Below are 55072 nucleotides of genomic sequence, written 5' to 3'. Positions count from 1 at the left end.
GGAGCGCTGCTGCTCCGGGATCCGCGGACGACCCCCCGCTGGTTCGACCTCTCGTCGGTGCCCGGTTATCCGGGCGGCGTGGTCGGCCTCAGCATGTCGAGCCTGGGGAACGACCTCCACCTGACGGTGCGGAACGCGAACGGCAAACTGGCCTACACCTCGTGCGTCGTACAGCCCACCCCGGGGACGCCGGGGAACCCCAGGTGGCCGGAGAACTGCATCCCGTTCATCGACCTGACCCCGCCGAACTGAGCGACACCGCCGCCCGGTGGAGCCGTCCGCCGGGCGGGCCCGGCACCGTCGGACAGCGGCGAACGCCGGAATATACGATTCTTCTCCTACAATCAGGATAATGCACTAAAACAGTGATCAGCGAGCCATAGTTAGAAATCCCAGCCATGTCACTGGATCAGCATGGTTGCCGGGCATCGGCCGACAGAAAACACCACCGTTTTCCAGGAAATATCAGGAAAACGGCGGTCAGGCGGCAGACCGGTGCAGATTACCGACAGAACGCCTGAAGCTTTGTTTACCCTCGCCGAACCGTTCCAATATGACCTACACCCATTTTCTGGGTATCTGCCGAACAGTGCCGCCTGTCATGGCACTGAGAGATACACCCCTCCAGAATTGGAACGGCATGGAAAACAGAGGATTTTCTCAGAATAAAAGGCGTATGCCGGTTTCCTCCCATCGCGGGCGTCTCACGGGCCTGGCTCTCGCCGCGACGGCGGGCGTCCTCACGATGGCGTCGAACCAGATGCCCGCGAACGCCTACGGAGGCCCTCCGATATACGAGAACGCCGAGAAGGGCATCGTCCCGCACGCCCGGCACGTCTCCGTGGGGCCACGTTCCTGCGCCTGCCCCGGGGGTTGCCGAGGATGCCGGAGAGGGTTCGGCTGCGGCGGCCACCGCGGATGCCGCGGACCGCGCGGCTTCCGCGGCCCGGTGGGCCCGGTGGGTCCCCGGGGCCTGGACGGCAGGCCCGGAGAGTCGATCGTCGGTCCCCCCGGACCACCCGGACCACCCGGGCTGCCGGGACTCATCGGCCCCGCAGGACCGGCGGGGCCTGCCGGACCCGCGGGACCGATCGGCCTCACCGGACCTGCCGGACCCGCAGGACCTATCGGACTCACCGGACCTGCCGGACCGATCGGACTCCCCGGACCGGCCGGACCCGCAGGACCCGCAGGACCTATCGGACTCACCGGACTGACCGGACTGACCGGGCTTACCGGTCTCACAGGCCCTGCCGGGCCGGCCGGACCGGCGGGTCCCCAGGGGCCTGCCGGACCTCAAGGGCCTCCCGGGCAACCCGGCGCCGCTCTCGGTCCGGGGCAGGGGCCACGGGGACCGGCCGGGCCGGCGGGGCCGCAGGGACCGGCCGGTCCGCGAGGGCCCGCCGGTCCGGCGGGAGTGTCCCCGAACTGCACGCCGAGCCTCACCAGCTCGACGTCCGTCACCTACTGCCAGATGACGGGCGTCGCGGAAGGCGTCATGTGGCTCGCCGGGCGTCCGCGGCCGTTCCCGGCGTCCATCAGCCCGGTCTGCGGGTACGGAGCGGTCGGGTTCATCGAGTACCCCAGCGTCGCCTGCCTGCACGCCGGCGGCGGTTCCTTCGGAGTGATCGGCTCCCCCGGTCAGGCCGGCACGGCCGTCTACCCCGGTAGGGCCGTCACGACCGGTACGGCCGTCATCGTGGGGCGTCCCGGCGCCTGGCATCCTCCGTCCGTCGCGTGCCCGGAGGTCACCGTCCCGATCCCTGTCGCCGTCCCGGTCGCGAGTGCCTCGACGGTCTGCTGCGTGACCGTCGCCACCGCGTCCTGCTAGCGAGGCCCGTTCCGCAGGGTCCGGGAACACCTCGCGGGCTCCCGGACCCACCCCAGGCAGGCCGGCGGTGAGGGCGGAGGGCTCCGGCACGTCCGGCCCTCCGCGACCCCGCCGGCCGCTCACACCCGGTCAGCCGACGACCGGGTCCTCCAGGACCTGAACGAGGACACGGCTCTGGAAGCCCCCGACATCGGGGCTGGACAGGTGGGCCATGGTCACCAGCGCCTTCCACAGCGCCCAGCCGCGTGCCCGCCGCCAGGCGTCGTCGGGCAGACCGGCCGCCTCCCGGAAGACCTTCCGCTCGTCACCGGCGAAGTAGGTCCAGGCCATGACGAGGTCGCAGGCGGGGTCGCCGACGCCGGAGGTGCCGAAGTCGATGACCGCGGACAGCTCCCCTCCGGTGGTGAGCAGGTTGCCTGCGGCGACGTCACCGTGGAACCACACCGGCCGGGACGGCCAGGCCGAGGTCAGCGCGTCGGCCCACACCGCCTGGCAGGCGGCGACGTCGACGACGTCCCCGAGCGTGCCGAGCGCCTGCTCGACCTGGTCGCCGTAGGCGCTGGGGTGACAGCCCCGGAAGAAGGAATGGCGCCCGGCGGCGGGTCCCCCGCGTGCCGGAACCTCCCGGAGCGCGGTCAGGAAGCCCCCGAGATCGCGGGCCAGCCCGGTCCGGTCGACGTCCGCCGCGTCATCCAGGGTGTCCCCGGGGAGCCAGCGCCGTACCGACCAGGGGAACGGGTAGTCGTCCGCCAGGCGTCCGACCGCGACCGGCACCGGAACGGGCAGCGGCAGGCTTCCGGACAGAAGGGGCAGGCAGCGGTCCTCCTTCTCGACGGCGGCCACGTAGCCCTCGGCGCTGGGCAACCGTACGGCCAGTTCCTCGCCGAGCCTGAAGGTCCGGTTGTCCCAGCCCTGACGGTCGACCGGCCGGACCGGGAGGTCGCCCCATTCGGGGAACTGCCCGGAGACCAGTGTGTGCACGAGTTCGGCGGTTATGTCGATCACGGGCCCCAGTCTGCGGTCCCTCCGTGCCGGCCATCCACTGCTTTTCCACGGCCTCTCACGTGCTCGCCGTACCGCCGCCGTTCCCGGTCCGGGAGGCGCGGTCGCCGGGTGGACGACGCCCCGTCCGGCTCACCAGGTCTTGCCGGCCTGCTCGCGGATCGTACGGTTGATCCGGTTGAAGAAGTTGGTCAGCGCGATCTCCAGATTGATCGCGGACAACTGCTTCTCGTCGAAGTGCGCGGCGGCCGCGTCCCAGATCTCGTCGGTCACGCCCGGCGCGCCGTCCTGGATCCGGGTGGCGGCCTCGGCCAGCGCGAGGGCCGCCCGCTCCGTCTCGGTGAAGAAGGGCGTCTCACGCCAGGCGGCCACGCTGTGCAGCCGCTCGTCCGTCTCTCCCTGCTTCTTGGCCGACGCGACCCCGGCGAAGACGCACGGGCTGCAGCCGTTGATCTGGCTGACCCGCAGGTGTACCAGGCCGAGCACGAGCGGGTCGACGCCCCCGGCGTGAATCGCCTTGTGGAGGCGCTGGATCGCCGTCATCACGTCGGCGTCCGCGCGGCTCTTCATGCGTGCTTCCATTGGCCTTGCTCCCTCATCGGTTACCTGTGCCCGTCCGGGCCCGTCATCCCCATGACGGAGTGGATCCGAGGGAGGTAACGACATGTCCGGCGCCAACCCGGCGGACCCGGTGGACGAGGCGTTCGAGGCCCAGCGCGACCGGCTGCGCGCGGTGGCCCACCGCATGCTCGGATCGCACGCCGACGCCGAGGACGTGGTCCAGGAGGCCTGGCTGCGGCTCCGCCGGCAGGACCCGGCGACCATCCACAACCTCGCCGGCTGGCTGACCACGGTGGTCGGCCGGATCAGCCTCGACGTCCTGCGTTCGCGGCAGGCCCGCCCCGAGGCGTCCTACGACGACCGGTTGCCGGAGCTCGTCGTGACGGCCGACGACGGCCTCGCGCCGGAGGACGACGTGACGCTGGCCGACTCGGTCGGGCTCGCGCTCCTGGTCGTCCTGGAGTCGCTCCGGCCGAGCGAACGGCTGGCGTTCGTGCTGCACGATCTGTTCGCGGTGCCGTTCGACGAGATCGGCCGGATCCTCGGCAGGTCCGCCGACGCCACCAAGATGCTCGCCAGCCGCGCCCGCAGGAAGGTACGGGGGACCGGGCGGCCGGCGTCCGCCGGACGGGAACAGCGCGAGGTGGTCCAGGCGTTCCTGGCGGCGGCCCGCCACGGCGACTTCGAAGGGCTGCTGCGCGTGCTCGACCCCGAGGTGAAGCTGACCGTCGACACCCCCGGCGGTGTGGTCGTCGTCCTCGGCGCCACCCAGGTCGCCGCCGGCGCGCGGCTGCGCCGGCAGCAGGCCGCACGGGGACGGGCGGTGCTCGTCAACGGCCTTCCCGGGTTCGTGTCCTGGTTCGAGGACGGCACCCCACTGTCGGTCATGGCGTTCACCGTCGTCGACGGCCGGATCGCCGACATCGCGGTCGTGGCCGATCCGGCCAGGCTCGCGTCGATGGATCTGCCGGATCCGGGGTGACCCACCGCCGAGACGGTCGCCGCGGGAGGGTCAGGGCCGAGGCGGGACGCGAGCGCGGTGCCTGACCGCGCGACCAGCCGATGGACCGGGCGCCGATGACTTCCGGGCGGCGGTGTCGTCTGAAGCGTCAGCGGCAGGCCACGGACGGCGTGGCCACGCGGGTGCCGCGGTCCGGGGGCGCGCACGTTCCCCGGCGAGCACGGCCCCCGGACGACCCGAGACCATGGAGTTCTGATCATGCGAAAGCTGATTGCGACAGTGTTCAACTACTCCCTCGACGGCCTCCTCGCCGACGAGGGCACCGATTTCTGGAAGTTCTGCTTCGACCTGCCCGAGAACCGTGAGCCCGACGACCCGGCGCAGCTCGACTTCCTCCGGAGCGCGTACGCCCACCTCATGGGCCGCACCGCCTACGAGAGCATCAGCCAGGCCATGACGGCGTCCACCGACCACCCGTTCGCCGACATCCTGAACTCCGGGCGCAAGGTCGTCTTCTCCCGGACCCTGAAGAAGGCCGGCTGGGCCGATACCGTCATCGCCGCCGGTGACACGGCGGAAGAGATCGACAGGCTCAGGCTGGGCGGCGACGGCCACATCGTGGTCTGGGGCGGCGTCGGCCTCTGGCGGTCGCTCATGCGGCTCGATCTGATCGACGAGTTCCAGCTGAGCGTGTTCCCCTACGTCGCGGGCGAGGGCACCCGGCTGTTCGACGGCGACCCCGGGTCCTATCGGCTCGACCTGGTCTCCAGCACCGCCTCCCGCAACGGGATCGTGGACCTGCGGTACCGGCGACACCGCTGACCCGGCGGCGGGACGCGAGCACGCGCATGGGCGCCGCTCTCCGGGGCGACGGGTGACAGGCGGGTGACACAACTGCAACCCGAACCGCAGCTTCAGCGGTGTCCGGGCAACAGAAAGGCCCTCTCCCGGAATCTGGGAGAGGGCCTTTGACCTGCGGAGGCTCGGGGATTTGAACCCCGGATGGGCTGTAGACCCAAACCGCATTAGCAGTGCGGCGCCATAGACCTGACTAGGCGAAGCCTCCTGGTTGCCGTGTGGCTCAGAACAGCGTACCGGCCATCAGGCAGTGCGGCAAAGCGGTTGGCGGGCGAGCCTCCGGGAAGGCCCGGCCCCGCGAAGGATCAATCCCAGGGGAACCGCCCGGGCCCCGGCGAGAGATGGACCGGTCGAATCGTCCACAGCTGTGGAAAACTTGATCCACAGCTGTGGACAGAGGAATGAATCCCCAGCTCAGAACGGATCGGGGGCTGGGGATTCCATCCGACGCGACGTGGGTTCCCGGAGGGTGGACACGGTGCGCCCCTCCGGGATGCGCCCCCTCCGCGGTGCGTTCCCACCGCGGTGCGCCCCCTCGGGAGACCTGACGGGCGCGGCGCCTCTCCCCGGGGAACCGGGCGGGATCGGACGGCCGGCCCGGACGGGTCAGGCCGGGTTGGCCTCGCCCTCGATCTCGATCTTGACCTTCCGGCCGACAAGGACGCCGCCGGTCTCCAGGGCCTGGTTCCAGGTGAGGCCGAACTCCTCACGGTCGATCTCGGTCGAGATGGAGAAGCCCCACACGTCCTGGCCCCACGGGTTGGTGCCGGCGCCGCCGTACTCGACGGTGAGCTCGACCTCCTTGGTGACGTCACGGATGGTGAGGTCGCCGACGACGGTGAACTCGTCGCCGGAGTGGCCGGTCACCCGGGTGCTGCGGAAGGTGATCTCGGGGTACTTCTCGGACTCCAGGAAGTCGCCGCTGCGCAGGTGGACGTCGCGGTCGGCGTTGCCGGTGCCGATGCTCGCGGCCTGGATCGTGAGCTCGGCCGACGACTCCAGGGGGTTCTCGGCGACCGTGACCTTGCCCGTGAAGTCGGTGAAGTTGCCCCGGGTCTTGCTGACCATCATGTGCTTCACGACGAAACCGACGCGGGTGTGCGCGGCGTCGAGAACGAAGGTGCCGGGGGCGGGGAGCTGCAGCCCTTCCCAGGTACGAGTGCTCATGGTCTACTCCCGAGTGGCTATTGCGGCGCGGATGTTTGAGTAAGCATGTTTCTACATGAGGAATATTCATCCCGTCAACTACCTTCGGATACAGTGAGAGCGTGATCCCCTTTGACGACTCCCGCCTCACCGCGATGGGCCTCCTCGCCGAGGTCCACGGCGGACTGGCGGCGAAGACCCGGTCGACCTTCGCGGCGGCGGGGCTGTCGGACATCGACTTCGAGACGCTCCTCCGTCTGGCCCGCTCGCCCGGCGGACGCCTGCGCATGAGCGACCTCGCGGCCCAGACGAACCTCTCCACCAGCGGCATGACCAGGGTCGTCGACCGGTTGGAACGTGACGGCCTGGTCGCCCGGCAGGCGTGCCCGGAGGACCGCCGGGCCTCCTACGCCGCGATCACCGACGCGGGCGCCGAACGGCTCGCCACCGTCGTCCCGCGGCACCTGGACGACATCGAGACCTGGTTCACCGGCCTCCTGCCCCCCGCCCGGCTCGACGCCTTCCTGGACGCGCTCAGGGTCATCCGCGACGCCGTACGGCCCTGCGCCACGGCGGGCGTGGAGGACCACACCGGATAGCCGCCCCGGCGCGCAGACTCCGCCCGGACCGCACGGACCCCGGCCGTACGGCGAAGCCGCCGGCGGGCCCCCGGCGTCGGTCATGACCGCGGCCCGGACCTGCGCTGCTCGGGGATCGTGAGGTCGCCGCGGAGCTTGGCCATCGCCCGCGAGACCGTGCTCTTGACCGTGCCGATGCTGATCCCCAGAGTCTCGGCGATCTCCGGCTCGGTCATGTCCTCGTAGTAGCGCAGCATGATCGCCGCACGCATCCGGGTCGGCAGCCGGCCGAGGGCCTGCTCCACCCGCTCGGGCAGCGGCGCGCGGATGCCCGCGAGGGCCGGCTCGGGGACGTCCTCCGACGGGTACTCCTCCAGCTTGCGCCGGCGCCACCAGGAGATGTTGATATTGATCATCGCCCGCCGCACGTAGCCGTCCAGGGCGCCGCGGTCCTGGATGCGGTCCCAGGCCAGGTAGGTCTGGGCGAGGGCCGCCTGGAGCAGGTCCTCCGCGTCGCTGTGGTGGCCGGTCAGCTGCCGGGCTGCGCGCAGCAGCGCGGGGCCGCGAGCAACGACGTACTCGCGGAACTCCTCATGGTTCCCGCCGGTCACCGCGATCACCAGCCCGCCTGCGGTCAGGGTGCGTGTAGTCGCCAGAATCGCAGCCCGCGCCCCTGATCCGGCTGAACCGGAACCCATGTTTCATACGGTCAACGGCAAAAAACGAGTTCGGCGGGAACCTCGGTGTACTCGTGCGCCGCGCTTGGTTTCATCCCGTTACGGGAGGTAACGCGTTGCATCGAGGATGGGAATTTTGATACCCGGTCGGAGTCCTGCCGGTTCCAGGGGCCGAAGTCGGCGCCCGGCGACCGGCGGTCGTGTGAGGCTAGCTCCGGAAGACCTCACCTGAGCATGGGAGTGGCGATGCCATACCGCAGCGTTGACCGCCGCCGGGTCCTGGCGGCGGCGGCGCTTGGCCGGAGCCTCGACGAGCCGGGCCCCGCCCCGGACGGGGACGGCGTCTTCCAGGCGGTCACCGGAGAACTGCTGGACGTCAGCCCGCACCTGATCCTCATCGAGACCCCCGAGGGACACCACGAGCGGCTCGTCATCGCACCGTGGGCGACCGCCTGGCGCGGCGAGAACGTCGCCCCGGCGGACCTGCCGCGGGGCGCCAACGTGATCATCAGGGCGTTGCGGTCCGGCCGGGTCGTGGACCGGATCTGGGCGGACATCACCCGGATCACCGGGGTGATCCAGACCATCGGAGCCGGGAGCCGGGACCAGACGGTGGAGCTGTACTGCGGGCCGCACCGCGGACGCCGCACGATCGTCGTGCCCTACGGCGCCTCCGGCCGGCTCCGCGTCCGGCACCCGAAGTTCGAGCCGGGCTATCTCTTCGACGCCATCGGCGTGCGGGAGGACGGCGTGGCCAAGGCCCGGCTGCCGGCGACCTCGCAGCCGCCCTACCGGTGGACGGCGGTGCCCAAGCCTCCGCCCGGTTACGGCGCCACGCAGTCACGCATCTCCGGCACCGCCACCTGGTCGGACGCCTTCGACTACGCGGAGCGCGGCGTGGCCTATCCCATGCTGGAGCGTTCCGACGCCGACTGCCATGACACGGGAGTGTCGTGCACCGGGCTGCCCTACCTGGCGCTGGGCTCGGCGCTCACCGTGCGCAACGTGTGCGCCGGCCGTACCTCGGTCCTGCCGCTGGTGGCGTGCGGCTGCATGGCCGGGAGGTTCTGCGACCGGTGCCTGGAGTGCGGCACCTCCCCGCGCGGCCGGATCGCGGAGCTGTCGGCCACCTCCTTCGTGGAGCTCGGCGGCGACCTGACCAAGGGGTGCTTCAACGCGCGGATCGGACTGGGATGACGCCGTGATGACATGGACACCGACCCGGACCACGGTGACGCCGGGATCCGGGATCGCCGGGATCCGGAGGGACGCCGGGCCTCAGGAGGACACCGGGCTTCAGGAGGACACCGGGGTGACGCCGTGATGACGTGGACGCTGACGATGATCGCCGTGGCGCAGCTGCCGGTGCTGTGCGTCCTGCTGGCGGCGGGCGCGCTCGCCAAGCTGTGGACGGCCAGAGGCGACGCCGAACCGGGCGCGCTGGGCAGGCTCGGGCCAGCGGTGCTGGTGCCCGACCGCTGGCGGGCGCCCGCCATGCTCGTCTGCGCGGCCGGGGAGGCCGCCCTGCTGACCGGCCTGCTGGCGAGCGGGCACGCGGCGTTCCGCTGGGCGACGGCCGGGTTCTTCGCGATGTCCACCTACGTCCTGTGGGAGCTGCGGCGGCAGCGCCCCGACGTGGGGTGCGGCTGTTTCGGCGAGGTCAGCGCCGCGCCGGTGGGACTGCGCTCGCTGGGCCGGACGACGGTGCTGACCGCCATGGCCGCCGGGACGGTCTGGGCCCCGCCGGTCTCCGGCTGGTCGCTGCTGACCGCCATGACGTGGCCGGACGCGCTGGCCGCGGCCGGAGGGCTGGTGGTGCTGGCCGCGCTGTCCCCCGAGATCGAGGAGGCGACCGCCCGGATCCGGCACCGCGCCCCCTGTGAGCAGCGGCCGATGCCCGCGGAGCAGGCGCTCCACCGGCTGCGGACCAGCACGGTCTGGCGGGCCCACGAGCGGCTGCTGGCCTCCGGCGAGCCGGTCGACAGCTGGCGGGAGCTGTGCTGGCGGTTCTTCGTCTATCCGGGGCGCAGCCGTACGGACGAGCCGGTGGACGTGGTCTTCGCGGTCTATCTGAGCGGGAGGCACCCGGCGGTGCGGATGGCGCTGGTGGACGCCGCCGGGCAGACGGTCGACATCGGAACTCTGACGGAATCTAGCCCTGTATCGGCACGTGGTTAGAGAACCCTAGATTTTTCTAGGGCGCGGTCGATGGAGGTCTATACGGCTCTCTAGCTTCCCCACTAGAGAGCCGTATAGGGGTCTAGGACCCGCCTTGAGTATATCGAACACATGTTCAGACGGGTTGGGAACGCAGGAACTTTCCGAAATGCGGCACGGTGAACGCGATCAGACCGCGCTCGGCGCTGTAGATCAGGCCCTTCTTGATGAGGCTGTCACGGGCCGGGGAGAGACTGGACGGCTTGCGGCCCAGGCCCTCGGCGACCTCGGCCGTGGCGACCGGCTCGTCGCCGATCGCGGCCATCGCGTGCATGTAGTCGCGCTCGGCGGGGGTGGCGCGTTCGTACCGGCTGCCGAAGAAGCCGACCGCGAGCTCCGCCTCGGCCTCCGGCGCGGAGACCTTGATGTCGTCGGCGGTGATCGGGCTGCGCAGCGCCACGTCCCAGGCGACCTTGCCGTACGCCTGGACGAAGTACGGGTAGCCGTCGGCCGCCTCGTAGAGGGCGTCGAGCGCCTCCTGGGTGAACTCCACCCCCTCGTCCTCGGCCGGGGCGATGAGCGCCTGGTCGGCCGCCTGGCGGTCGAGCCGGTCGATCCGCGCGTAGCGGAAGAGCCGCTCGGAGTAACTCTTGCTGGCCGACAGCACGCTGGGCAGGTGCGGCAGGCCTGCGCCGACCACGATCAGCGGGCCGCCGCTCTGGGAGAGCTCGTGGCAGGCCACGCAGAGCGCCGAGACGTCCGGCGGCTGGACGTCCTGCATCTCGTCGATGAACAGGGCGATGCCGACGCCCAGATCGGTGGCGACCCCGGCGGCGTCGACGAACAGCTCGGTGAGGTCGATCTCCAGGTCGCCGGAGTCGGCCCGGCCCCGGGCGGCGGGCACGTCGATCCCGGGCGACCAGTGCGAGGTGCCCTTGGCCGCGGTCGGGTCGCGCATCGCGAACGCCTTGAGCACGCCGAGGAACTCCTCGATGCGGTCGGGGGCGCGATGCCGGGGCGCCAACTCCCGGATCGCCAGGTGCAGGGCGGCGGCCACCGGGCGCCTGATCGACTGGTCGGGCCGGGCCTCGATCTTCCCGGTGCCCCACAGCCGCTGCATGGCCATCGATTTGAAGGTGTTGAGGAGGACGGTCTTGCCGACGCCGCGCAGGCCGGTGATGACCATGCTGCGCTCCGGGCGGCCGCGGGCCACCCGTTCCAGGACGATCTCGAACTGCTGCAGCTCACGGTCGCGCCCGGCGAGCTCCGGGGGGCGTTGCCCCGCACCGGGGGCGTAGGGATTGCGCACGGGGTCCACGCTCTCGGACTTTATGACGGGATATAGCGGCCGACGTAGATTTCCGTAGAAAGAGCTACGGCGTGTCGCGCGGCGGCGGGCGGCGGGCCGCCGGATCGGGGTGCGGGTCACCGGCGGCGTCGCGAGCATGGCCATGACGCACCCCTCCCACCTGGGCGAACGCCATCCGAGTGAGCGTCCGAACCCGTGTTCGATCCAGTGCCTCCGACTGTAGCGCCCCTTCGAACACAGGAACGAGGTTTTCCACGGAAAGGCTCGGCCAAGAAGTACGGCGGGCCCGTCCGGGCCTCCGGAACCGGCCCTCATCGCAGGTACGGCGGGCCCGTCCGGGCCTCCGAGACCGGCCCCCATCGCAGGCACGGCGGATCCCCCCGGACATCCTGGACCGGACCCCGCCACAGGCGGAGCGGGTCCTCCGCCCGGACGCCCCGCGACCAGGCCCCGTCGCGGGCACGGCGGATCCGCCCGCAGTCCCGCGACCGGACCCCGCCACGACGGCCGCCCACCTCGTGTAGCAGGCTGGCCACATCGGAAACCTCGACGTCTCACCTCGATACGGGGGCGATCAGATGCCAACCACCCGGTCCGTCGTCCGCGTCCGGGCGACCGGCGCCGTCCGCGTCCGGGCGGCCGTCGCCGTGACCGCCGGCTGCCTCCTGGCGGCCTCGTGCGGCACGTCCGACACACCGCCGTCGGGCTCTCCGACGCCAGGTTCGTCGTCCACCACGCCCGAGCAGGTCGCCGTGAGCCCGACGCCGGCTCCGAGCGCGACTCCGGGTGAGAGCGCCCCGGCGAGCGAGAGCCCTTCGGCGAGCCCGAGCCCGACCGGCCCGCCGGAGTTCTCGGCGAAGGTCTCGAAGGTGACCCGCGACCAGCTGCCCCACTCCTGGCGGCCGGGCTGCCCGGTCCCGGTCGGCGACCTGCGGATGGTCACGATGACCTACTGGGGCTTCGACGACAAGCCGCACACCGGCAGGCTCGTGGTGCACGAGAGCGTCACGGACGACATCGTCACGGTCTTCAAGCGCCTGTACGGCTGGCGGTGGCCGATCTACAAGATGGTGCCCGTGGACGCCTACAAGGGCGACGACTTCGACTCGATCGACGCCGACAACACCTCGGCCTTCAACTGCCGCCCGGCGACCGGGTCCAGCAGCTGGTCCCAGCACGCCTACGGCAAGGCCATCGACATCAACCCGCGCGAGAACCCCTACATATACGGGAACGGCTCGGTGGCGCACAAGAACGCCCGCAGGTTCGTCAAGCGCCCGCTGGACGAGCCCGGGGTGATCAACCCGGGCGACCGGGTGGTCAAGGCGTTCCAGCGGCTCGGCTGGGAGTGGGGCGGCTACTGGAGCGGACCCAGGGACCTCCAGCACTTCAGCAAGGGCGGCGGCTGAGGCCGTCCCCGCCGCCGCGAAGACGCCCGGGGTGAAGAGGCGGACCCGGGCCGTGCCGTACTCGCTCCTCGTTTCTTATTTGCATATGCATATTCTGTTTATGCATGTAGGGTGTCGCCAACGCTGAGGAGGGAGCGGCCCGATGACGATCGACGACGACGTGTGGATCGGGGTGGTGCGGCTGCACGCACGGGTGGAGCACGAGCTGTCCGCCGCGCTCCAGCGCCACGGGCTCGGCCTGTCCGAGTACCGGGCGCTGTGCCGCCTGTCCACCGCGCACGACGGCGAACTGCGCATGCAGGAGCTGGCCGACCTGCTCGGGCTGAACCAGAGCTCGGTCACCCGGCTCGTCGGACGACTGGAGGGCGCCGGGCTCACCAGGCGAAACCTGTGCGCCAAGGACCGGCGCGGGGTCTACACGGTGATCACCGAGGAGGGCCGGTCGCGCCGGGACGCGGCGAGCGGCACGTACGTGGAGACGCTGACCGCCGCCCTCGACCGGGCCTCCGCCGCCGGACTCGGGCTCACGGTCGCCGCCCTGCGCGCCGCCGTGCAGCCCGCCTGACGCCCCGCGAGCCCGCACGGTCCGGCGTGTCCCGGTGTCCCGGGCCGACCGGGACGCCCCGTGAGCCCGCACGGTCCCGGTGTCCCGGCGCTCCCGGTGTCCCCGGGCCGGGACCGGAGCGACGGGCATCCCCCACCTGGGGCATCATGGACCCATGGCTGCGGGTGACGGCGACGGGTGGGCCCGGTGCGACCTCGGTCACCGTCACTGGGGTCTGCACCACGCGGCCGGCCTGCTCGCCGTCCACCACGACGATGACGGGACGCCCCGGATCCTGATGCAGAAGCGTGCCGCGTGGAGTCATCAGGGCGGCACCTGGGCGCTGCCCGGCGGCGCCCTCGACAGCCACGAGGATCCCGTCCGGGGCGCGCTCCGCGAGGCTCACGAGGAGGCCGGCCTGACCGGCGACGGCCTCCGCGTACAGGGCCTGTACCTCGACGACCACGGCGGCTGGTCCTTCGCGACCGTCATCGCCGAGGCGTCCGGGCTGCTGGAGGCGTTCCCCGCCAACGGCGAGAGCGTCGCACTGCGCTGGTTCACCCCCGAGACGATCCCCTCCGGGAACCTGCATCCCGGCTTCGCGGCGACCTGGCCCGAGATCAGGCGGGCGCTCGCACCGCTCACGGTCGTCCTCGACGTCGCCAACATCGTCGGCGCCCGCGCCGAGCACGGATGGTGGAGGGACCGCGCCGGGGCCGCCGCGAAGCTGGCCTCGGAGGTCGCCGCGCTCGGCACGTGCGGGGTGCGGGACGTGCCCGCGCCCCTGCCGCCCCTGGAGCGGTGGTTCCCCCGCTTCGTCATGGTCGTCGAGGGAGCCGCCCGCGGCGTCGCGCCCGTCCACGGGGTGACGGTCGTCGCCGCCCCGGGGAGCGGCGACGACGCCATCGTGCGGGCCGTACGGGAGGTCCCCCGCTGGCGGCGCGTCCTGGTCGTCACCGCCGACCGGGAGCTGCGCGGGCGCGTCACCGCGGAGGGGGCCCTGGTCACCGGCCCCCGCTGGCTGCTGTCCCGGCTCTGACCCGGCTCCGATCCGGCTCCGATCCGGCTCGGACCCACTACGATCCGGCTCCGGCCCGCTCCCGGCTCGACCCGCTACGACGCGCTACGACGCGCTACGACGCGCTACGACGCGGCCGGACGCGCCGATGCTCCACCCGGCGCACGGCGCGGCCGGACGGCGGTGGCGCGGTCAGGCGGGCCGGGCCGGTGGCGCTCCGGCCGGAGGCTGCAGGCCCGGCGGCTGCAGGCCCGGCGGCGCGGTGATCCGTACGGCGGGCACCGAGGCGCCGGCCGGCACCCGCGGGACCAGGTCGCCGGTGGCCCGGTGGAACAGCCAGTAGCTCACCGCCGCGACCACCGGGAAGAGCAGCCGGACGGCCGGCGGGACATCGAGGACGAGCAGGCCGTCGTTGATCGAGTGCAGCGTCGCGGCGACCGTGAACGCGCAGGCGATGGTGACGGTGACGACGACCCGCCCCACGAGGTGCCAGACCTCGAAGGCGACCGCGCACACCATCCCGGTCCAGACGAGGTGCCCGAAGGGGGTGGTGAGACCTCGGGTGAACAGCACCATGCCCGCCCCGACGGCGCTGTCCTTCTCGACGTTCTTCCAGGCGTAGGACATGGACTCCATGACGGCGAAGCCGGTCGCGCACGACAGGCCCAGCGCCACCCCCGCCGCCTTGGTGAGGTGGCGGCCGGTGAGCGCGAGCGCGAGGATCGGGACGAGTTTGGCCGGCTCCTCGATCCAGCCGACCCGCAGGATGTCCAGGCTCGCGCCGTCGGGGATCAGGAGGGAGTCGAAGTATCCGCCGAGCAGCAGGGCGACGCCTCCGCCGAACAGGAACATCCCCACCAGCGTGACCCCCGGGACGCTGGTGCCGATTCCGGTGCGGTCGTGGATGGCGACGAGCAGGGCCATCGGTCCCGCCGCGGCGCCGTAGAAGAAGGCGGCGGGCCTGACCGCGTGGTTGCCGACCGCTTCCATCATGATGATGAGCGCGGCCGACAGGGCCGTCATGGCGAGCCACACCTTGAACCAACGGTGCCGGTGAAACCGCAGATGCTGTCGCATGTGAAGTAATTCCCCGAGTGGAATGTCCTAAATTCGGATGGTTAGTCCATCTTTAGGGAATCATGGACTGAGCCACGATGGCCGCGCCGATCACCATGAAGACCACCGGAACGAGCCACCTGCCCGACCGCTCCACCAGGGCGATGACCTTCCGATGCGACCCGAGCCACGACGCCGCCGCGCACCAGACCGCCACCAGGACCGCGAACACGGCGACGGTGACGGCGACGGCGCCCGGCCCGATCGTCCGGAACAGCGGGGCGTAGACCGAGGCGTTGTCGGCGCCGTTGGCGACGGTCACCCCGGCGACCGCGAGCGGGCCGGAGGCGATCGGCTCGGGGTCGCCGCCGTCACCGTCCTTCCTACGCAGTCGGACGAGTCCCCGGACCCCCATGCCGAACGGCACCAGCCCGAGCAGTCCCACCCACCGGTCGGGCACCACGGTGAGGCCGAGCGCCGCCACCGCGGAGACCGCGACCAGCGCGGCGATGCCGGCGTACTGGCCCGCGACGATGTGCCGGGGACGGAGCGCGCCACCCGCCCGGGAGGTCAGGAACAGCACCGTCAGGATGACGATGTCGTCGATGTTGGTCCCCGCGAAGACGGCCGCGGCCGCACCGATCGTCTCACCCACCGGCGCATTATTCAGCCCCTGCGGTTCACCCGCCGACCCGTTCGCCGGTTTCGCCCGATTCCCCGGACGGATGACCGGGACGGGGTACGATCGCGTCCGTCCGCTTTCCCCTCCCCTCCGGAGACCTCACGTGGGCCACCCCCCGCGGTACGGCCGGCCCTCGGACGAGACGGGCCGGGGACTCGCGGTGATCGTGCTCCTGGCGGTCGGCCTGGTGATCGGCGCCGTCGTCACCATGGTGACGGTGCTCGACCCGCCCGCCCCGGTGCGGAGCGCCTCGGCCACCGGCGGGGCCGCGCACTCCGAGGAGGAGGTCCGCCGGAACGTCCAGCCCATCCTCGACGCCTACGCCAGCGGCTCCTACGGCGACTTCTGGGACCTGTGGAGCACCGGGGCCAAGGATCTGATCGAGCGCGAGGACTACATCCGGCTGTTCCGGCTGTGCCCGCCGCTCACGGACGACGCCCCGTCCGGCGACCCCTCCTCCGCCGGTCTGCCGCCGGGCGCCGCGTTCACGATCGGCTCCGTCGAGGTCCACGGCGACGACGCCACGGTCCGGGCGGTCCGGTCCGGCACCACGACGGGTTTCGGGTTCCGCTTCGAGGAGGGCTCGTGGCGGTACGCGCCGTCACCGCAGGAGCGGGAGGAGTACCGGACGAAGACGGCCGACCAGATCGCGCGGGAACGGCAGGGCGCGGGGCTGTGCGGCGCCGCCGTACCGGACCCGGCCGATCCGGCGAGCCCGGCGGATCCGTCCCCGGGACCCGCGCCCGATTCCTCCCCGGACCCCGCGGACCCGTCCACCGGCCCCTCCACGGATCCGGGGGATCCCCCCTCCGGCCCTCCCACGAACGGTTCCTCCTCGAACGCCCCCTCTTCGGATCCGGGGGGACCGTCCTCCGGACCTTCCTCGGATCCGGCGGGTCCCCCCTCCGGGCCCTCCTCGAACAACGGACCTTCCTCGGACGGCGGCCCCTCCTCCGATCCGTCGGCGCCGCCGTCCGATCCCACCTCCGCGCCGCCCGCCCAGGAGTCCTGACATCCCGCCGAGGTGACCGGCACTGCCCCTTTTGTCCCGACGGCCGGCCATCGGGCTGGAAGGAGAGTACTGCCATCAGGAGGTTTCACAGCTAATGTCAGATGTATGGCCCATCCCCTACCGGACTGGCAAAACGGCAAAAGCCCGGATACGCCAAAACCCGACGACCAGGATGTAACCATGCAGGAGTCGCAGCCCGTCCCTCTGTGGCTGGCGCATCTTCACCACAGAAAGGTGCAACAAAGAGTAATTCCCCCAGACCCCAACACCTCTATCACGATAGAGCTGGATAAAGCAGCTTATGAGGCGCTTTCTCATAAAGCGCGGGCGACCGGCAGCAGGATCTCGGATGTGATCAACGCCGCCCTGCAGCGCGAGATCGGCAACAAGCCGCAGGTGATCACGTTGATGCAGCGCTGGAACCTCCACCGTGAGGACCTCGACCGGGCCGCCGACGCCCTGGGCGTCGAGCAGTTGACCGAGACCGAGTGGGGACAGATCGGCATCCGGCGAGTACGGAGGGGCTGAGCATGCTGCCTGGACGCGTCCTCGACGTCAGCGCCCTGATCGAGATCGCGGTGGCGAAGACCGAGTACTCGCGGAGCATCGCCGCCATGTGCCTGTTCCGCGGCGGCGGGATATGCATCCCCGCCACCAGCCTCGCGGCCGTGCTGTCGATCTCTCCGATATCCACCCAGGTCGAGCTGTTCGAGCTGGTCACGACGCCCGGCGTGGTGGTCGACGACTTCACCTACGGAAAGGTGGGCGATATCGCGGAGATCCTCGACGGTTCACGGGACATCACCGCCGGGCACGCCGTCTGGTGCGCCCGGAACACCAAGTGGCCCATCCTGACCGACCGCGGCGAGGAGCTCTCCCAGTACGACCAGCACATCATGATCGACCCCCTGCCCTGAGGACGCATCGATCCCTGCCCCGGAGCGGGCACGGCACCGGCGCCACCGGCACCCCTCCGCCGTGCCGCCGCGATGCCGGGGCGCGTCACCCGTCGAGGACGCCGCGGCGGCGTGACCGCAGCCCGATGCCCGCGGTGAGGGTCAGCAGGAAGCCGGCCACCACGAACGTCCGCGCGTCGGGGCCGGCCTCGCCGCCGCCTCCGGTCGCGGCGGCTCCGAACGGGGTCTCGTCCACCCCTCCGTCCGGCTCCACCGCTTCCTCGGCCACGGCCGTCACCGGATCCGGGGTGCCCGAACCGGAGTCCGCCGGTTCGTCGACCGTGGTCACCGTGACGGTGGGGGTGGGCTCGGGCGTCGGGTCCGGGGTTCGGGTCGGGTCCGGGGTCGGGGTGGCCTGAGGGGGATCGGTCGGATCCGGAGTCGAGGTCGGGTCGGCCGGCTGCCCGTTCCCCGAGGCGACGGGGAGGGAGTAGGTCTTCAGCGCGTCGCCGTTCAGCACGTCGCACATGATGAACGGGCTGTTGGACACGGTCCCGAAGTTGATGGCTCCCGGCTTCACCGTCGCGGTGCCCGCGTTCCTCGGCGTGGTCTTGAGGGAGACCCACCCCTCCGGCAGCTGAAGGGCCTGGTCAGCCCTGAGGGCACCGAGGCCCTCCGTCCCGGTGGCGGAGGTGAGGTTCTCGATCCCGCTGATGGAGGCGTACGCGTACAGCCTGGTCCCGGCGGGCAGTCCCACGGGGGGCACCCTCAGCACACCGGTTTCGTCGGCGTAGGTGCCGCGCCATCGGATGGTCGTCTGCACATTCACCCTGGCGTCGGACGGCATCTCCATCTCGACCCTGACCCTGACGTCCTGCTTCTCACCGCTGGGAGCGACTTCGCACCGGTATGAGACGACGTCGGTGGCCAGGACCGCGGCCTGCCGTACCTCGGAGACCGTCCGCCGCGCCTCGGGGGCCGCGGCGTGCGCCGGTGGGCAGAGCAGGACCAGGCCGCCGGCCACGGCGACGGCCGAGAGAGCGGGACGGATGCGCAAGACATCTCCTGTGGTGACGGGGGGACACAGGAGAGACGAGGCATGGGGACGTCCGGTTGACAGCGCCGAGCCCTTTTCATCCCACTGATATCAGCGGAGAAGTCCGAAAGGCCCTTCGAGCGATCGTTCATCGGAATGCCGACGGTAACCCCCGCGGTGGACCCGCGATCCCCCTGCGGAGGGACGACCCGATGAAGCGGCGCCGGACACCATGTGACCCGTCCCCCGCGACGGCCTCCGGCACTCGCGGGCGGCAGGGGGGCTGAATCGGCGCCGGGAACGGGGATGGCGCACCGCCGATCACGCATGCCGGGTCCTCACGTCCCGTGGCGACGGCGCGGGCCGTGGGATCCGGACGCCCTCCGTCGTGCGCCGGACGACGACAGACCACTGAGCAAGAGGACATGAGATGCCCAAGAAGGTTCTGCCCACCACGATGGCGGCGGCCGCTCTGGCCGCCCTGACCGTGCTTCCCGCGGTCCCCGCGGCGGCGGCGGCCACCGCGGAGGTGACGATCCGCGTCGATCGCTCGTACACCGAGACCATTCAGGAATGGCGTGGCATCCCCTTCACCTGCCCGACCAACCAGGTGCTGACCGGCCGCATGCACACCGGCGACGAGAACGGCCCCACCACCTACTACTGCAGCTGGATCCTGGTCAACGGCGAGCAGGCCCAGGTGCTGCTCGGAGACTGGAACACCGGCCAGCGGGAGAGCCGGTCGAACTTCGTCGCCCCGCCCGACCAGGCCATCGCCGGCAGGTGGCACACCGGCGACGAGAACGGCACCACGAAGTACCGCACCGCCGCGATCTACTGGCAGGGCAGGCAGGTGCGGCTCACCTCCCCGGTGTCGAGCGGCTGTGCGAAGGAGAGCAACTGCTACTCGGAGGCGGGCGCCGGCCGGGTCATGACCGGCCGCTCGCACACCGGCGACGAGAACGGCTCCACCACCTACCGGTACTCCTTGGTCACGTTCGAGGGCTGAGGTCTCCCGCCCGCCCCGGAATCACCTCCCGCGGGCCGATCCGCCGGGCCGGGGCGGGCGCACCGTCCCGGCCCGGTGTTCCCCGGCGACCGATCGGCCCCGTTCACCGGGCGGGAAGCCGTCGCCGTCCACCGGGAACCGGGAGGCGAGAACAGGAGGCCGAGGGATGTCCCCGGCGTGTCGTTCTCCGTCCGCGGGGGCACCCGCCTCTTCCGATCCGTTGACAGCCCGACTCTTCGCCGGTTACGGTCTGGACCGTAAATCGAAGAAGAGGAGACCGGGCGTGCGGACGACGGCGGAACTCGAGGAGCGGCTGGCGCGGCCGGGCGCCGGGCTCGTGGAGGATCTGGGCGGGCTCGACGGCGACATCCTGATCCTGGGCGCCGGGGGCAAGCTGGGGCCGAGCCTGGTGCGGCTGGCGCTCAACGCCGGCCGGGCCGCGGGAAGCGGGCGGCGGGTCATCGCCGTGTCACGCTTCTCCGAGCCGGGGCTCGCCGATGCGCTCGCCGCGGAGGGGGTGACGGTGGTGCCCGCCGACGTGGCCGACGAGCGGGCGCTGCGCGACCTGCCGGACGCCGAGAACGTCGTCTTCCTCGTCGGCGCCAAGTTCGGCACCCAGGGACGCGAGCACACCACCTGGTTCACCAACACGTACCTGCCCGGCCGGGTCGCCGACCGGTTCCGGGGCAGCAGGATCGCCGCCCTGTCCACCGGGAACGTCTACCCGCTCGTCCCCGTCACCGGTGGCGGCAGCACGGAGGACTCGCCGGAGGGCCCGGTGGGCGAGTACGCGATGAGCTGCCTGGGCCGCGAGCGGGTGCTGACGCACTTCTCCGAGACCCACGGCACGCCGATGTCGCTGATCCGCCTCAACTACGCGGTCGAACTGCGCTACGGCGTGCTCGTCGACCTGGCGCAGCGGATCCTGGCGGGCGAGCCCGTCGACCTGGCGACCGGGCAGGTCAACGTGGTCTGGCAGGGATACGCCAACGAGGTCGTGCTCCGGTCGCTGTCGCTGGCCTCCGCGCCGCCGTACGTGCTGAACGTGACCGGGCCCGAGACGATCTCCGTACGGCAGGCCGCGCTGGCCCTCGGCGCGGCGCTGGGCAGGGAGCCCGTCTTCACCGGGGAGGAGGCGCCGACCGCGCTGCTGTCGAACGCGGGGCGCTGCCACCGGTTGTTCGGCTACCCGGAGCTGACCCCGGCCGAGCTCATCGAGCACACGGCGCGGTGGGTGGCGGACGGCGGGCCGCTGCTCGGCAAACCCACCAAGTTCGAGCGCCGCGACGGGCGCTTCTGACCCGCATGCCATCTCAACCGTTCGAAGGGGGCCCTCACGTGCTCAGCATGGTTTCGGAGGCGCAGACGTCCGTACGCGACCTGTTCCGGCGCGGCCTGGTGATCCCGGCGCACCCGCTCGCGCTCACCGAGGACCGGAGGCTGGATGAGCGGCGTCAGCGGGCGCTGACCCGCTACTACGTCGAGGCGGGCGCGGGCGGGCTGGCGGTGGGCGTGCACACGACGCAGTTCGCCATCCACGGCACCGGCCTGCTGGCTCCCGTGCTCGAACTGGCGGCGCGGACCGCCGGGGAGTCCGATCGCGAGGTCGTTCTGGTGGCCGGGGCGACCGGGCCCACGGCGCAGGCCGTGGCGGAGGCGGAGCTGGCCAGGTCGCTCGGCTACCACATGGTGCTGCTCAGCCCGCACCGCGAGCTGGACGAGGACGCGCTCGTCGAACGGGCCAGGGCCGTCGGCGAGGTGCTGCCGGTGATCGGCTTCTATCTCCAGCCGGCCGTGGGCGGACGGCCCCTGTCGCGGGACTTCTGGACCCGGCTGGCCTCCGTGGAGTCCGTGGTGGGCATCAAGGTCGCCCCCTTCGACCGTTACCGCACGCTGGACGTCCTGCACGGCGTCGTGCGGGCCGGGCGGGCCGGCGAGGTGGCTCTCTACACCGGCAACGACGACCACATCCTCGCCGACCTCATAACCGGGCATCGGGTGGTGGTGGACGGCCGCGAGGTGGAGGTCGAGTTCGTCGGCGGGCTGCTCGGCCAGTGGGCCGTGTGGGTGCGGCGGGCCGTGGAACTGCTGGAGGAGGCCAGGCTCGCGCGGGGCGGGGACGACGCGGCGGTGCGGCGGCTGCTCGGCCTCGACGGTCACCTGACCGACGCGAACGCCGCCATCTTCGACTCGGCCAACGGCTTCCACGGGTGCATCCCGGGCATCCACGAGGTGCTGCGCCGCCAGGGCCTGCTGGCGGGACGCTGGTGCCTCGACCCGGCCGAGGACCTCTCGCCGGGCCAGCTGGCCGAGATCGACCGGGTCTGGGCCGCCTACCCCTGGCTCCGGGACGACGAGTTCGTCGCGGACGGCCTGGGCCGCTGGCTCTCCTGAGGCCGTGTCCGCCCGCCCGGCCCCCCTCCGCTCCACGGCCGCCCGGCCGCGGGGCGGGGCGGCGTCCATAGCCTTCCGATCGCGGGGCGGGGCGGTGTCCCCGCCCGCCCGGTCAGAGGGTGAGGCGGTAGAGGGTCAGGGGACGTCCACTGGAGCCGCTGCTGAGGTTGCCGGTCCGCTCCGCCAGGCCCGCCAGTTCCAGGCGGTGCAGCATGCGGCGGGCGGTGCGCTGCTGAACGGCGAGGCGGTCGGCGATCTCCCGCGTCGTCAGCGGCTCGTCCCCCGCGGCGGTCCGCGCCTCCTGGAGTCTCTCCAGCGTGGAGACCGACAGTCCCACCCGCCGGGCGATCACCGACAGGCTCTGCTCCTCCGCCCGGGCGACCGGCGCGGACTCCAGCACGATGTCGGTGTCGGCCCGCAGCGACAGGACCGCGGCCACCGGCCCTATCCGGCGGGCCCGGGCCAGCGCGCGGCGGGCCAGGCTCTCCGCTTCCGCCGCGCTACGGCCCAGGCCGAAACCGACACGGACCATGTCGTTGTCGGTGGCGAGCCGCGTCAGCATGGGCAGCCCGGCGAAACCGCCCGTGGCCTCGTACAGGGGGCCGCGGGTGGTCACCAGCAGGTGCGTGCCGCCGCGGAAGGCCGCCAGCGTGCCGCCGAGCGCCGCGGCCTCGCGCAGCAGCCCTTCGCCGTTCTCCACCTCGACGAGGCCGAGCGCGATCTGCGCGTCCTCCTGCGCCTGCCCTTCGGCGCTCAGCAGGAGCTGGCGCAGCGCCACCCGCACGGAGTGGACGGACGGCACCAGGCGCAGCACGTGCATCTCGTCGCGGAGGGCCTCGTGCACGGAGCTCAGGCAGGTGATCACCGCGTGCGCCGGGCCCTTCCGGTGGAAGGCGACGGCCTGCTGGGAGGTCGTCTTCGGCCGGTAGGGGAGCGTGCGCACCTCGCCGGCGGGCAGTCCGGCCTCGGCGAACGTGGCGTTGACCTCGGCGGTGGACAGTGTGTCGATCGACAGGCGGGTGACGTCCTGGCCCTCGTGCTGGAGGCGCACCAGGGCGCTGAGCAGCGTCGCGCCGAGATAGTCGACGAATTCGGCGGGACGGGTGAGCACCTCGGCGTCCCGGGAGAGCATGTACGGCACGATGCCGGTGAACAGCCATCCCTCGACCGCGGCGGCGTGCGCCTCGACGATCGCGGGCGCCTGCGACTCATGGTCGTAGTCGAGACGCAGCGTGCTGACGCCGGGCTGCTCCTCGCAGACGGCCGCCACGTCGTCGACCAGATCGTGCGGGCCGACGACCCCGATGACGGTCCCCATCGCGTCTCCTTCTCCTGTTTCGGCCCCGACCGCAATCTTATCGTGTGAGGTGTTCCGTGAAGTTTCCTTCCATGGCCGAGGCAGACGGCCGCACGCTCGGCGCCGAGGAGGTGGCCGCCGCCGAACGCGTGATCCGCTCCGGCATGCTCAACTCCGTCTGGGGCACCGAGGCGCGGGCGCTGGAGCGCGAGATCGCACGGATGTACGGCTCCCGCCACGCGATCACCTGCAGCTCCGGCACCGCGGCCCTCCACCTGTCGATCGTGGCGGCCGCGCCGGACCCGGGAGACGAGATCATAACGACCCCGATCACGGACTTCGGGACCGTCGCCCCCATCTTGGCGCAGAACGCCGTCCCTGTCTTCGCCGACGTGGATCCCGCGGACGGCAACCTCGACCCGGCGGCCGTGGCGGAGCTCATCGGCCCCCGGACGAGGGCGATCATGGCCGTCCACCTGTTCGGCGCCCCCGCGAGGGTGGGTGAGTTGCGCGCGCTCGCCGACGAGCACGGCCTGACCCTGATCGAGGACTGCGCGCAGGCGTGGCTGACCGAGCTCCCCGGCGGAGGGCTCGCCGGAACCGCCGGCCAGGTCGGCTGCCTGAGCCTGCAGCAGTGGAAGCACATCACCTGCGGGGACGGCGGGGTGACGATCACCGACGACGACGGGCTGGCCAGAAGGATGCGGCTCTTCGCCGACAAGGGCTGGGACCGCGCGACCGGGAGGTCGCACGCCGCCTTCGGGCTCAACTACCGCATGACCGAGTTGCAGGCCGCCGTGGCCCGCGCCCAGCTCGCCAAGCTCCCCGGAGTGGTCGCCGACCGCCGCCGCACCGCCGGACGGCTGCTCAGGGCGCTGGACGGCCTCGCGGGGGTACGGCCGCCGCGCCCGGAGGGCCACTCCTGGTGGCTCTTCCCCGTCGTGTGCCCCGGCGGCGACGCGCCCGAGCTGGCGGCGCACCTGGCGGCGGCCGGGATCCCCGCGCGGGCCGGCTACCTCGCCGAACCGCTGAACCGGGCGCCGGTGTGGGACGCGCCGATCTACGGCGCCTCCCGCTACCCCCTGGACGGCTACGAGCCGAACCCCTGCCCGCGGGCCGAGGCCATGGTGGACCGTACGTTGCTGGTCATCGACTGGAACGAGAACTACACGTCCGAGCACGTCGATCTGATCATCCAAGAAATGACGAAGTTCCGGGCGTGACCGTAGTTACGGTCATGTATCACCTATTGACCGCTGGACGGGGCCTTACTAGGTTTCGGTCGGGACCGGTATTAACCGGGACCGGTATTAAGTGGAAAGGAAGCCGCCGATGAAGAAGGCAACGGCAGCCGGCGTCGCCGCCGCGCTGAGCCTCGCGGCCGCCGGGTGCGGAGCCGACAGCGGCTCGGACAAGAGCGTCGTGACGCTGTGGATGTACCCCGTGATCTCCGACCAGGCGAAGAACCAGGCGTTCTGGAGCAAGGTCGAGAAGGACTTCGAGGCCGCGAACGCCGCGGTGGACGTCAAGATCGACCAGCAGCCGTGGGAGGGCCGCCAGGAGAAGGTCACCACGGCGCTGGTCTCGAAGAAGGGCTTCGACCTGGTCGTGCTCGGCCCCGACCAGCTTCCGCAGTACGCCGAGCAGGGCACGATCGAGGCGGTCGACGACGTGGTCGCCCCGGACAAGGCCGCCTACCTGCCGAACGCGCTCACCGGCCTCACCGTCGGGGGCAAGCTGTACGGCGTTCCGATCTACCAGACGATCACCGCCCCCATCTACAACAAGAAGCTGTTCGCCGACGCCGGCGTCGACAAGGCGCCGGAGACGCTGGCCGAGCTGAAGGCGACCGCCCCCAAACTGGCCGCCCAGAAGGTCGCCGTGCTCGACTACCCCGGCAAGCCCGAGGTCAGCCTCAACCAGAGCTTTTACCCGATCCTGTGGGCCAACGGCGGCACGGTCTTCGCCGCCGACGGGAAATCCGTCGCGTTCAACGGGCCGGAGGGCGTGGAGAGCCTGCAGCTCCTGCTCGACCTCAAGGCCGCGGGCGGCCTGCCGGAGAACACCGCCAGCAAGGGCAACGACATCGAGGGCGGCGCGCTGGCGAGCGGCAGGACCGCCATGTACCACGCGGCCACCGCGCTCCAGGCCGACCAGCTCGGCACGGCCATCGGCGCGGAGAACGTCGGGATCGGCCTGCCCCTGGAAGGGAGGAAGCGGATCGCGTTCGGCATCCCGGGCGCGCTGGTGCTGGCCAGGCACTCCGAGAACAAGGACGCCGCCAAGAAGTTCGCCGCGTACGTCGCCTCCCCCGCGGTGACCGCCGAACTGGCCAAGGAGTCGGGCTTCTTCCCCGCGCGCACGGACGTGACCGTGCCCGGCCAGACGGAGTCCTCCAAGGAGTTCGCCAAGTCCCTGCAGTACGCCTTCCCCGGTGACACCCACCCCAAGGCCCGCCAGGTGATGGGCGTCCTCGCCCCGCACATCCAGGCGGCGCTGCTCGGCAAGGAGGACGCCAGGACCGCGCTCGACGCGGCGGCGAAGGAGGCCGACCAACTGCTCGGCGGCAGCTGAGCGAGGAAAGGGATTCTGGTGCGTCATCGCCTGCGTGACCCGGTCGCCGGACTGCTGTTCGTGCTGCCCGCGCTCGTGCTCTTCCTGATCTTCCGGATCTTCCCGTCGCTGGGCGCGGCGGGGATGAGCCTGACGGACTGGAACATCGGCGGCGAGTGGAACTTCATCGGCGCGGACAACTACGCCCGGCTGCTCGACGACGTGAACTTCTGGCTGAGCCTCCGGGTCACGCTCGTGTACGCGGTGATCTACGTGCCGCTCACCCTGCTCGTGGCGCTCGGCACGGCGCTGCTGCTCAACAAGGTGGTCTTCATGCGCGGGCTGTTCCGCGGCATGCTGTTCCTGCCGTACGTGACCAGCTTCGTGCTCGCCGGCGTCATCTGGCGGTGGATCTACGAGTTCGACGGGCTGATCAACGGCCTGCTGGCCCGGGCCGAGCTCGGCCCGGCGATGTTCCTGGAGCAGTCGTCGCTGGTCCTGCCCGCGCTGGCCGTGGTGTCGGTGTGGAAGGGCTTCGGCTACTCCATGCTGATCCTGCTGGCCGGGCTGAAGTCGATCCCGTCCTCCTATCTGGAGGCCGCCAGGGTCGACGGGGCGAGCACGTGGCAGCGTTTCCGCCGCATCACGCTCCCCCTGCTCAAACCGACGATCTTCTTCGTCATGGTGATCGAGACGATCGGCGCGTTCCAGACCTTCGACACCGTGTACGTGATGACCGGCGGCGGCCCGGCCAGGGCCACCTACACACTCATCTACGGCATCTACGACCTCGGTTTCCGGTCCTTCGACTTCGGCTACGCGGCCACGTGGGGCATGGTGCTGTTCGCGATCGTGCTGGTCGTCTCGCTGGTCCAGCGCCGCTTCATGGACCGGGGGAACACATGACGCTCACCGCCGCACGTCCCGTCACCGAGGCCGGGACCGCCCGCGCGGCCCGCAGGCGCCGGTGGCGGACCGGGTGGCCGCTGGCGGCACTGCTCGCGGTGCTCTCGGTGCTGACCGTGAGCCCGTTCGTGGCGATGCTCGTCGTGGCGCTGTCCCCGGCCGGCCGGCCGACCCTGCCGCGACAGTGGCCCTCGTCGCTCACCCTGGACAACATCACGCGGGTGCTGGAGTCGTCCGGGTTCATCACCTGGACGGTCAACTCGCTGGTCTACGCCGTGGTCTCCGTGGTGGTCATCCTGCTGACCTCGTCCATGGCCGGGTACGCCTTCGCCAAGAAGCGCTTCCCCGGGCGGGAGGCGATGTTCTGGACGTTCCTGGCGACCATGATGGTGCCGTTCCAGGCCACGCTCATCCCGACGTTCGTGCTGGTCAACAGCCTGGACGGGGTGGACACGTTCTGGGGCCTGATCGTACCGACCCTGGCCAACGCGCAGGCCGTGTTCCTGATGCGGCAGTTCATCCTGGACCTGCCGGACGAACTGTTCGAGGCGGCCAAGGTGGACGGCGCCTCGGAGTGGCGGGTCTACTGGACGATCGTGCTGCCGCTGACCAGGCCGGTCCTGGCCACGCTGGGCGTCTTCGTCTTCCTGTGGCACTGGAACGACTTCCTGTGGCCGCTGGTCGTCGGGCAGAGCGACGCCACCCGCACGCTGACCGTGGGCCTGTCCACGCTGCGCACCGAGGAGGTGCAGCTGTCGGTGCTCATGGCGTCGGCGGCGGTGTCCGTGGTGCCGTGCCTGCTGGTGTTCTTCCTGCTGCAGCGCTACCTGGTGAACAGCATCGCGATGACCGGGCTGAAATAAGCTCTCCCGGGTGGACATCTCTGCCCGAAACCTCCGGGATCGGCTGCGGGGCGCGCTGATCGCCGCCGCGGCCACCCCCATGACGGCGTCCGGTGAAGTGGACCTCGACGTCGTCTCGCGCTATCTCACCGGCCTGGTGGCCGACGGCGCGTCCGCCCTCGCGGTGCTCGCCCACACCGGGCGCGGGCCGTACCTGACGCCGGAGGTCCGCGCCGCGGTGATCGGCCGTGCGGTCACGCTCGGCGTCCCCGTGCTGGTCGGGGTGGGCGGCTCGGACGACCCCTCCGACCCCGCCGACCCCGCCGACCCCGCCGTCACGGCCGGCCCCGCCGGCCTCGCCGTCGCGGCGGAGCAGGCGCGGGTGGCCGCGGAGCTGGGGGCCGCCGGCGTGCTGGTGTTCCCGTCCGCGCACGACCGGGTGGCGCTGCACGACGCGGTCTGGCGGGCGGGCCGCCTGCCGATGATCGCCTTCGACCTCTACACGATGCCGTGCCCGGAGGACACGATGCGCGAGCTGCTGGCGCATCCGGGGGTGGCGGGACTCAAGACGGCCCTGCTGGCGGACGCCGTCGGATGCCAGCGGGCCATCGCCCTCACCCGCGAGGCGGGCCGCCTGGCGGTCACCGGCGAGGACCGGATGTTCGGCCCCTCACTGCTCTGGGGCGCGCAGGCGGCGCTCGTGGGCGTCGCGGCGGCGAGCGTCGGCGTGACGGCTGACGTCCTGCGGGCCCACCGCGGCTCCGGGCTGCGGGCGTTCGAGGAGGCGTCGGGACGGCTGGACCGGCTCGCCGAGGTCACCTTCGCCGAGCCCGTGGAGGGGTACGTCCAGCGCATGCTGTGGCTGGCCGCCGCCGAGGGGCGCGTCCCCGAGTCCCATGCCGTGGACCCGTACGGGCCGCCGCTGCCCGCCGGGGAGCGCGCGGCGGTGCTGGGGACCGCCGGGCGGCTCCGCCGGTGACCGGCCGGCGCGGGCGGGACGGGCGGGACGGAGCGGATCAGCCGACCGGCAGGCCGAACAGACCGGCCGCGTTGCGCCAGGCGACCAGCTCGGCCACGTCGGTGGGCAGGTTCGCCGCGGCGACCGAGCCGTAGGCGGAGGCGGGGTCGATGAGCGTCGAGTCGGTGCCGAACAGCAGCTGCCGCGGGTCCACCGCGGCGGCCACCTCGGCGATGCGTCCCGCGGGGAAGTGGGACCAGCACGGCTCCAGGTAGAGGCGGTCGCAGGAGCGCGCGGCCTCGACGGCGTGGCGGAAGCCGTCCGCGCCCATGTGACCGGCGATCACCCGCAGCCCCGGGATGTCGAGGCAGAGCCGGGCCAGGTCGAGCACCGAGGTGCCCCAGGTGTGCACCAGCGCGGGGACGCCGTGGGCGGCGACGAGCTCCAGGGCGTCGCGCAGCTGCGGGGAGGTCACCGGGGAGCCCGTGTAGTCGGTGTGGATCTTGACTCCCACGAAGCGGCCCCCGGGGAGGTGGGTCCGCAGGTCCCGTTCGGCGTCGGCCAGGCGGCGCGGGTTGACCGTGACGTAGCCGTAGCAGCGGTCCGGCAGGGCCTCGGCCAGCGCGCGGTTTCCCGCCGAGGCGTCGTAGATGACGGCCTCGCTCGCCGAGACGACGGCCAGGTCGATGCCGTAGCGGTCCATGGCGGGCAGGGTGGCCCCGGCCACGTCCATGGTGAAGAACCACGGGCCCCAGTGGGCGTGGACATCGATGATCATGTGAGCAGCCTCCGCGCGTTCTCCCCGGCCACGGCCGTGACCTCCTCCGGCCTGAGCCCGCCGGTCGCCAGCCGCAGCAGCGGGACCGCCGGCTCGTAGTACGGCGCGCGCGACCCGAACAGCAGCCGGTCGGCGCCCAGTTCGGCGGCGACGGTCTCCAGCGCGTCGGGGGAGTTGAGCAGGCGCGTCGAGGTGTGGAAGCCGGGCTCGTCGGCGGCCGCCACCAGGAAGTCCCCCAGGTGGTAGAAGTGCGTGTCGAGGAAGACGACGTTTCCGCCGAGCCCGGCGAACGGCTGCCAGAAGCGCCGCACGTCGCCGCCCGTCAGGACCGTCAGCCCGAGCGCCGCCGCGCGCCGGGCCACGTGCCGGACGCCCGGGAATCCCGCCTCGACGCCCTGCTCGTCCGGGAACAGCCGGACGGCCCGCCGTCCGGCCCCGGCCAGGCGCTCCAGCTCGCGTGCCGCGCGCAGCGGGTCGCGCAGGTCCACCACGCCGACCGGCACGTGCGGCGCGGCCAGGCCGGAGATCTCGTCGTTGCCCGAGACCACGTCGAACAGCGCGGCCCGCAGGTTCGCCACGGCGCCCGCCCGGATGCCGTTCCCGGCGAGGAGGTCCGGCCAGGGCTCGGGCACGTCCCGGTCCGGGTAGGCCCCGGCGAGGACGTCGGCGTCGAGCGTCACCTCCAGCCCGTCGATGAGCCTGCGGGCGTCGAACACGTCTCTCTCCTCGGAAACTCGGCTGCTCCGGAACTCGGCCGTCCCGGAGGCTGGGCGCCCTGGACCCCGGTCGCCCGGGGACCCCTCAGATGGCGATCCGGATCAGGTTACGGCCCTTGATCGAGTACAGCGCCCGGTGGGAGGGGTCGAGGGCCAGCTTGGGCTCGCCGCCGAACCACTCTCCCGCGAGGCCCGTGACGAGCGCGGTGGCCCGCCAGCGGTCCAGGTCGACCGCGTACACGGCGTCCCGGTCCCCGGTGTACGCGGTGCGGCCGACGATCAGCAGGTCGCCGCCGCGGGTGCTCACCTGGAGGGTGCGGGTCACGGCCTTACGGCGCAGGTCGTACTCGAACAGCAGGCCGCCGCGCGTGATGCCGTACAGGGCGTGGGGTGTGCTGTCGAGCCCGGTGATGCCGGGCGCGCCGGGCACCGGCTCGACCTGCCAGAGCGGTTTCCGGGAGGTCAGGTCGAAGGCGGCCAGCCGGGCCGTGGTGGTGACCGGCGGCAGCCCGAGGCCCTCCTGCGTCTGGGTGCCGAGGTAGGCGACGCCGCGCCGGGTCGTCACCGCGTGCACGGTCTGCCGTTCGACGATCGGCCGGTACGTGACGTGGGTGCCGTCCTTCACCGAGTAAAGGGTCAGCGCGCCGTTCTCGTGGCCCGGCTCCGGCTGCGTCGGCATGACGATCAGCCCGGTCCTCTCGTCGTAGGCGAGGTCGCGCGGCCGGTCCTGCTGGTTGCCGGCGCGCAGCAGCAGGTCCGGCTCCGGGTCGCCCGCGCGGTGCGCGTAGAGCGCGGCCTGCGTGTAGACGCCCAGGTAGGTCAGGTCCCGTACGGTGACCAGGGTCTTCGGCTCGCCGGGGATGCCGAGCCGGGTGACGGCGCCGGTCGCGAGGTCGTGGACGTCGGCGCCGCTCTTGCCGCCGACGTAGACCCGGCGGCCGTCGCTGTGCACGGACATGGGCTCCTCGGGGGCGGCGCGCAGGCCGCGCTGGACGAGGTTGCGGTACTCGATGTCCCCGGTCGCCGGGTCGTACACGAAGACGGCGTTGTCCTGGACCCCGTAGATCCTGCCCTCGTGGGCGAGGATGCGGTGCGTGGCGGCCTCGAAGTACGGCACGCCGAGCACGTCGAGGACGCCGGTGTCCAGGTGGTAGCGGTAGAACGTGCCGGTCGGCCGTCCCGCGAAGTAGACGGAGTCCTCGTGGATCAGCACGGCGACCGTGTACTTCTCGCCGGCCGCGGTGGCCTTGACGACGCGGTGGTCGGAAGGGTCGTCCTTGCGGAGCACGAGCAGCTCGGCCAACGAGTTCAGGCCGCCCGCGACGTGGGTGTCCGAGATCGACATGCTGGCCACCCAGTCGCGGGAGGCGACCTCGGCCGGGAGCAGGTCGCGGGTCTCGCCGGTGACCCGGTCGATCGCGATGAGGTGGGCGTGGGAGCCGATCCCGCAGTAGACGTACCTGTCGTCGGCCGCGATGCTGCGCACGTACGCCTCGCCCGGGGCGGGCTGTCCGAGGTCGCGGCTCTTCCCGGTCGCCGGGTCGTACTCCCAGACCCGGCCCGGCTCGGAGCAGCCGAGGTAGATCTTGCCGTCGGGGGCGGCGGCCATGGTCCAGACGTAGTGGTCGGGATACTCGCCGACCTTGGTGACCTTCCCGGTGAGCGTGTCGATCCGGTAGAGGTCCGAGCGGACGTGGGTGGCGACGTAGACGTCGGTGCCGGAGGCGCACATGGCCCAGACGCCGATCCCCGTGGGGATCTCGTAGTGCGCGACGATCTTGTCGGAGGCGAGGTCGTAGGCGCCGACCACGTTCGGCGACAGGCCGCGGGAGCCGACGTACAGGACGCCGCCCACGAAGACGCCGTTGCCGAGCGGGCTGGCCACGCTGGCGGGCCCGAGGTCGGTGACGTCCCCGGCCGCGGCACGCGCGGCGGAGGCGGGGACGAGAGGAGATGCGGCGACGGCCGCCGAAGCGGCGGCGACCTGGAGGAATCTGCGACGGGGGAGCATACGGGGGGTCCCTTCGGATACGGGCGCGACCGCAAAACGGTCAGCCCATTGACCGAGCTTGCGGGAAAGGTTACGGTCTGGACCATTATTCGGCAAGAGTGAACACCTGTGGAGGTGTGGCCATGATCCGTGCCCGCGCGGTCGTACTGGCTCTGCTTGCGGCCTTACTTCCGATGGCGGCCCAGCCCGCCTCCGCTGCCGGCCGCGACGCCCCGGCGTACGAGACCTACGGCCCCGCCTCGCTGACCGGCGCGATCGTGGGCGCCGCCGTGGCCGACGGCAAGGCGTACGTCGTGACGCGCGGCCAGAAGCCGCCGGTGGTCGCGGAGATCGACCTGGCCACCCGGAAGGTGACCCGCACCGCCACGCTGCCGGACGGCCCCGCCGCGGGCGAGCCGGAGGGAGGGTGGGCGACCGCCGTCTCCGGCGGCAAGGTCTACATCGGCACCTATCCGGTCCCCGACCTCTACAGCTTCGACCCGGCGACCGGCGAGGTCGCGCGCCTGCGCTCGTTCGGCGCCAACGGCGGTTACGTCTGGAGCCTCGCCGCCGCCCCCGACGGAACCCTCTACCTCGGCACCTATCCCAGCGGGCGGGTCTGGGAGTACGTCCCCTCGACGGGCGCCGTGCGCGACTTCGGGGTCCTCGCCGCCGGTGAGCGGTACGTGCGCACGGTCGCCGCGGACGACACCACCGTCTACGCCGGGCTCCTCGACAAGGGCAAGCTGATGGCGATCGACCGGGCCACCGGCGCGGTCCGGGAACTGGCCCAGGGGCCCACCGGCATCGGCGCCATCGCCCTCGGCGGCGACCGCGTGTACGCCGCGAGCGGCGGCGTCCTGATCGACACGCGCAGGGACGGCACGGACACCCGGATGGTCGACACCGGCCTGAGCAGCTTCGACGCGCTCGCCGTCGCGCCGGACGGCACCGTCTACATCACCTCCCGCCCCGACGGGGCCGTCCACGCCTACCGGGACGGCGCGGTCACGAAGATCGCCGAACCGCCGTCGCCCGGCGACGAGACCCGGCGGCTGGTCCTCGACGGACCGACGCTGACCGGCTTCGCCGGCAGCGGCGGCCTCTGGCGGCTCGACCTGCCCACGGCGAAGTCGCGGTTCACCGACCTGATCGAGGCGGGTCTGCCGGCCGGCGCGGAACGGCCGCAGAGCATGCTGCTCGTGCCGAACCGGGCGCTCTACGTCGGCGGCCACTTCTGGATGGACGTCCGCGACCTGCGCACCGGCGAGAAGCGGCGCTTCCGGGTGCCCGGCGAGCCGAAGGACCTGGTCCGGCGCGGCAACAAGATCTACGCCGCGATGTACCCCAGCGGGCAGATCATCTCGATCGACATCCGCGACGACTCGGTCCGCAGCCTCGGCTTCCTCGGACACGGGCAGCAGCGGCCGTGGGACCTGGAGTACGACGAGGCGACCGACAGACTCCTCGTCGCCTCGGCCCCGCTGGGCGCCGCCCTGGAGGGCGCGCTCTCGGTGGTGGACCCCGACACCGGGAAGATGGACGTCTACGTCGGCGTCATCCGCGACGAGAGCCTGATGAGCCTCAGCGTGGACTCCAAGGCGGGCGTCGTGTACCTCGGCGGCGACGTGCTCGGCGGCGGGGGCACGCCCCCGACCCGGACGTCGGCCTCGATCGCCGCGTTCGACCTGCGCAGCCGTACGGTGCTGTGGGAGGCGGAACCGCTCGCCGGCAACCGCACGATCCAGGACGTCAAGGTCCACGACGGGCTGCTGTACGCGGTGTACAAGCGGAACTCCGGCGCCTGGATCGCGCTCGACCTCGCCGACCGGACGATCAGGCACCGGGGCACGCTGTCCGGGTACGGCGAGCTGACCGTCCACCGGGGACGGGTCTTCGCGCAGACCTTCTTCGGCGGCGGCAACGCGTACGAGCTGGGCGATACGGCCAGGCTCCTGGCCACCGGCCTGGGCGACGAGTGGTACACGAACCCGCAGCTCCACTTCGCCCCCGGCTCCTGGGACGCCTGGACGCTCGTCGGGCGGAACCTGGCGAAGGTGACGCTCGACCCGCGCCGCCCGGCCTTGACCGCCACGGAACCCTGACCTAGGTTTCGGCCCATGCCGAAATTAGTGATCGATGCCCACCGGCTCATAGGACCCGTGCCGTTCGACGACCTGCCGGCGGACCCACGGCCCGACATGGACCGGCTGGGCGTCGATCGCGCCCTGGTGACCCACACGCTCAGCCTGTACAGCGACCCCGAGGACGGAAACCGTGCGCTCCGCGCGCTGGACGACCCCCGGCTCCTTCCCGTCCCGGTGCTGGTGCCGACGGCGACGGAGCAGCCGCCGGCGTGGGACGTGCCGATGGTCCGGCTCTGCCCGGAACGGCACCGGTTCGACGTGACCGGGCCGACGACGCGGCGCTGGCTGGACGCCCTGGGGCTTCCCGTCGCCGTCGACCTGGAGGAGGCGTCCCCGGCCCAGCTCCGCGAGGTCTCACGGCACGTCCCGAAACTCCTGGTCCTCAATCCCGGCTACCGGCGGCTCCGCGCCGTCGCCGAACTGATGGCGGAGGCCCCCAACGTCTACCTGGAGATCGGCACGGTGAACACCCAGCGCGGGGTCGAGTGGCTGGCGGAGCGCTTCGGCGCGCGCCGCCTGGTCTTCGGCACCGGGGCGCCCGTCATGGACGACTGCGGCCCGCGTCTCCTCCTCGACCACCTGGACCTCCCCCCGGACGACGTGGCCCTGATCGCCGCGGGGGGCGATCTGCTCGGGGAGGCGGGCCGATGATCCTGGACGCCCACGGGCACCTCGGCACCTGGCCCGACTTCCTCATCCCCGACCCGTCCGCCGACGGCATGGTCGGCCTCATGGACCGCCTCGGCATCGACGCCATCGGCGTCAGCCACCTGCTCGCCGTCGGCCCCGACCCGGTCACCGGCAACCGGCTGGCCTTCGAGGCCGCCGCCGCGCACCCCGGGCGCTTCGGCGTCTGGGAGGTCTACAACCCGCACCGGCGCAACCCGGTCGGCTCCCCGGGGATCTGGGGGATCAAACTCCACCCGGACGTCCATCAGTGCCGCCTGGACGACCCGCGCTACGAACCCGTCTGGGAGCTGGGCCTGCCGGTCCTCGCGCACGGCCAGACGGACTCACCGTGGAGCGACCCGGAGCGGTTCGGCACGGTCGCCCGCCGCCACCCGCGGGTCCCGCTGCTGATGGGGCACGCGGGGCTCCACCCGTACGGCTTCGCCCGCGCGGCCCGCATCGCGGCCGAACATCCCAGCCTCTACCTGGAGACCTGCGGCTCCAAGATGACCGGCCGCTGGACGGCCCGGCTCGTCGAGCTGGCCGGGGCGGACCGGGTGATCTACGGCTCCGACGCCTGCTTCCTCGACCTGCGGCAGGGCTTCGGACGGGCCGCCCTCGCACCGCTCACCGACGACGACCGGGCGCGCGTCCTCGGCGGCAACCTCGCACGCGTCCTCGGGAGGAACCAGCCGTGAAACCCGCCATCGACGGAGGAGTCCCCGTCCGCACCCGGCCCTGGCCCGAGTGGCCGCCGCCCCTCGACGACCGGCAGCGCGCCCTGGTGACCGAGGTGCTCGACAGCGGCCGGTGGGGCGGCGGCCCGGTCTGCGCCGAGCTGACCGCCGCCTTCGCCCGCCGGGCCGGCGTCCCGTACGGCGTCACGGTGGGCAACGCCACCCTCGGTCTGTTCGCCGCGATGAGGGGACTCGGGATCGGCCCGGGGGACGAGGTGATCGTCCCGGCGTACACCTTCGTCGCCTCGGCCACGTCCGTGCTGCTCACCGGCGCGACCCCGGTCATCGTCGACGTGGACCCCGGCCACCTGCGCCTCGACCCCGCCGCCGTCGGGGCCGCCGTGACCGGCCGGACGGCCGCGGTCATGCCGGTGCACCTGGCCGGCGGCCCGGCGGAGATGGACGAGATCACCGCGGTGGCCGCACGGCACGGGCTGAAGGTCATCGAGGACGCCGCGCAGGCCCACGGCGCGGAGTACCGCGGCAGGCCGGTGGGGGGCCTGGGGGACGCCGGGGTGTTCAGCTTCCAGTCGAGCAAGGCCATGACCGCCGGCGAGGGCGGCCTCATCGTCTGCCGCGACGCGGCGGCGCACGCGGCGATCTGGTCGGCCTGCAACGTCGGCCGCGCCATCGGCGGCGAATGGTACGGCCATCCCGCCGTCGGCTGGAACCTGCGGCTGACGGACATCCAGGCCGCTCTCCTGCTGCCCTGGCTCGACCGGCTCGACGCGGAGATCGACCGGCGGGAGGCGTTCTGCCGCGCGCTCGACCTCACCGGCCTGCCCGTCAGCGCGGTGCCCGCACCGCCCGGCACCACCCGCGACTCGCGCCACCTCCTCATGCTCCGCCACGACCCGTCGGTGGACCGGGCCCGGCTGCTGGCCGCCATGGCCGCCGAGGGCGTGCCGCTGGAGGCCGGATACCCGCCCCTGGGCACCCTGGACGCCCTCCACGCGGCACGGGCCGAGCCCTGCCCGGCCGCGGAGGAGGCGGCCCGGACCGTGGTCTGGGTCCGCCAGAACATGCTCATGGACGACCCCGCCGACCTCGTCGAAGCCCTGCACAAGGTGCTGGCGTGACGCCGGCGCGGCCGGGCGGGGGCGGCAACCCGCTCGTCACCGGCAGGACACTCCCCCGGTGCCCTCCGGTGCCTTCACTGGAAAAGGAGAACCGCATGCCGGCTTTCCGATCACGCGCGGGGCGGGCCGCGGCGCTCGCGCTCGTCCTCGCGCTCACGCCGCTCTCCCCCATCTCCCCTCTGTCCCCGCTCAGCCCACCGGCCCCCGCCCGGGCGGCCGCCGCGCCGCCCACGGGGTGCGGATTCACCACCCTCGGCAGGCTCCCGCTGAGCGGCGCCACCACCGCGGGCGCCGCCTACGACCCGGACGCGCCCGGCGGTCCGCGCGTCTACTCCGTCACCTCCAGCGCGTCCGGGCCCGCGATCCTCGGGGTCCGGGACGCGCTCGACGGCCGCCTCGTCGCCGAGCGCCCGCTCCCGCGGGCGCTCGGCTCGTGGGCCGTGACCGTCACGCCCGACCACTCGGTGTACGTCGGCTCGTACAACGCGGCGGCGGACGCGATGGGACGGCTGTTCCGGTACGCGCCGGACACCGAAACGGTCAGCGAGCTGGGCGTCCCGATCGCCGGTGAGACCTTCGTCTGGACGGTCGCCGCCGACGGCACATCCGTCTACGGCGGCACCTCGCCCTCCGGCAGGCTCTTCCGCCACGACACGGCCACCGGCGAGACGACCGACCTCGGCAGCCCCGTCCCCGGCGAGCAGTACGTCCGCGACCTGGCCGTCGGCGAGGACGGCACGGTGTACGCGGGCGTCGGCGCGCAGAGCATGAAGGTCGCCGTCGTCAAGGACGGCACGACCACCGCCGTCATCGAACCGCCGATCGAGGGCCACGGCACCGCCTACGACCTGGACGTCGTCGGCCACCACCTGCTCGTCCGGTTCGCCACCTCCACCGACGGCAACCCGATGGGCGTCTACGACCTCGCCTCGGGCGCCTGGACCGACCTGGTGGACGACGTCGACAGCCTCACCGTGGGCGGCGGACGGCACGGCCACCAGGTCTACCTGGTCCAGCACGACGAACTCGTCGCCTACGACCTGAAGACCGAGAAGATCACCCGCACCGGCTTCACCGACTTCGGCGGCGGCGCGGCAAGGGTCCTGGGCTGGTCCGGCACCACCCTCATCGGGACCAGCTCGACCGGCCGCATCTGGCACTACGACCGGAAGACCCGCCGGGGCGAGCTGCTGGACGCCACGCTGACCGGGCAGCCGGTGAGCATCCGCTCCATGACGGTCGGACCGGACCAGCGGATCTACGCCGGCGGCTTCTTCACCGGCGGCCTGGCCGCCTACGACCCGGCCACCGGGGAGTCGCAGTTCTGGCCCAACGTCGGCCAGAGCGAGGGGATGGTCACCCACAAGGGCAAGCTCTACCTGGGCGTCTACCCGTGGGCCCGGATCTACGAATGGGACGGCTCCCAGCCCCGGCTGCTGCTCAACCTGGCCGACCATGAGCAGGACCGCCCGTTCGCGATGGTCTCGGCGGGCGACCGGCTGGCCTTCGGCACCGTTCCCAAGGCCGGGACCGTGGGCGGCGCGCTCGGCCTGCTCGACCCGGAGACCGGCGAGGCCGTCATCAGGCGGAACATCGTCCCGGGCCACAGCGTCATCGGTCTCGCCCACCGTGACGGCGTCCTCTACGGCGCGACCTCCGCCTTCGGCGCCACCGGCGTGCCGCAGGACACGGCGGCGTACGTCTTCGCCTATGACATCGCCACCGACAAGGTGCTGTGGCGGACCGCACCCGTCCCCGGCGACCTCGCGCTCGGTTCCATCACCTTCGACGACCGGGGCATGCTGTGGGGCCTGACCCCCGACGCGGTCTTCGAGATGGACCCGGCCACCGGAACGACCCTCCGTACGGCCAGGCACCAGACCTACGCGTGGGGCTCCCAGACCCAGGTCTGGCTCGACACCGCCATCACCCTCGGCTCCGACGGCCGCCTCTACGGCAAGGCCCAGGGCAAGGCCTACCGGATCGACCGGGCCACCCTCTCCTTCACCCTCATCGCGCGCCCGATCTCGCTCCTGCTCAAGGGACCCGACGGACACATGTACCTCTCGCGCAACGAGAACTTCCACACCTACCGTCTCTGCTGACACCCCCCGGACGGAGAACATGAACCGCACCTGGAGATCCCTGCTCGCCTGCCTCCTGGCGGCCGGGCTGCTCACGGCCTCCCCGGCCGCCGCCGACGCCGGGACGATCGAGGACCTCGGCGTCCCCCTCCAGGACGTCCTGCTCATCGGCGGGACGGTCGCCCCCGGACCGGGCGGCCGGACCGTGCTGTGGAGCGCGTCCTCGGGCACCCCCGCCCGGCTCAACGCGGTCGACCCCGCGACCGGCGAGGTGCTCGCCCGCTACGACCTGCCGGGCGCGGGCGGCTCCTACGCCGTCGAGGCGACCCCCGCCGGGGACGTCTACGTCGGCTCGTACGGCGACGGCCGGCTCTACCGGTGGACCGAGGCCGGCGGGGTCCAGGACCTCGGACGCCCGATCGCGTCGGACGACTTCGTCTGGTCCCTCGCGGCCGGGCCCGACGGCACCGTCTACGGCGGCACCTCGCCCGGCGGGCGGCTGTTCGCCTACAACCCCGCGACCGGCTTCCGCGACTACGGCAGGCTCTCGCCCACCCACGACTACACCCGCAGCATCGCCGTGCACGACGGCACGATCTACGTGGGCACCGAGGCTCCGGCCGCGGTCCTCGCGGTGGACGCCGCGACCGGAAGCGTTCGCAGCCTGCCCACCCCCGGCGGCCTCGACCCGGCCGGCAAGTGGGCGTACGACGTGAACGTCAGCGGTGATCATCTTTACGTCCGGTTCGGTGACGCGTCACCCGGCTCCCTGCGCGTGTACGACCTCGCGGCCGGGGCGTGGACCGACACGCTCGACGCGGCGCACGGCCTGGACGTGTCCGCCCCCGACGAGCGCGGCGGGGTCTACCTCGTCAAGTCCGGCGAGCTCGTCCGATACGACCCGGCGACGCGCGCCGTCACCTCCACCGGGATGCCGATCACCGGCCGGGTCGCCAACAGCCGAGGGATCGGCTGGGCCGAGCTCGGCATCGACGGCTACCCGGGCAGGAGCCTGGTCGGTCTGCTCTGGCGGGGCCTGGAGTTCCGGTACAACCCCCAGACCGGGGCGAAATCATTCGTCCAGACGGACATCCCCGGCGAGCCCATCGACATCACCGCGATCGCGGAGGGCCCGGACGGGCGCGTCTACACGGGCGGCTTCCTCAACGGCGGCTTCGCCGCGCTCGACCCGGTGACGGGAGCGCGGGAGGAGTTCCACACCTTCTCCCAGAGCGAGGCCATGACCTCCCACGCCGGGAAGCTCTACGTCGGCGCCTACCCCCAGGCCCGGGTGTACGCCTACGACCCGGCGCTGCCGTGGAACAGCACCGAGTACTCGCCGAGCCCCGAACCCGGCCCGGCGGCCAACCCGGCCCGGCTGTTCGACTTCGCGGCGGACAAGCAGATCCGCCCGCGCGCGCTGGTCTCGGCCGGACGCTACTTGGCGGCCGGGACCATGCCCGACCTGGGGCGGCTCGGCGGCGTCCTGGCGATCTGGGACCCGGCGACCGGCGGTCTCAAGCACACCGAACGCAATCTGATCAAGGATCAGAGCATCGTCTCCCTCGCCTACCGCGACGGCGTCCTCTACGGCGGCACCTCCATCTACGGCGGCCAGTCGGCCACCGAGCCGACCCAGACCGAGGCGCGGCTCTTCGCCTGGTCGGTCGCGGAGAACCGGCTGCTGTGGGACATCGTCCCCGCGCCCGGCAAGCCGGCCATCCCCGCGCTGACCTTCGACGACCGCGGTCGCCTGTGGGGCATCGCGGGCGGCGAGGTCTTCTCGGTCGAGGTGCGCGCGCGCCGCGTCATCGGCCGCGTCGCCCTGTCGGACAGCCGGAGCGCCGGCGGCCAGCTCGCCTTCGACCCGGTCGACCGGCTGCTGTACGGCACCCACGCGGGCCGGGAGCTGTTCTCGCTCGACCCGCGCAGCCTCAGGCACGTGACGCTGAAGAAGGGCGCGTTCCAGCACCTGGCGGTGCACTCCTCCGGTGACGTCCACTTCGCCGAAGGGCCCCGCCTGTACCGGTACCGGCCGTGACGCCTCCTCTATCCTGAGTCCCGTGCTCATCGCCCTGGCCGGTCTGGCCACCAGCCACCCGTACGCCGACGCCCGCAGTCTCGGGCGCCACGCCGACCTGGTGGTCTGGGAGCCGGATCCGGAGCGCCTGCGGGTGTTCACCGACGAACACCCGCGGGCGACGGTGGCCGGCGGCCTCGCGGACCTGCTCGCCACCCGGCCGGACGGTGTCGTGCTGACCGTCCCGGGACCGCGGGTGCCGGACGCGCTCGCGGCCGTGCTGGACACGGGCGCTCCGGTCTTCGTCAACAAACCCGCCGCGGCCACCCGCGCCCAGCTCGACGCCGTGGACCGGCTGGTCACGCCGGTCGCCGACCGGGTCATGTCCACGTCCGTGCTGCGCTTCGCCCCGGCGTTCACCGCCGCCGGGGTGGATCTCACGGGTGTCCTCGCGGTCCGGGTGACCGTACGGCACGACGTGGGACTGTGGGCCACCGGTTACAACCCCTGGCAGGACACGCCCGGCGAGGGCGGCGGCACGCTCGTCACCATGGGCGTGCACGGGGTGGAGCTGCTCGTAGCACTGCTCGGGCCCGACGTACGGCTCGCCGGCGCCGCCGGGTCGATCCGCGCGTACGAGGGGCTGCGCTCGGAGGACACCGGGGTGCTCGCGATGCGCTGGGCGAACGGCGTCCCGGGAACGGTCGAGGTCCTGGGCGTGTCGGACACCGAGTCGTACGAGATCGTGCTCCACCGGCGCGACGGCAGTGAGTCCGTCCTCATCGAGGGCGGCGCGACGCCGGCTCGCGACCTCGGCTACGAGGGCGTCATCGAGGCGTTCCTCGCGATGATCAAGGGCGCTCCGAGCCCGGTCCCCTGGTCCCAGACGCGAGCCGTCCTCGACGTCCTCGTCTCCGCCCGCGAGGCGTCCGCACCCGCGCTCTAGGCTCTGTTCTGCGGATCCTCACCGTGGCGAGGGGCCGCGGACCGTCTCCGCGCACCCGCCGATCCGCGCCGCGGTCGAGGACGTCCTGCTCATCAGCGGCTCGCGGGAGCCCGGTTCCTGGCACACCGTCGCCGCGTTCCCGCTGGGGCGACGACCGGCCGGGTGATCGGTTCACGGTGGTCCGCCCGCGGCGACCGCCTGCCGGGCCTGTACGGGGTCGTCGGCCTCCAGGGCGGTCCGGGCGTCGTTCCGGCAGCGTTCCAGAGAGCGGAGGGCCAGGGCGTCCCGGACCTGCGCGACACCCGGCGCCGACATGGACAGGCTGGTGACGCCCAGCCCGACCAGCACGGGAGCGAGAAGGGGGTCGGCCGCGGCCTCCCCGCACACCCCGACGGGCTTGCCCGCCGCCCGCCCGGCCCGCGCGCACTCGGAGACCAGTCGCAGGAGCCCCGGCTGCCAGGGGTCGAGCAGATCGGCGAGCTCGCCGTGCTGGCGGTCCGCGGCGAAGGCGTACTGGCTGAGGTCGTTGGTGCCGATACTGAGGAAGTCGAGCCGCTCCAGCAGGCGGTCCGCCCGGAGCGCGGCGGCCGGGACCTCGATCATCGCTCCGACGCGGGTGATCCCCCGCGCCCGCGCCCGCCCGGCGAAGTCGTCCGCCTCGGCCACGGTGGAGACCATCGGCGCCATCACCCACGGCTCCGCGCCGCACCGCCGGGCCGCCTCGGCGATCGCGTCGAGCTGGACGTCGAGTACGGCGGGCCGCCCGCGCGCGACGCGCAGTCCCCGGACGCCCAGCGCGGGGTTGGGCTCCCGGCCCACCCCGAGGAACGGCAACGGCTTGTCCGACCCCGCGTCGAGCGTGCGGACGACGACCTTGCCGCCCGGGAAGGCCCGGAAGACCTCCTCGTACGCCGCGACCTGCTCGTCGAAGCCCGGGGCCTCCCTGCGGTCGAGGAAGAGGAACTCGGTGCGGAAGAGCCCCACCCCCTCGGCCTCCGCCTCCGGTCGCAGGTCGGCGGCGGAGCCGATGTTGAGCAGGAGCTCGACCGGGTGGCCGTCGGCGGTCCGGCCGGGGCCGCCGCTCGCGGCCCGCCGGAGACGGTCGGCGGTGGCGCGCCGCCGTATCTCCGCGGCCTCCTCCTCCCCGATGCCGGTACGGACCTCCCCGGTGGTCCCGTCGACCGCCACCCGGGTCCCCTCGCCGATGCTCATGGCACCCGGGCAGGAGACCACGGCGGGCAGGCCGAGCGCGCGGGCGAGGATCGCGGTGTGGCTGGTCGGCCCGCCCCGCTCGGTGACCAGGGCGAGCACGGTGCCGGTGTCGAGTCCCGCCGTGTCGGCGGGGGCGAGGTCGTCGGCGACGAGGACGAACGGGTGGCCGGGATCGGGGACGCCCGGCACGGGGAGGCCCAGAACCTCGGCGACGGCCCGGTTACGGATGTCATCGAGATCGGCGGCGCGCTCGGCGATCAGGCCGCCGGCCGCCAGCAGCGCCTCCCGGTAGCCGGCGCAGGCGGCGTCGACGGCGTGGGCGGCGTCCATCCCCGCCGCGACGTTCCCCTCCACCGACTCCAGCAGGCCCGGGTCGGCGGCGATGAACGACTGCGCCTCCAGGATCGCGCTCGCGGCCGGGTCGGACGCGGCCGCGGCCCGGCCCTCCAGCTCCGAGGCGACGGCCGCCAGCGCGCGCAGCGCCTCACCGCGTTCCCGGTCCGGGTCGGCGCCCCGGACCGGGGCGGGGAGCGGGGGCGGGCCCGCCATCCGGAGGACCGGACCCGCGGCCCGTCCGGGACCGACGCCCAGCCCGCGCAACGTCCCGGGCACGGATACGGGGACGGACGTGGGCGTCGGGTCAGGCATCGGGCGCCTCCTCGGCGTCGAGGTCGCGGGAGAGGAGCCCGGCCAGGGAGTCGAGCGCGGCGTCCGCGCCCGGCCCCTCGGCCTCCAGCACGACCTCGGCGCCGTGTCCCGCTCCGAGGGCCATCACGGCGAGCATGCTGGTGGCGGGTACGGGCTTGCCCGTGCCGAGCCGGATCCGCACCGGCACCCCCTGTGCCGCCGCGGCCTGGACGAAGAGTTTGGCGGGCCGGGCGTGCAGACCCGTACGCGAGGCGATGACGACTGTCCTTTCCGGCATGTCCGGACTTCCTCTCTGGCGGGGGCGGGGAAACGCCGGCCGGGGCCAAGGGGCGGCCGGCCGGGTCGAGGGGGATCGAGGGGGACGGTGCGGGCCGGGACCGAGGCCGGCGCTCCGACCGGGGCCGGCCGGGGCAGGTCAGGGCTCGACGGTGACCTTGATCGCCTCGCCGCGGCTGACGATGCCGATCCCGTCGAGGACCTCCGGGAGCGGCAGCCGATGGGTGATCAGATCCGCGACGGGGACCTTCCCGTCGGCGATCAGCCGCAGGGCCTGGGCGTTGTGCGCCGGGCTGGACCCGTTGGCGCCGACGATGGTCAGCTCCCGGTAGTGCACCAGGTTGGAGTCGCACCGGATGATCGGATCGTCCTTGGGCAGGCCGCCGAAGAAGCTGATCCGCCCCTGCCGGGCCGCCATCCGCAGCGCCTGCTCCTGGGCCGCGCCGGAGGCCGCGGCGGTGATGACGACGTCGGCGCCCCGGCCTTCGGTCAGCTTGAGCACCTGGTCCACCACGTCCCCGGAGCCGTCCCCGCTGTGCACGGCGGCGTCCGGCCGTACCAGCGACGCCGCCGCCTCCAGCCGTCCGGCGTTGACGTCGACGAGGAACACCCGGGCGGCTCCGCGCGAGCGGGCCAGCCGTACGTGGAGGCAGCCGATGGGACCCGAGCCCATGACCACCACGTCGTCGCCCTCGCCGACCCGGGCCAGCTCCTGGCCGTTGAGCACGCAGGCGAGCGGCTCGGCCACCGACGCCTCGGCGAAGCCGACCCCTTCGGGGATGCGGTTGACGCCGTCCACGGCCAGGACCTTCTCGGGCGCCACCATGTACTCGGCGAAGCCGCCGTCGTAGTGGTAGCCCATCGACTCCTGGTTCGGGCAGACCGTCATCCGTCCCCGGAGGCACTCGCCGCACCGGCCGCAGGGGATGGCGGCGATCACCTGCACCCGGTCGCCCGGCGCCCAGTCGCCCGTCCCGTCGACCACCTCCCCGGCGATCTCGTGGCCCATGACCCTCGGCGGCCTGATGTGGTGATGGCCGTACCTGAGGATCTTGGCGTCGGTGCCGCAGGTGGAGCAGTTGCGCACGCGGATCCTGAGTTCCCCGGGCCCGGCGACGGGTTCGTCGGCGTCCTCGACCCGGATGTCACCGGGGGCGTGGAAACGGGCGACCTTCATTCTTCCTCCTCGATCGGTTCCAGCAGGCGCAGCACCTCGGCGACCTCATCCGCCTCGCGGAGCGCACGGGCGCGCTCGGGGTCCATCAGGATCCGGGCGAGCGCGGAGAGCAGCCGCAGATGGCCGTCGCCGCGGGCGGCGATGCCGACGCACACCGTCACCCGCTCGCCGTCCCAGTCGACGCCGTCCGGGAAGCGCAGCACGCAGAGGGCGTCGTGCCTGACGACCTCCTTGGCCTTCAGGGTGCCGTGCGGGATCGCGACCCCCTCACCCATGTAGGTCGAGACCGCGCGCTCGCGCTCCAGCATGGCGTCGAGGTAGGGGGCCTCGACCGCGCCGACCTCCTGCAGTGCCCGGCCGCACTGCAGGATCGCGTCGTCCCGGCCGGTCGCCGAGGCGGTGAGCCGTACGGCGCGCGGGTCGAGGGGAAGGGGCGCGGTCTCAGCCACCGACGGTCCCGCCCTTCTTGATGGTGTCGACGAGCCGCGTCACGGCGGGGTCGCCGATGAAGACCTGGAAGGGGACCAGTACGGTGCCCGGGGCCGCGGCCCTGGCACGGTCGGCCAGTCCCGCGTGGCAGAGCACCACGTCGGCGTCGCCGGGAATGGAGTTGACCGGGGTGTGCACCACCTCCACCCCCGCCCCCTTGAGCTGGCGGCGGACCTGGGTGGCGAGCATGACGCTGCTGCCCATGCCCGCGTCGCAGGCCACAACGATCTTGCGGATGTCCTTGCCGTCGATGCCGGCCATGGGTCATGCCTCCTTGGTGGCGGATGAGGTGGCGGGAACGGTCGCCTCCGTGCCCGGATCCGCGTTCGTGCCGGGGTCCGCGCCCGGGTCCGCGTCCTTCTCGCCCCGGCCGAAGCCCAGCAGCACCGCCGCGACCGCGAAGGACACGATCGTGGCGACGACGATCCCGGCCGCGGAGGCGAACCAGCCGCCCCTGGGGGTCACCGCGAAGTAGGCGAAGACGCTGCCCGGGGACGGCGGGGCCACCAGGCCGGCGCCGGTGACGATGAAGGTGAAGACCCCCGCCGCGCCGCCGGCGATGACCGCGAGGATCACGCGCGGCTTCATGAGGACGTACGGGAAGTAGATCTCGTGGATGCCGCCGAAGAAGTGGATGATCATCGCGGCGGGGGTGCTGGGACGCAGCGCCCGGGGGCCGAAGAACAGGAAGGCGAGCAGCAGTCCGAGACCGGGGCCGGGGTTGCTCTCCAGCATGAACAGGATGGACTTGCCGCTCTCGGCGGCCTCGGCCACGCCCAGCGGGCTGAGCACGCCGTGGTTGATGGCGTTGTTGAGGAACAGGACCTTGGCGGGCTCGATCAGGACCGAGGCCAGCGGGAGCAGGTTGTTGCCCACCAGCCAGCCGACCGCCTCGCCCGCCGCCCTGGTCACCGTCTGGATGACCGGGCCGATGCCCAGGACGCCCAGGATCGCCATGGCGCCGCCGACGATGCCCGCGGTGAAGTTGTCCACCAGCATCTCGAAGCCGGCCTTCGTCCGGTCCTGGGTGAAGCCGTCCACCAACTTGATCAGGTAGGCGGCGAGCGGACCGATGATCATCGCGCCGAGGAACATCGGGACCTCGGCGCCGACGATCACGCCCATGGTGGCGACCGCGCCCACCACGGCACCGCGCTGGCCGTGGACCATCCGCCCGCCGGTGTAGCCGATCAGGACCGGGATCAGGACCTTGACCATCGGTTCGACGAGGGCGGCCAGGGTCTCGTTGGGCAGCCAGCCCGTGGGGATGAACAGCGCGGTGATCAGGCCCCAGGCGATGAAGGCGCCGATGTTGGGCATGATCATTCCGGCGAGGTGCCCGCCGAAACGCTGGATGGTGGCTCTTGCCCCCGTCCCCTGGACGGTGGGTGTGTAGTCGGTGCTCATCCGGTGTGCTCCTTCCGGGGTGACCGGCGGCGTGTCGGGGCCGCCGGTCGGGGGGGTGGTGGTGCGCCGCTGTCGGCCCCCGGACCACAGCGGCAGAGCGGGATCGGCGGCCGTCAGCCTCCGGACCGCGGCGGCAGGGCGGGATCGGTCACGGTCAGTCAGCCTCCGGACCGCAGCGGCAGCGCGGGATCGGTCACGGTCAGTCAGCCTCCGGACCGCAGCGGCAGCGCGGGATCGGTCACGGTCAGTCAGCCTCCGGACCGCAGCGGCAGCGCGGGATCGGCCGCGCAGGTGCGGACGTGGTCGCGGCGGATGTCGTCCGGACCGGGCATCCGGCTGCCGGGCAGCCCCACGGCGGCCGTCGCCCACGCCAGGGCCTCGGCCAGCGCGGCCTCGCCCCGCGCTCCGGCGGCGAGGAACCCGGCCAGCATGGCGTCACCGGCTCCCACGGTGCTGCGGGGTTCGGCGACCGGGCCCTCGCCGTACCAGACCTGGTCGCCTTCGAGGAGGACGGCGCCGTCGGGCCCGAGACTGGCCAGGACCGTGCCCGCGCCCCGGGAGCGCAGCGCCGAGGCCGCCTCGATCGCGTCGCCGAGCGTCGTGATCGCCCGGCCGGTCGCCTCGGCGAGCTCCTCCCGGTTGGGCTTGATGAGCGCGGGCCCCGCCTCCAGCGCCTCCCTCAGGGCGGGCCCGCTGGTGTCGACCGCGACGAGGATGCCCGCGCGGGCGAAGCGGCGGCAGAGGCGGGCGTAGACGTCGACCGGCACCTCGGGCGGGAGGCTGCCGGAGGCGACCACCCAGTCCGCGGAACCCGCCTCGCCGAGCACCGCCTCGGCGAGGGCGTCCAGCTCGGCCGAAGACAGGGCCGTGCCCGGCTCATTGATCTTCGTGACCGTGCCGTCGGGCTCGGCCAGCGCGATGTTGGAACGGGTCGGCCCGGCGACCGGCACGGTCACCATGTCGATGCCCTCCTCCGACAGCAGGGAGATCAGCCGCCTGCCCTCCTCTCCCCCGTAGGGGACGACCGCGCGGGAGCCGACGGCGTTGGCCAGCAGCGCGCGGGAGACGTTCACCCCCTTGCCGCCCGGGTCGAGATGGGTGGCCGCGGAGCGGATGACCGCGCCGCGGTCGAGCGACCCGATCTCGATCGTCCGGTCCAGGCTGGGGTTGAGGGTCAGCGTCACGATCATGCGCGCACCACCTCGGGCCCGGCCGCCGCGATCTCGGCCGCCGTCACGGCGTCCAGGCCGGCGTCGCTGATCACGAGGTCGATCTCGGCCAGCGTGGCGAAGCGGGCCAGGTAGGTGTTGGTGAACTTGGTGTGGTCGGCGAGCAGCACGCTCCGCTGCGCCGCGCCGATCATCGCCCGCTTGATCGCGGCCTCGGCCGGGTCGGGGGTGGTGAGGCCCTTGTCCACCGAGCAGCCGTTGGCCGCCATGAACGCCACGTCCACGTGCAGGTCCGCGAGCGGGCGCAGGGCCCAGTCGTCGACGGTGGCCAGCGTCCGCCCGCGCACCCGGCCGCCCAGCATGATCACGTTCAGGCCGGGCCGTACGGCCAGCGCGGTCGCCAGGGGCGGGGAGTTGACGATGACCGTGAGCTCCCGGTCGGGCGGCAGTGCCTGGACGAGCCGCGCGGTGGTCGTCCCGGCGTCGATGATGACCGCGCCGTCCTCCGGGAGCTCGGCGAGGGCGGCCTTGGCGATGCGCTCCTTCTCGGCGGTCATCACCTCGTCCCTGGCGGCCAGGGCCGGCTCGAAGCCCAGCCGCTCCACGGGGATGGCGCCGCCGTGCACCCGACGCAGCACGCCCGCCCGCTCCAGCGCGGTCAGGTCACGGCGGATGGTCTCGGTGGTGACGGCGAACTCCTCCGCCAGCGCCATGACGTCCACCCGCCCGGCCTCCCGGGCGCGCCGCAGGATCTCCTGCTGCCGCTCCTCGGCGTACATGGTGTTGATTCACCGCCGTTTCGGTTTGGTTTCATATGTGTTTACACCCGTATGTGTTGGAACACAAGGGTGTGATCCTTCGATGGCTCTTCTGCCGACGGGCACGCCGAGGCGGTGGCATCCGCCGCCGAGGTCCCCGTGGCTGTCCGCCGGGGGCAGAGGGCAAGGGATCGGAGGCCGAAGCCAGGGGCTGGAGGCCGGGAAGGGCCGGGACCAGGGCCGAGGGCGGAGACCGGGTCCGCCTGTGACGACGCACGGCCAGGCGTCCCTGAAACAGCCGATGGCGTCCGGCTGGAACTCACAAACCGGCCGGGCACCGTTTCCCGCGATCAGCCGTCAGGCTTCCCGGCGGCACGCGGGAACACCGCCTACCGCTTCATGGCCCTGTAACGGCTGAGCAGAGCCGTGTTCCGGGTGCCGGCTCAACGCGGGATGATGATCTCCACACGCCGGTTGCGGGCGCGCCCCTTGGGGTTGTCCACCACTCGGCCCTCCACCGTCACCTCGTTCGGAGCGACCGGCTTGGCCGCACCGTGACCGGCCGCCGCCAGGGTCATGCCGCTGCCCTCCAGCAGCGGATCCAGCGCGACCCGGACCGCCTCGGCGCGCTTACGCGACAGTTCGGCGTTGTACGCGTCCGAACCCTTGGCGTCGGTGTATCCATCGATGCGGATCCGCTTGCCAGGCGCGCGTTCCTTCAGGATCTCCGCGGCCTGCTCGACGCGGGAACGCGCCTTGGCCGACAGATCCGCCTTGTCGAAGGCGAACAGGACGTCGGCGGCCAGCGTGATCCGGCGGTCGGTGTCGATGAGGGACTCGTCCAAGCGGGCGAGCGGCAACTCCAGGTCGAGGGTCGACGCGTTCAGCCCGACGATCGACGCGTTCAACTCGACGATGGGCGCCACGGCGATGGAGGCCGGATCGGCGGCCGTGGACGGGGACGGATCCGGGTCCGCGCCGCCCAGCAGCAGCATCGCCGCCAGCAACACCTCAGGTGAGCGGGACATTCTTAAACGTCCCGGCCAGCGGGATATAGACGTCCATCGCGGTCACATCCTCGGGAGGCGCGGCGAAGGTCGCGGTGAAGGTCACCGTCTGGTCGGTGTTGATGATGATGCTCTCGGTGCTGTCCGTGCAGACGCACTTCTGCTCGGCATCCCTGGCGACCAGGTGCTTCTTGCCGTTCTTGGCGTCGATGAGGTAGACCCCGTCGGCACTGGGGTCGTCGGAGGGCACGGCCGAGAAGGCGTCGCCGACGTCCCACCCCGAAGCCCGATCGTGCCCGGTGACCGTCACCGCGTAGTTCACCGTGACCAGCTTGCCCTCCCGGTCGAGCTGCAGCAGATCGATTTTGAGCTTGTAGAAACCATCGGCGGCGGCCGTACGGCCGGCCAGCACGGTGTCGGACGGCAGCGGGGACGGTTGTGCGGGTGCGGGGGCGGAGGAAGCGGACTTCTGCGGACCGCCTCCTCCGTTGTTCGAAGCGGAGACGTCAGAGCCCGGCAGCGAAGAACATCCGGCCACGGACAGCATGGCCACGGACAGCAGCTTGACCTTCCAGCTTGGCTTCACAGGGACAACACCCTAGGCGGGGAAATAACCTGCATCAAGAAAATCGTGATTATTCGCCTATCTTGATAGGCGATTGCTCTTATAATCGGACACCAAGCGGAAAACCCTTAACATCCACCGGAGTCGTACCGGATGTTCCCACCGGCAGGCTTCCGGACTGGATGAGCATGGCGCGGCACCCGGTACCCACGGTCCTCTTCCGCCCTCTTCGCACCCATGACGCTCCACCGTGCGCCGGCGGCGTCACCACCCGGCGACCGCAGTGACCCGGCGGCGCTTTCTCACGCTGAACAAAGCAGACAGGACTCTCCGCATGTCGCGAATAAGGGCACGGCGCAGATCCGTTGACAGTCCGTCGCCGCCCTGAAAGGCGTCAGGTCCTGGTGGAAGAACTTCCCTGTAAGGTTCTCAGCAGCCGAAAGAATCCGTATCGCACCCTCGTCCCGGCACAGGCGAGGCCGATGCCGGCCGACCCCGCGACCACCTTCGGCACCGGTACGGCGGAGCCGGCGACGATTCGCGGCCACGCCCCCGTACCGCCGGCCTATTCCACCCACCACCAGCCGTCGCCCAGGTCACGGACAGGCCGGCCGATGTCACCGGCGGCGGTCTGGACGATCGTCTCCGCGGTCGGCGGGGCCGGCAGATGGGCGATCCCCGCAGCGCTCTCCGCCCGCCAGGAGTCCTCGAACACCGGAAGGTAGACGACCTCTCCCTGCTGACGCACCCAGCCGTTCTTCGACAGATACTCCATCCACCACGGCGCGGTGAGCCGCCGTCCCCCCGCGTTCGCCTCGACGAGCGCGGCGAGTTCCTCCCGGTGCAGCCGGATCTGACTGCCGACGTAGACGGCCTGCCAGTCGATCCCCCGGACGACCGCCCCCAGGGTCACCGTGACCACCAGCACGGCGAAGAACCGGACGTAGGCCCTGAGCGACAGGCAGGCCAGCACGGCGGCGAAAGACCACAGGACGGCCCAGGTCCAGAACACCCCGGTCACGAGCCTGCCGAACCACCAGATCTTCTGGAACATCGGCAGTGACAGGTAGGACGCGACGGTCAGCAGCAGCCACCCGAGTGACGCCATGAGGAGCGTCCACCTGGCCCAGCCGGGCGCCTTCTTCACGGGATTCTTCGCCGGAAGCATGGCGGCAGTCTCGTGGCGCGGACGGGACCCGACCAGATCTCCCGACACACCCTCACACCGCCTGCACGGCTTCTCCACAGGAAACCGCGTGAGTGCTCACGACCTACTCGGCGTCGAGACCGAGGAGCTCGGAGATGCGCTGATGAGGCGACATCAGCACATGACCCCCATCGTGAATGCTCCATCCCTCGTCATCCCTCGTCCAGGAGGAGACGGGCGGCGCTGCGGGTTGCGTCCTCAGCCCGGACGACCTGGCCGCCGATCGCTTCACGCCTTGAACGCCCTGACCGCCAGGGCGTAGGGAACGGGGTCCTCGCGCGGCTCGGTCACCCGGTCGATGTTCAGCCCCGCGCCGGCGAACGCGTTGATCAGGTCGGGCAGCGGCACGTGGCTCATGCCCACCCTGTCGCGGAGACCGCCCTCGCGCCACCACGGCGAACGCCTGTGCCAGCCCGCGATCCGGTACGTGGGGTGGATGACCACCGCCCCGTCCGGGCACGGCTCGATGTGCGGGCCGTTGAAGCACGGGTGCACGCCGTAGAACAGCAGCATCCCGCCCGGCCGCAGCACGCGGGCGGCCTCCTTCACCAGGCCGGCGAAGTCGCCGACGTCGGTGGAGACCCACAGCGCGGTGACCGTGTCGAAGGCGCCCGCGGCGAACGGGAGCCTCGTGGCGTCTCCCCGCAGGAGCGGGGCTCCGTCCCTGGCGCGGGCCAGGCGTAGCTGGTCGGCGGAGTGGTCCAGGCCGACGACGGTGCGGCCGGTGGACCGGATGGCTTCGAGGTACAGGCCGGTACCGCACCCGAGATCCAGGCAGAGGCCCTTCCCGGGGCCGAGGAGATCGACGATCCAGGCGGCGTTGGCCTGGGCACCGGGTCCGATGTAGCCGTCGTACCAATCGGCCTGGCCGTCATATCGCGCGGTCATGATTCATTCATACACAGGGACCGCCCAACGGGCCCGACGAACGCCGCGAGACTCACCCCGGCCCGCTCTCCTGCTCCCGCTCCGCCACGTGACGGCTTTCATGCATCGGGTGATTGATGAGTGACATTCAGTGATGACATGGTGCTGGCGTCTTGATCAATTCTCTCGGGGGACAACCATGATTGCTCACCGCCTGCTGGCCGTCGCCGTCGTCTACGCCGCAGTGGGTACGGTCACCACCTTGCCCGCCACGGCCTCCGCCCATCAGCGCGCCGGCCGTACGGCCCTGGCCGGCTCCCCGGCGTGCGTCGACGTCAGCAACAGCCGCGGCAACGGCACCCAGATGTACCTGTGGCAGTGCCAGGACAACAACACCGACCAGAAGTTCGTCATCGACAACGGCCAGCTCAAGGTCAAGGACACCCTCTCCTGATCTCTGGTCCCACCGGCGCCTTCCCCGCGCACCGCACGGCATCGGCGGCAGGCAGGAAGGTGACCCGGTTCCCGGCGGGCTCGGACTGAGAAGCCGGTTCCGAGCCCGCCGATTCCACGAAATCCGGCGGCGTGGTTCGGCCGTCAGGTGAGCGCCGGACACGCGGCGAACGAGACGGGGATGAGCCCAGCCGCTCCAGGCCACGCCGCCGGCCTTCCCCGCGTCTCCGCGACATGGTTTGACCACCGCGCAGCTGTAACAGAAGATGTTACGACAAGGAGGGGTGATGGCGGCGAACAGCAGGTTGACCATCGCGACGCATACGCTGACGTGGCTGGCGCTGGCGCGACGCCGCGGCCAGGAGGTGCTGACCTCCGACCAGGTCGCGGCCAGCGTCAACACCAACCCCGTGATCATCCGGCGCAGCCTCGGCGACCTGCGGCGAGCCGGTCTCGTGGAGGTCCGCCACGGCGCCGGCGCGGGCTGGAGCCTGGCCCGCGCGCCCGAGGAGATCACCATGCTCCAGGTGTACGACGCGGTCGGGGGCGAGCAGCCGTTCGGCCTGCACCACACCGAGCCCAACCTGGAGTGCCCGGTCGGCCGGGGCATCCGGCCCGCCCTCAACCAGACCTACGGCCGAGTCGAGCAGGCCATCCGGCGGGAGCTGGCGGACACCTCCATCGCCGACATGCTTCGCGAGACGCTGACGAACTAGCCGACGTCGCGGCGGTTCGAATCCCGCCGCGTCACAGCACGGCCGTTGCTGTAACAGAAATTGTTACAACATTGAACGAGGAGTGACCCTGATGGAAGCCGTACGGTGCCCGATCGTCGAGCTGCGGCAGTACACGCTGCGCCCGGGACGGCGCGACGCGCTGATCGACCTGTTCGACCGGGAGTTCGTCGAGACCCAGGAGGCGACGGGCATGACCGTCCTGGGACAGTTCCGCGACCTGGACGACCCCGACCGGTTCGTATGGCTCCGCGGCTTCGAGGACATGCCGCGCCGCGCGAAGGCACTGGAGAGCTTCTACGGCGGGCCGATCTGGCGGGCGCACCGCGACGAGGCGAACGCAACGATGATCGACTCCGATGACGTGCTGCTGCTGCGGCCGGCCTCGGCGCGGGGCGGCTTCCCGGCGCCGGCGGACGCCCGACCGGCCCCCGGCGAGCCGCCGGCATCGCCGCCGTCGCTCGTCCTCGCCACGATCTGGCACGGCGCCGGCCCGTTCGACACCGCGTTCGTCGAGTTCTTCGAGCGACGGGTCCGGCCCGTGCTCGCCGAGACCGGCGGCGAGCCACTGGCGTATCTGCGGTCGGAGCACGCCCCGAACACCTTCCCGGCGCTGCCGGTACGGATCGGTGAGGAGGTCTTCGTGTGGTTCGCACGGTTCGCCGACGAAGGCCGGCTCGACGAGCATCTGGCTTCCCTGCGGCGCTCGGAACGCTGGTCGGAGGAGGTGCTTCCCGTCCTTTCCGAACGGTGGGTGAGGACACCGCAACGGCTGCGGCTCGTCCCCACCGGGCGGTCACTGTTGCGGTGACCTCCGGGGGCCACGGCCTGGCCTGCCGGCCATCGCTCCCGCCCCATCGGGCACGGCGGTACTCTCGTTGAGACGGTCTCCGGCATTGCGCCGCGCCTCCCCGCATGGGTACGGCTTGCCGTAGGTGATCGGGCACGACACCGGGGATGCTGGACAGCACCGGAGACCGTCACCTCCCTGTGCACCTGTAAGCGGTCATCTAAAACTCCAGGTCGGCGGACAGGTCATTCCAGGTGGACGGCCAGAAGCATCCCGATAGGCGGACATCGAAAATCCTGGTCGATGGCCACGTAATCTCTTGATCTTGCTCGTGTGTCCCGGCGCGCGGCGACGCTTCACCCGGCTTGAGTGGCGGCTGAGGTAACCAGCCGTTTCAACCGGGAGGGGCTTGTGACCAAGTCCGACGCGGAGCTGATGGAGATCTTCGGCGCCTA

Annotated in this window: 56 protein-coding genes and 1 tRNA gene (1 of these 57 cut by a window edge); 31 read left to right on the top strand and 26 right to left on the bottom strand. The window is 72.1% G+C overall.

Annotation, left to right across the window (positions count from 1 at the left end; all coding sequences use genetic code 11):
• Window positions 1-252, top strand: partial view of a hypothetical protein gene (locus AB0D67_RS30045; protein ID WP_362943393.1) — the 3' end only. The gene continues 879 nt to the left of window position 1, outside the view; only the last 252 of its 1131 coding nucleotides appear in the window; its start codon lies beyond the left edge, outside the window; it ends in the stop codon at window positions 250-252.
• Between the two features lie 1165 nt (window positions 253-1417).
• Window positions 1418-1831: a hypothetical protein gene (locus tag AB0D67_RS30040; RefSeq protein ID WP_362943390.1), complete on the top strand. Its 414-nt coding sequence runs from the start codon at window positions 1418-1420 to the stop codon at window positions 1829-1831.
• 129 nt (window positions 1832-1960) lie between these two features.
• On the opposite strand, the gene AB0D67_RS30035 is transcribed toward AB0D67_RS30040, so the two are convergent.
• Window positions 1961-2836 (bottom strand): aminoglycoside phosphotransferase family protein, encoded by an 876-nt coding sequence (locus AB0D67_RS30035; protein WP_362943387.1) that lies wholly within the window; start codon window positions 2834-2836, stop codon window positions 1961-1963.
• Window positions 2837-2965: 129 nt separating this feature from the next.
• Window positions 2966-3415 carry a carboxymuconolactone decarboxylase family protein gene (locus AB0D67_RS30030; RefSeq protein ID WP_362943384.1) on the bottom strand — a complete coding sequence of 150 codons (450 nt, stop codon included), beginning with the start codon at window positions 3413-3415 and terminating at the stop codon, window positions 2966-2968.
• Window positions 3416-3497: 82 nt separating this feature from the next.
• On the opposite strand from AB0D67_RS30030, the gene AB0D67_RS30025 reads away from it, so the two are divergent.
• The gene (locus AB0D67_RS30025; RefSeq protein ID WP_362943381.1) at window positions 3498-4376 is read left to right on the top strand and encodes a sigma-70 family RNA polymerase sigma factor; all 879 of its coding nucleotides are present in this window, start codon (window positions 3498-3500) and stop codon (window positions 4374-4376) included.
• A gap of 237 nt (window positions 4377-4613) precedes the next feature.
• Window positions 4614-5177 carry a dihydrofolate reductase family protein gene (locus tag AB0D67_RS30020; protein WP_362943378.1) on the top strand — a complete coding sequence of 188 codons (564 nt, stop codon included), beginning with the start codon at window positions 4614-4616 and terminating at the stop codon, window positions 5175-5177.
• 154 nt (window positions 5178-5331) lie between these two features.
• Here the strand turns inward: AB0D67_RS30020 and AB0D67_RS30015 are convergent.
• Window positions 5332-5421, bottom strand: a tRNA-Ser gene (locus AB0D67_RS30015).
• Window positions 5422-5819: 398 nt separating this feature from the next.
• Window positions 5820-6380, bottom strand: a complete 561-nt coding sequence (locus tag AB0D67_RS30010; RefSeq protein WP_362943375.1) for a YceI family protein — start codon at window positions 6378-6380, stop codon at window positions 5820-5822.
• A gap of 101 nt (window positions 6381-6481) precedes the next feature.
• Here AB0D67_RS30010 and AB0D67_RS30005 point away from each other — a divergent pair, with 101 nt between their 5' ends.
• Window positions 6482-6958 carry a MarR family transcriptional regulator gene (locus AB0D67_RS30005; RefSeq protein WP_362943372.1) on the top strand — a complete coding sequence of 159 codons (477 nt, stop codon included), beginning with the start codon at window positions 6482-6484 and terminating at the stop codon, window positions 6956-6958.
• 80 nt (window positions 6959-7038) lie between these two features.
• Here AB0D67_RS30005 and AB0D67_RS30000 read toward each other — a convergent pair whose 3' ends face one another.
• Window positions 7039-7557 carry a SigE family RNA polymerase sigma factor gene (locus AB0D67_RS30000; protein WP_362943369.1) on the bottom strand — a complete coding sequence of 173 codons (519 nt, stop codon included), beginning with the start codon at window positions 7555-7557 and terminating at the stop codon, window positions 7039-7041.
• A 303-nt stretch (window positions 7558-7860) separates the two neighbouring features.
• Here AB0D67_RS30000 and AB0D67_RS29995 point away from each other — a divergent pair, with 303 nt between their 5' ends.
• A complete protein-coding gene (locus tag AB0D67_RS29995; RefSeq protein ID WP_362943366.1) occupies window positions 7861-8811 on the top strand; it encodes a hypothetical protein in 951 nt (316 codons plus the stop codon).
• Window positions 8812-8937: 126 nt separating this feature from the next.
• Entirely contained in the window at window positions 8938-9792 is an 855-nt protein-coding gene (locus AB0D67_RS29990; RefSeq protein WP_362943363.1) for a MauE/DoxX family redox-associated membrane protein, read from the top strand.
• A gap of 115 nt (window positions 9793-9907) precedes the next feature.
• Here AB0D67_RS29990 and AB0D67_RS29985 read toward each other — a convergent pair whose 3' ends face one another.
• Both AB0D67_RS29985 and AB0D67_RS29980 read right to left on the bottom strand, forming a co-directional pair.
• On the bottom strand, window positions 9908-11089 hold the full coding sequence (locus AB0D67_RS29985; protein WP_362943360.1) for an AAA family ATPase: 1182 nt from the start codon (window positions 11087-11089) through the stop codon (window positions 9908-9910).
• Between the two features lie 565 nt (window positions 11090-11654).
• Entirely contained in the window at window positions 11655-12023 is a 369-nt protein-coding gene (locus tag AB0D67_RS29980) for a hypothetical protein (RefSeq protein ID WP_362943357.1), read from the bottom strand.
• 1 nt (window position 12024) lies between these two features.
• On the opposite strand from AB0D67_RS29980, the gene AB0D67_RS29975 reads away from it, so the two are divergent.
• The 3 genes from AB0D67_RS29975 to AB0D67_RS29965 all read left to right on the top strand — a co-directional run bounded on the left by AB0D67_RS29975 (window position 12025) and on the right by AB0D67_RS29965 (window position 14072).
• The gene (locus AB0D67_RS29975; protein WP_362943354.1) at window positions 12025-12489 is read left to right on the top strand and encodes a M15 family metallopeptidase; all 465 of its coding nucleotides are present in this window, start codon (window positions 12025-12027) and stop codon (window positions 12487-12489) included.
• A 142-nt stretch (window positions 12490-12631) separates the two neighbouring features.
• On the top strand, window positions 12632-13054 hold the full coding sequence (locus tag AB0D67_RS29970) for a MarR family transcriptional regulator (protein WP_362943351.1): 423 nt from the start codon (window positions 12632-12634) through the stop codon (window positions 13052-13054).
• Window positions 13055-13208: 154 nt separating this feature from the next.
• Window positions 13209-14072: an NUDIX domain-containing protein gene (locus AB0D67_RS29965; RefSeq protein WP_362943348.1), complete on the top strand. Its 864-nt coding sequence runs from the start codon at window positions 13209-13211 to the stop codon at window positions 14070-14072.
• Between the two features lie 171 nt (window positions 14073-14243).
• Here AB0D67_RS29965 and AB0D67_RS29960 read toward each other — a convergent pair whose 3' ends face one another.
• Complete coding sequence (locus AB0D67_RS29960; RefSeq protein ID WP_362943345.1) at window positions 14244-15128, bottom strand: PrsW family glutamic-type intramembrane protease; 885 nt, start codon at window positions 15126-15128, stop codon at window positions 14244-14246.
• Between the two features lie 52 nt (window positions 15129-15180).
• The gene (locus tag AB0D67_RS29955; protein ID WP_362943342.1) at window positions 15181-15762 is read right to left on the bottom strand and encodes a cadmium resistance transporter; all 582 of its coding nucleotides are present in this window, start codon (window positions 15760-15762) and stop codon (window positions 15181-15183) included.
• Between the two features lie 130 nt (window positions 15763-15892).
• On the opposite strand from AB0D67_RS29955, the gene AB0D67_RS29950 reads away from it, so the two are divergent.
• From AB0D67_RS29950 to AB0D67_RS29940, 3 genes are all read left to right on the top strand, one after another.
• The gene (locus tag AB0D67_RS29950; protein WP_362943339.1) at window positions 15893-16801 is read left to right on the top strand and encodes a hypothetical protein; all 909 of its coding nucleotides are present in this window, start codon (window positions 15893-15895) and stop codon (window positions 16799-16801) included.
• 105 nt (window positions 16802-16906) lie between these two features.
• Complete coding sequence (locus tag AB0D67_RS29945) at window positions 16907-17329, top strand: hypothetical protein (protein ID WP_362943336.1); 423 nt, start codon at window positions 16907-16909, stop codon at window positions 17327-17329.
• A 2-nt stretch (window positions 17330-17331) separates the two neighbouring features.
• On the top strand, window positions 17332-17718 hold the full coding sequence (locus tag AB0D67_RS29940) for a hypothetical protein (protein ID WP_362943333.1): 387 nt from the start codon (window positions 17332-17334) through the stop codon (window positions 17716-17718).
• Window positions 17719-17803: 85 nt separating this feature from the next.
• On the opposite strand, the gene AB0D67_RS29935 is transcribed toward AB0D67_RS29940, so the two are convergent.
• Window positions 17804-18754: a hypothetical protein gene (locus AB0D67_RS29935; RefSeq protein ID WP_362943330.1), complete on the bottom strand. Its 951-nt coding sequence runs from the start codon at window positions 18752-18754 to the stop codon at window positions 17804-17806.
• A 409-nt stretch (window positions 18755-19163) separates the two neighbouring features.
• On the opposite strand from AB0D67_RS29935, the gene AB0D67_RS29930 reads away from it, so the two are divergent.
• From AB0D67_RS29930 to AB0D67_RS29920, 3 genes are all read left to right on the top strand, one after another.
• Window positions 19164-19742, top strand: a complete 579-nt coding sequence (locus tag AB0D67_RS29930) for a hypothetical protein (RefSeq protein ID WP_362943327.1) — start codon at window positions 19164-19166, stop codon at window positions 19740-19742.
• 283 nt (window positions 19743-20025) lie between these two features.
• Window positions 20026-21042, top strand: coding sequence for an NAD-dependent epimerase/dehydratase family protein (locus tag AB0D67_RS29925; RefSeq protein ID WP_362943324.1), 1017 nt, complete (start codon window positions 20026-20028; stop codon window positions 21040-21042).
• Window positions 21043-21089: 47 nt separating this feature from the next.
• Window positions 21090-22136 carry a dihydrodipicolinate synthase family protein gene (locus AB0D67_RS29920; RefSeq protein WP_362943434.1) on the top strand — a complete coding sequence of 349 codons (1047 nt, stop codon included), beginning with the start codon at window positions 21090-21092 and terminating at the stop codon, window positions 22134-22136.
• Window positions 22137-22248: 112 nt separating this feature from the next.
• On the opposite strand, the gene AB0D67_RS29915 is transcribed toward AB0D67_RS29920, so the two are convergent.
• Window positions 22249-23454: a hypothetical protein gene (locus AB0D67_RS29915; RefSeq protein WP_362943322.1), complete on the bottom strand. Its 1206-nt coding sequence runs from the start codon at window positions 23452-23454 to the stop codon at window positions 22249-22251.
• A gap of 71 nt (window positions 23455-23525) precedes the next feature.
• Between AB0D67_RS29915 and AB0D67_RS29910 the strand changes: the two genes are divergently transcribed.
• The 5 genes from AB0D67_RS29910 to AB0D67_RS29890 all read left to right on the top strand — a co-directional run bounded on the left by AB0D67_RS29910 (window position 23526) and on the right by AB0D67_RS29890 (window position 28713).
• Window positions 23526-24656 carry a DegT/DnrJ/EryC1/StrS family aminotransferase gene (locus tag AB0D67_RS29910; RefSeq protein ID WP_362943320.1) on the top strand — a complete coding sequence of 377 codons (1131 nt, stop codon included), beginning with the start codon at window positions 23526-23528 and terminating at the stop codon, window positions 24654-24656.
• 109 nt (window positions 24657-24765) lie between these two features.
• Window positions 24766-26007 carry an extracellular solute-binding protein gene (locus AB0D67_RS29905; protein ID WP_362943317.1) on the top strand — a complete coding sequence of 414 codons (1242 nt, stop codon included), beginning with the start codon at window positions 24766-24768 and terminating at the stop codon, window positions 26005-26007.
• 18 nt (window positions 26008-26025) lie between these two features.
• Window positions 26026-26892, top strand: a complete 867-nt coding sequence (locus AB0D67_RS29900) for a sugar ABC transporter permease (RefSeq protein ID WP_362943314.1) — start codon at window positions 26026-26028, stop codon at window positions 26890-26892.
• Window positions 26889-27755, top strand: a complete 867-nt coding sequence (locus tag AB0D67_RS29895; RefSeq protein ID WP_362943311.1) for a carbohydrate ABC transporter permease — start codon at window positions 26889-26891, stop codon at window positions 27753-27755. The genes AB0D67_RS29900 and AB0D67_RS29895 overlap by 4 nt, the downstream gene beginning before the upstream one ends.
• A 10-nt stretch (window positions 27756-27765) precedes the next feature.
• Window positions 27766-28713: a dihydrodipicolinate synthase family protein gene (locus AB0D67_RS29890; protein WP_362943308.1), complete on the top strand. Its 948-nt coding sequence runs from the start codon at window positions 27766-27768 to the stop codon at window positions 28711-28713.
• 37 nt (window positions 28714-28750) lie between these two features.
• On the opposite strand, the gene AB0D67_RS29885 is transcribed toward AB0D67_RS29890, so the two are convergent.
• From AB0D67_RS29885 to AB0D67_RS29875, 3 genes are all read right to left on the bottom strand, one after another.
• On the bottom strand, window positions 28751-29470 hold the full coding sequence (locus tag AB0D67_RS29885; protein ID WP_362943305.1) for an amidohydrolase family protein: 720 nt from the start codon (window positions 29468-29470) through the stop codon (window positions 28751-28753).
• The gene (locus AB0D67_RS29880; protein ID WP_362943302.1) at window positions 29467-30186 is read right to left on the bottom strand and encodes an amidohydrolase family protein; all 720 of its coding nucleotides are present in this window, start codon (window positions 30184-30186) and stop codon (window positions 29467-29469) included. The genes AB0D67_RS29885 and AB0D67_RS29880 overlap by 4 nt, the downstream gene beginning before the upstream one ends.
• A gap of 85 nt (window positions 30187-30271) precedes the next feature.
• Window positions 30272-32197 carry a hypothetical protein gene (locus tag AB0D67_RS29875; RefSeq protein ID WP_362943299.1) on the bottom strand — a complete coding sequence of 642 codons (1926 nt, stop codon included), beginning with the start codon at window positions 32195-32197 and terminating at the stop codon, window positions 30272-30274.
• Between the two features lie 173 nt (window positions 32198-32370).
• Here AB0D67_RS29875 and AB0D67_RS29870 point away from each other — a divergent pair, with 173 nt between their 5' ends.
• The 7 genes from AB0D67_RS29870 (at window position 32371) to AB0D67_RS29840 (ending at window position 41858) form a co-directional block, all read left to right on the top strand.
• Window positions 32371-34281 (top strand): PQQ-binding-like beta-propeller repeat protein, encoded by a 1911-nt coding sequence (locus tag AB0D67_RS29870; RefSeq protein ID WP_362943296.1) that lies wholly within the window; start codon window positions 32371-32373, stop codon window positions 34279-34281.
• A gap of 15 nt (window positions 34282-34296) precedes the next feature.
• A complete protein-coding gene (locus AB0D67_RS29865; RefSeq protein ID WP_362943292.1) occupies window positions 34297-34974 on the top strand; it encodes an amidohydrolase family protein in 678 nt (225 codons plus the stop codon).
• Window positions 34971-35690, top strand: a complete 720-nt coding sequence (locus AB0D67_RS29860) for an amidohydrolase family protein (protein ID WP_362943289.1) — start codon at window positions 34971-34973, stop codon at window positions 35688-35690. The genes AB0D67_RS29865 and AB0D67_RS29860 overlap by 4 nt, the downstream gene beginning before the upstream one ends.
• Window positions 35687-36808 carry a DegT/DnrJ/EryC1/StrS family aminotransferase gene (locus AB0D67_RS29855; RefSeq protein WP_362943286.1) on the top strand — a complete coding sequence of 374 codons (1122 nt, stop codon included), beginning with the start codon at window positions 35687-35689 and terminating at the stop codon, window positions 36806-36808. The genes AB0D67_RS29860 and AB0D67_RS29855 overlap by 4 nt, the downstream gene beginning before the upstream one ends.
• Before the next feature lie 95 nt (window positions 36809-36903).
• On the top strand, window positions 36904-38913 hold the full coding sequence (locus AB0D67_RS29850) for a hypothetical protein (RefSeq protein ID WP_362943283.1): 2010 nt from the start codon (window positions 36904-36906) through the stop codon (window positions 38911-38913).
• A gap of 19 nt (window positions 38914-38932) precedes the next feature.
• The gene (locus AB0D67_RS29845; RefSeq protein WP_362943280.1) at window positions 38933-40933 is read left to right on the top strand and encodes a PQQ-binding-like beta-propeller repeat protein; all 2001 of its coding nucleotides are present in this window, start codon (window positions 38933-38935) and stop codon (window positions 40931-40933) included.
• Window positions 40934-40955: 22 nt separating this feature from the next.
• Window positions 40956-41858, top strand: coding sequence for a Gfo/Idh/MocA family oxidoreductase (locus tag AB0D67_RS29840; protein ID WP_362943277.1), 903 nt, complete (start codon window positions 40956-40958; stop codon window positions 41856-41858).
• A 171-nt stretch (window positions 41859-42029) separates the two neighbouring features.
• Here AB0D67_RS29840 and ptsP read toward each other — a convergent pair whose 3' ends face one another.
• From ptsP to AB0D67_RS29780, 12 genes are all read right to left on the bottom strand, one after another.
• Window positions 42030-43718: a phosphoenolpyruvate--protein phosphotransferase gene (gene ptsP / locus AB0D67_RS29835; protein ID WP_362943274.1), complete on the bottom strand. Its 1689-nt coding sequence runs from the start codon at window positions 43716-43718 to the stop codon at window positions 42030-42032.
• Window positions 43711-43995 (bottom strand): HPr family phosphocarrier protein, encoded by a 285-nt coding sequence (locus tag AB0D67_RS29830; protein WP_362943271.1) that lies wholly within the window; start codon window positions 43993-43995, stop codon window positions 43711-43713. The genes ptsP and AB0D67_RS29830 overlap by 8 nt, the downstream gene beginning before the upstream one ends.
• 138 nt (window positions 43996-44133) lie before the next feature.
• Window positions 44134-45171: a zinc-dependent dehydrogenase gene (locus AB0D67_RS29825; RefSeq protein ID WP_362943269.1), complete on the bottom strand. Its 1038-nt coding sequence runs from the start codon at window positions 45169-45171 to the stop codon at window positions 44134-44136.
• Window positions 45168-45620, bottom strand: a complete 453-nt coding sequence (locus AB0D67_RS29820) for a PTS sugar transporter subunit IIA (RefSeq protein WP_362943266.1) — start codon at window positions 45618-45620, stop codon at window positions 45168-45170. Before AB0D67_RS29820 ends, AB0D67_RS29825 begins: the two co-directional genes overlap by 4 nt.
• Entirely contained in the window at window positions 45613-45921 is a 309-nt protein-coding gene (locus AB0D67_RS29815) for a PTS lactose transporter subunit IIB (RefSeq protein ID WP_189250402.1), read from the bottom strand. The genes AB0D67_RS29820 and AB0D67_RS29815 overlap by 8 nt, the downstream gene beginning before the upstream one ends.
• 3 nt (window positions 45922-45924) lie before the next feature.
• Window positions 45925-47067 (bottom strand): PTS mannitol transporter subunit IICB, encoded by a 1143-nt coding sequence (locus tag AB0D67_RS29810; RefSeq protein ID WP_362943263.1) that lies wholly within the window; start codon window positions 47065-47067, stop codon window positions 45925-45927.
• Between the two features lie 248 nt (window positions 47068-47315).
• Window positions 47316-48257, bottom strand: coding sequence for a 1-phosphofructokinase (gene pfkB, locus AB0D67_RS29805; RefSeq protein WP_362943260.1), 942 nt, complete (start codon window positions 48255-48257; stop codon window positions 47316-47318).
• Window positions 48254-49015, bottom strand: a complete 762-nt coding sequence (locus AB0D67_RS29800; RefSeq protein ID WP_362943256.1) for a DeoR/GlpR family DNA-binding transcription regulator — start codon at window positions 49013-49015, stop codon at window positions 48254-48256. The genes pfkB and AB0D67_RS29800 overlap by 4 nt, the downstream gene beginning before the upstream one ends.
• A 422-nt stretch (window positions 49016-49437) precedes the next feature.
• Entirely contained in the window at window positions 49438-50022 is a 585-nt protein-coding gene (locus AB0D67_RS29795) for an OmpA family protein (RefSeq protein WP_362943253.1), read from the bottom strand.
• Complete coding sequence (locus tag AB0D67_RS29790; RefSeq protein WP_362943250.1) at window positions 50006-50587, bottom strand: hypothetical protein; 582 nt, start codon at window positions 50585-50587, stop codon at window positions 50006-50008. Before AB0D67_RS29790 ends, AB0D67_RS29795 begins: the two co-directional genes overlap by 17 nt.
• Window positions 50588-51131: 544 nt before the next feature.
• Window positions 51132-51734 carry a hypothetical protein gene (locus AB0D67_RS29785; RefSeq protein WP_362943247.1) on the bottom strand — a complete coding sequence of 201 codons (603 nt, stop codon included), beginning with the start codon at window positions 51732-51734 and terminating at the stop codon, window positions 51132-51134.
• A 267-nt stretch (window positions 51735-52001) separates the two neighbouring features.
• Window positions 52002-52661 (bottom strand): class I SAM-dependent methyltransferase, encoded by a 660-nt coding sequence (locus tag AB0D67_RS29780; RefSeq protein ID WP_362943244.1) that lies wholly within the window; start codon window positions 52659-52661, stop codon window positions 52002-52004.
• 178 nt (window positions 52662-52839) lie between these two features.
• On the opposite strand from AB0D67_RS29780, the gene AB0D67_RS29775 reads away from it, so the two are divergent.
• The 3 genes from AB0D67_RS29775 to AB0D67_RS29765 all read left to right on the top strand — a co-directional run bounded on the left by AB0D67_RS29775 (window position 52840) and on the right by AB0D67_RS29765 (window position 54638).
• Complete coding sequence (locus AB0D67_RS29775; RefSeq protein ID WP_362943241.1) at window positions 52840-53094, top strand: hypothetical protein; 255 nt, start codon at window positions 52840-52842, stop codon at window positions 53092-53094.
• Window positions 53095-53380: 286 nt separating this feature from the next.
• Window positions 53381-53809 (top strand): Rrf2 family transcriptional regulator, encoded by a 429-nt coding sequence (locus AB0D67_RS29770; RefSeq protein ID WP_362943238.1) that lies wholly within the window; start codon window positions 53381-53383, stop codon window positions 53807-53809.
• A 91-nt stretch (window positions 53810-53900) separates the two neighbouring features.
• Complete coding sequence (locus AB0D67_RS29765) at window positions 53901-54638, top strand: NIPSNAP family protein (protein WP_362943235.1); 738 nt, start codon at window positions 53901-53903, stop codon at window positions 54636-54638.
• Window positions 54639-55072: the final 434 nt, after the last annotated feature.

Source organism: Streptosporangium sp. NPDC048047, assembly GCF_040653115.1.
Classification (GTDB): Bacteria; Actinomycetota; Actinomycetes; order Streptosporangiales; family Streptosporangiaceae; genus Streptosporangium.
Note: the sequence above shows the minus strand (reverse complement) of the source record. Positions and strands in the feature narration are given on the sequence as shown.

What these genes read in the sequence shown, in the direction of transcription:
- AB0D67_RS30030 (WP_362943384.1), bottom strand. Translation starts at nt 3,415, where the DNA reads ATGGAAGCACGCATGAAGAGCCGCGCGGACGCCGACGTGATGACGGCG.
- AB0D67_RS30025 (WP_362943381.1), top strand. Translation starts at nt 3,498, where the DNA reads ATGTCCGGCGCCAACCCGGCGGACCCGGTGGACGAGGCGTTCGAGGCC.
- AB0D67_RS30020 (WP_362943378.1), top strand. Translation starts at nt 4,614, where the DNA reads ATGCGAAAGCTGATTGCGACAGTGTTCAACTACTCCCTCGACGGCCTC.
- AB0D67_RS30010 (WP_362943375.1), bottom strand. Translation starts at nt 6,380, where the DNA reads ATGAGCACTCGTACCTGGGAAGGGCTGCAGCTCCCCGCCCCCGGCACC.
- AB0D67_RS29995 (WP_362943366.1), top strand. Translation starts at nt 7,861, where the DNA reads ATGCCATACCGCAGCGTTGACCGCCGCCGGGTCCTGGCGGCGGCGGCG.
- AB0D67_RS29990 (WP_362943363.1), top strand. Translation starts at nt 8,938, where the DNA reads ATGACGTGGACGCTGACGATGATCGCCGTGGCGCAGCTGCCGGTGCTG.
- AB0D67_RS29975 (WP_362943354.1), top strand. Translation starts at nt 12,025, where the DNA reads ATGACCTACTGGGGCTTCGACGACAAGCCGCACACCGGCAGGCTCGTG.
- AB0D67_RS29970 (WP_362943351.1), top strand. Translation starts at nt 12,632, where the DNA reads ATGACGATCGACGACGACGTGTGGATCGGGGTGGTGCGGCTGCACGCA.
- AB0D67_RS29965 (WP_362943348.1), top strand. Translation starts at nt 13,209, where the DNA reads ATGGCTGCGGGTGACGGCGACGGGTGGGCCCGGTGCGACCTCGGTCAC.
- AB0D67_RS29960 (WP_362943345.1), bottom strand. Translation starts at nt 15,128, where the DNA reads ATGCGACAGCATCTGCGGTTTCACCGGCACCGTTGGTTCAAGGTGTGG.
- AB0D67_RS29945 (WP_362943336.1), top strand. Translation starts at nt 16,907, where the DNA reads ATGGCCCATCCCCTACCGGACTGGCAAAACGGCAAAAGCCCGGATACG.
- AB0D67_RS29940 (WP_362943333.1), top strand. Translation starts at nt 17,332, where the DNA reads ATGCTGCCTGGACGCGTCCTCGACGTCAGCGCCCTGATCGAGATCGCG.
- AB0D67_RS29930 (WP_362943327.1), top strand. Translation starts at nt 19,164, where the DNA reads ATGCCCAAGAAGGTTCTGCCCACCACGATGGCGGCGGCCGCTCTGGCC.
- AB0D67_RS29920 (WP_362943434.1), top strand. Translation starts at nt 21,090, where the DNA reads ATGGTTTCGGAGGCGCAGACGTCCGTACGCGACCTGTTCCGGCGCGGC.
- AB0D67_RS29915 (WP_362943322.1), bottom strand. Translation starts at nt 23,454, where the DNA reads ATGGGGACCGTCATCGGGGTCGTCGGCCCGCACGATCTGGTCGACGAC.
- AB0D67_RS29910 (WP_362943320.1), top strand. Translation starts at nt 23,526, where the DNA reads ATGGCCGAGGCAGACGGCCGCACGCTCGGCGCCGAGGAGGTGGCCGCC.
- AB0D67_RS29905 (WP_362943317.1), top strand. Translation starts at nt 24,766, where the DNA reads ATGAAGAAGGCAACGGCAGCCGGCGTCGCCGCCGCGCTGAGCCTCGCG.
- AB0D67_RS29895 (WP_362943311.1), top strand. Translation starts at nt 26,889, where the DNA reads ATGACGCTCACCGCCGCACGTCCCGTCACCGAGGCCGGGACCGCCCGC.
- AB0D67_RS29885 (WP_362943305.1), bottom strand. Translation starts at nt 29,470, where the DNA reads ATGATCATCGATGTCCACGCCCACTGGGGCCCGTGGTTCTTCACCATG.
- AB0D67_RS29875 (WP_362943299.1), bottom strand. Translation starts at nt 32,197, where the DNA reads ATGCTCCCCCGTCGCAGATTCCTCCAGGTCGCCGCCGCTTCGGCGGCC.
- AB0D67_RS29870 (WP_362943296.1), top strand. Translation starts at nt 32,371, where the DNA reads ATGGCGGCCCAGCCCGCCTCCGCTGCCGGCCGCGACGCCCCGGCGTAC.
- AB0D67_RS29865 (WP_362943292.1), top strand. Translation starts at nt 34,297, where the DNA reads ATGCCGAAATTAGTGATCGATGCCCACCGGCTCATAGGACCCGTGCCG.
- AB0D67_RS29860 (WP_362943289.1), top strand. Translation starts at nt 34,971, where the DNA reads ATGATCCTGGACGCCCACGGGCACCTCGGCACCTGGCCCGACTTCCTC.
- AB0D67_RS29850 (WP_362943283.1), top strand. Translation starts at nt 36,904, where the DNA reads ATGCCGGCTTTCCGATCACGCGCGGGGCGGGCCGCGGCGCTCGCGCTC.
- AB0D67_RS29845 (WP_362943280.1), top strand. Translation starts at nt 38,933, where the DNA reads ATGAACCGCACCTGGAGATCCCTGCTCGCCTGCCTCCTGGCGGCCGGG.
- ptsP (WP_362943274.1), bottom strand. Translation starts at nt 43,718, where the DNA reads ATGCCTGACCCGACGCCCACGTCCGTCCCCGTATCCGTGCCCGGGACG.
- AB0D67_RS29830 (WP_362943271.1), bottom strand. Translation starts at nt 43,995, where the DNA reads ATGCCGGAAAGGACAGTCGTCATCGCCTCGCGTACGGGTCTGCACGCC.
- AB0D67_RS29825 (WP_362943269.1), bottom strand. Translation starts at nt 45,171, where the DNA reads ATGAAGGTCGCCCGTTTCCACGCCCCCGGTGACATCCGGGTCGAGGAC.
- AB0D67_RS29815 (WP_189250402.1), bottom strand. Translation starts at nt 45,921, where the DNA reads ATGGCCGGCATCGACGGCAAGGACATCCGCAAGATCGTTGTGGCCTGC.
- AB0D67_RS29810 (WP_362943263.1), bottom strand. Translation starts at nt 47,067, where the DNA reads ATGAGCACCGACTACACACCCACCGTCCAGGGGACGGGGGCAAGAGCC.
- pfkB (WP_362943260.1), bottom strand. Translation starts at nt 48,257, where the DNA reads ATGATCGTGACGCTGACCCTCAACCCCAGCCTGGACCGGACGATCGAG.
- AB0D67_RS29800 (WP_362943256.1), bottom strand. Translation starts at nt 49,015, where the DNA reads ATGTACGCCGAGGAGCGGCAGCAGGAGATCCTGCGGCGCGCCCGGGAG.
- AB0D67_RS29795 (WP_362943253.1), bottom strand. Translation starts at nt 50,022, where the DNA reads ATGTCCCGCTCACCTGAGGTGTTGCTGGCGGCGATGCTGCTGCTGGGC.
- AB0D67_RS29785 (WP_362943247.1), bottom strand. Translation starts at nt 51,734, where the DNA reads ATGCTTCCGGCGAAGAATCCCGTGAAGAAGGCGCCCGGCTGGGCCAGG.
- AB0D67_RS29780 (WP_362943244.1), bottom strand. Translation starts at nt 52,661, where the DNA reads ATGACCGCGCGATATGACGGCCAGGCCGATTGGTACGACGGCTACATC.
- AB0D67_RS29775 (WP_362943241.1), top strand. Translation starts at nt 52,840, where the DNA reads ATGATTGCTCACCGCCTGCTGGCCGTCGCCGTCGTCTACGCCGCAGTG.
- AB0D67_RS29770 (WP_362943238.1), top strand. Translation starts at nt 53,381, where the DNA reads ATGGCGGCGAACAGCAGGTTGACCATCGCGACGCATACGCTGACGTGG.
- AB0D67_RS29765 (WP_362943235.1), top strand. Translation starts at nt 53,901, where the DNA reads ATGGAAGCCGTACGGTGCCCGATCGTCGAGCTGCGGCAGTACACGCTG.